Origin of the sequence: Breoghania corrubedonensis (assembly GCF_003053845.1) — a bacterium.
Lineage (GTDB): Bacteria > Pseudomonadota > Alphaproteobacteria > Rhizobiales > Stappiaceae > Breoghania > Breoghania corrubedonensis.
In genome coordinates, this window is sequence record NZ_QAYG01000003.1 from 171,999 (window position 1) to 228,318 (window position 56,320).

Sequence of the window (56,320 nt, forward strand, 5' to 3'; positions counted from 1 at the left end):
TATAGAGAAGCTGCAGAACGCCGAGGGGACCGGCGTTGGAAAGCATCAGGTAGACGGCAAGGCCGACCACGACGGGTGGCAGGCCCATCAGCGAATTGAGCAGGATGACCGCAGCGCCGCGTCCGGGAAAACGGGCCACGGCGAGAAAGGCTCCAAGCGGCAACCCCACCATGGCGGCGATCACAACCGCGCACAGGCTCACGCGCAGGGAAAGGCCGACAACTTCCAGTAGAGTGGGGTCAAGCGCTGCGACGAGCTTGAACGCATCGAAGAATTCGCCTGAGAAATCCTGCAAATTTATCCTCCCCTTTGGAAGGTATCGTAGCAGGAGTGCGAAAAATGTCTAATATATCCGTTAATGTAGAAAAAGCATCATTTCACAACAAAAGAGCAAAATGATGCAGACTCGTCAATATTCGCCAGGCTTGGCAGTTACCGACGTGTTGGAACGCCAGGCACGTTGTCGGCGTTAGAGGAATCGCGCCCGAAGCGAGGTTCCAGGATCGGCAACGCCAAATCGGAAAAGCGTGGCACCGGACGCAGCCGCTTGCAGCTCTCGGATACAACCGCGGGCCGTTTCCTGCCTTTGCGCAACCGGGAAGACATCGCATTGGCGGAGCAACCGCGTATCTTGGCCGCAAGGCTGAAATACGCCAACCAGAACCACAGGGAGTGACCTCCATGAACGAACAGATCACGAATAGCGCTCCGAACGATCTCTATATCGGCGGCAAGTGGGTGGAGGGCACCGGGGGAGACCGCTTTGACGTGCTCAATCCCGCCGACCAGACGGTGCTGGCATCGGTTGCGAGCGGCACCGTGGAGGATGCCATCAAGGCCATCGATGCGGCAGAGGCGGCATTTGCCGACTGGGCGGGCCGCTCTCCGCGCGAGCGGGCGGAAATCCTGCGCAAGGCGTGGGAGCTGATCATCGCCGACAAGGAGCGTTTCGCCCGGCTCATCACGCTGGAAAATGGCAAGCCGCTGTCGGATGCACGCGGCGAGGTCGCCTATGCGGCGGAGTTCTTTCGCTGGTACGCCGAAGAGGCGGTACGCAACCGCGGTGAGGTGATGATGTCGCCGGCCTCCGGCGCGCGCATTCTCGTCCAGCACAAGCCCGCCGGTATCGGCGTGCTGGTCACGCCGTGGAATTTCCCCGCCGCCATGGGAACGCGCAAGATCGGGCCGGCGCTGGCCGCCGGCTGCCCGGTGGTGATCAAGCCGGCCTCCGCCACGCCGCTGACCATGCTGGCGCTGATGCCGGTGCTGGCGGAGGCCGGCGTGCCGGCCGGTGTCGTCAATGTCGTGCCGTCGAAATCGTCGGGCAAGATCGTCGATGCGATGCTGCACGACGCAAGAGTGCGCGTCGTCTCCTTCACAGGATCGACCGAGGTCGGCCGCACGCTGTTGAAGAGCGCGGCCGACAACATCGTCAACCCGGCGATGGAGCTTGGCGGCAACGCACCCTTCATCGTCTGTGACGATGCCGATCTCGACAAGGCCGTGGAAGGCGCGATCCTCGCCAAGATGCGCAATATCGGCGAGGCCTGCACGGCGGCGAACCGCTTCTTCGTCCACGACAAGGTCTATGACGCATTCGCGGAAAAGCTGACGAAGCGCATGGGCGCCATGAAGATGGGCAACGGCCTGGAAGACGGCGTCGAGGTCGGCTCGCTCGTCAACGCCGACACACGCAACAAGGTCACGGAACTCGTCGACGATGCGGTCAAGCGCGGGGCGAAGGTTCTGTGCGGCGGCAAGGTTCCGGAAGGGCCGGGATATTTCTATCCTGCCACGGTGCTGGGCGATGTGGCGCCAGACAGCCAGTGCGTTTCGGAGGAGATCTTCGGGCCTGTGGCGGCTCTCCAGCGGTTTTCCGATGATGATGAGATGATCGCGAAGGCGAACGACACCGAATACGGCCTCGTCGCCTATCTCTTCGCCGGGGACATGAAGCGCGGGCTCGCGCTGTCCGAACGGCTCGAATACGGCATGGTGGGTCTGAACCGCGGCCTCGTCAGCGATCCGGCGGCGCCCTTCGGCGGCGTCAAGCAGTCCGGCATCGGCCGCGAGGGCTCGCACGAGGGCCTGAAGGAATTCCAGGAGACACAGTACATCTCCGTGGAGTGGTGATACCGCCGCTCATTCCACTCAACCCACGCCCGTCATTGCCCGGCTTCGTCCGGGCAATCCAGCGCCGGCGGCAGCATATGCGGAGCACGCTGGATCACCCGGACTTCGCCGGGTGATGACGGCGCAGAGAAAGTTCCCGTACGAAAGAAACGTAGCGCCAAGCGTTGCATAAATGTCATAAGACTGCGAATTGTGCAGTGCCGCAAGCCGCGCCGGCCGCCTCGCATGCGGTAATCGCAAAACGCTTCTCTTTATAAATCAGTATTTTGATTCAAGACATTGGCGCCATGAGTGAATCTCGCTGCGGGGGCTCACTTAGGTGTTCTAACGCTTGCATGGCGATGAAGCCGATCCCTATCCTTTTGCGAACGACGCCCGGTCGGGGGAAACGAGCCGGGCAGCGCATGTTTCGGTATCAGGGGGATCGTGACCTTGAACATGGCAGTGCGGATCGTCGTGGCCGGCCTGGCTTTCTTCGCAGCCTTGACCGGGGCCGGCGCGACCACGGCGATGGCCGGCCCGAAATACAAGCTGTTGCGGCTTGACGGGCGGATCGTCAAATGGGGTGAGCCGCGTCTCGGGGCGCCGGCGCACATCACCTACGCCTTCGCCACCGGGCCGTTTTCCGACGTTGAAGCCCGCAACTGCAAGCGGATCGAACGGCTCGACGATGTCGCGCGGAGAAACGGTCTTGCGGTGGCCGATATCGAGCGCCAGGCGGAAGCCGCGTTCGGGCTGTGGCATGCGGTGGCCGGCGTCAGCTTCTCGCGCATCGCCAATCCGGAGAGGGCCGACATCGTCATCGGCGCGCAAGGGACGCCGCGCGGCTATGCCTTTGCAAACGTCCGCTACCGGCAGGACGGGCAGGACGCCGCACGCCCGGCAAGCGATCGCGGCATGAATGTCGGAACCGCAAAGGAGGACGTGCAGGCCGAGATGGGGCGTGGCCCGGTGGTGGCAATCGAGAAATCGGCCATCTGCCTCAATCCCGAGCGCGCCTGGAAGATCGGCACGCATGACGGCCGCGACGGCTACGACCTGCGCTTCACCTTCACCCACGAGATCGGCCACGCCATCGGCCTCGACCACTATGCGCGGCCCGGTGAGATCATGCATTTCAAGTATTCCGAGCAGATCGCGGGACCACAGCCGGGCGATATCGCCGGTATCCGCAGACTTTACGGTGCGCCGGTGCAAGCCGCCAAGTAGGCCGGTCAGGCGGGCGCGGCGAGGATGCCCGCGATCGCACCTTTCAGCTGCGCGGCCGGATCTTCCACGGTGTCTTTGCGCGCGATGACCGGACGCACCATGTCCTCCACCACGCGCGCATAGGTCTCCTGGCCCCGGCGGTAGGTATCACCATAGCCCTTGACGAGGCGGGCGAGGTCGGCGGTCTGGAGCGCGAATTCGGGGGAGACGGCGCGGGCCTCCGCCACGAGTTTCAGCCAGGCATCGATCGCGGCCTGTTCCTCGGCAAAGCGCAGCGAGCGGGGCCGCCAGGGCTTCAGTTTCGCTAGCAGCCAGATCCGGCCGAAGCCGAGGATGGTGTTGGTCTTCACCTTCATGCCGAAATGGGCCGTCTCGCGAATGCCCTTCCGTTCCGCCCATGAATTCAGCGCGCGGCCGAGGCGCGGCGGCAGCATGTCCGCCAGCTCGGGAATGCCGGGCTTGAAGAAATCGACAAGCTCGAAAGGTTCGTCCTCGCTGATGCCGATCTCGCGGCGCACGCTTTCCAGCCGGCTCGCGCGCGTTTTCAGCTGGGCGACGCGGATGATGTCCTCAAACGACATGCGGACCGCCAGATGGCGCGCGACTTCGCGGCAGAGCGGCCCTTCGTCGGCGAAGGGAGCCAGCCGGTCGAGGTATAAGGCGGCATAGGCCGGGCCCTGATAGTCGACAAGCCGGGCAACCCCGATGCGGGCGATTTCGCGGGCCTCGCCGGGAAGCGCGCGCACGCGTTCCTCAAGCGCGGTGGAAACCGGCGTTTTCGAGGCGGCGGGCGTTTCTCCGGGAGCATCCGGCGACCGCTCGAGGCAGGAGGCGGCCGTGAAGCCCGCATCGAAGCCGGTCAGATTTCGCGCAACCGCGATGCCGCCGGCCTCGATCGCATCGCGCAAGGCCTCCGCCGGGATGGGGGTGAGCTTGCGGCCGGCGATTGCGCCCAGAAGAACGGAGTTGAGCGCTGCGCCGGATTTCCGAGCGATTGCCGCGAAGTCCGTCAGGAAACGGTCGCGGCTTGCCCGCTCCGCCGTCTGCATCAGGCTGTCGGCATCGCGTGCGCCGTCGCCGCGTGCGATGCGCTCGTGCATGGTCAGCACGCGATGGGTGGAGGAGACGAGGAAGGTGCGGTCCGGCACGACGAAGCCGCGCTCGGCCATGCGGACCGCCTCCAGAAGCTCGCTCGCCACGACGACATCCACATCGCCGGCGACCGGCATCAGCGCAAAGACCGGATGGGTCGCGCTGTCGGCTTCGTCGGCGATTTCCAGATAGTAGGTCGTGGCGCCGGTGCGCTGGGCGACACCCGGCACCGAGGTCGCCTGCGCCTTCAGCCCTTGCGCTGCGGCCGCCGCGACCAGCCAGTTGGTGAGAACGCCGCCGCCTTCGCCGCCGAGCGCCGCGATCAGGAGCCGTGTGGTCGCCATCTATGCCGCCCCCGCCATGGCGCCGATGACGCGGGTGCGGATGCGATGCAGCGTGCGTTCGAACCAGCCCGCATTGTGGATGCGCGCGGCACGGTAGAAGGACGGGCACAGCACGGCGGCATGCGCCATCTCCCCGCACAGTCCGCAGGCGACGCAATCCTGCTTCACCTCCGCGATCGGATCCTTGCGCAAGGGATCGGGATTGTCGGCGACCCCGAGGCTCGGGCATCCGGAAAGCCGGATGCAGGAATGATCGCCGGTGCACACCTCCGCATCGACGCCGAACTTGGCCTGCTCGACCCGGCGGCCCTCCTTCAGCGCCTGTGCCTTTTCCGAACGCTCGCGACGCTGGCGCGCCAGCATGCATTCGCCGTCGGCGATGATGACCTTCAGGCCCTTCTGCGTGGTGGTGAAGGCCTCCTTCAGCGTCGCCACCATCGTCTCCACCGAATAGGTGCGCACGGTCCTGAGCCATTTGACGCCCATGGCCTCAAGCGTCGTGGCGATCTTGGCGCCGGTGCCGAAGATTTCCGAGTGCTTCGAGGACGGGATCACCTGCTGGCCGGTGGCCGAGGTGTAGCCGTTGTTCATGATGATGAGGACGCCGTCGCCCTTGTTGTAGAGGTTGGAGGCGACCCCCGTCTGCATGCCGTTATGCCAGAAGCCGCCATCGCCCATGATGGCGAGCGAACGGCGTTCCTGCATCGGCGTCACCGCCGCCATCGAGGCGAGCGACAGGCCGTAGCCGAGGATCGAGTTGCCCTGGTTGAAGGGGGCGAAGGTGCCGAACGCATGACAGCCGATATCGGCGGAGACGTGCACCTTGCCGACGGTGCGCTCCGCCAGCTTGATGGCGCCGAAGACCGGACGTTCCGGGCAGCCGGTGCAAAACGTCGGCTGGCGCGGGGGCAGGGGCGCTTCCAGCAATGCGCCCGCCGCGGCCCGGACCTTCTCCATCCGCTCCATCCGGCGCCGGATGGCATCGAGATCGAGGATATTGCCGCCGTTTTCCAGAAAATAGCGGCCGAGCCCCGCCGCCAGAACCTCGCCGGTGTATTCGCCGGCCTCCGGGAGATAGTTCTTGCCGTCGATGCGCGTGGCAAGGCCCGCATCGACGGTCATGCGCAGCATCTGCTGCTCCATGTAGGCGGGATTGCCTTCCTCCACGACGAGTACCCGGTCCTTGTCGCGGGCGAACGCGATGAGCTCTTCGGGCACCAGCGGATAGGTCACGTTGAGGCAGAGGATATCGATGTCGGGCGTGCCGTTCTCGTCCGAGAGCCCCATCTCGCCAAGCTGGCGCATGACGGTGTTGTAGAGCCCGCCCTGGATGACGAGGCCGAGGCGGCTGGGCTTGCCGCCTGCAATACGGTCGTTGAGCCCGTGTTCGCGGATATAGGCCCGCGCGGCGGGAATGCGTTCCGAAACCTTGTTGACCTCCTGCGCATAGATGACCGGCGGATGGGCGAGGCGGGGATAGAAGAAGTCCGCCGGCTCGCGGAACTTCGCGTTGGTGCCGTGGGCGGGTTTCACGTTGTCGCGCGCGGTGAATTCGCCCTGCACGTGGCAGGCGCGGATCCTGAGCTGCATCATCGCCGGCATGTGGGAGGCCTCCGACAGGGCGAAGGCGTGTTCCACCATGTCGACCATGGCGCCAAGGTTCGGGCGCGGGTCGACCAGCAGCATGGCGGACTTCATCGCATAGGCGTAGGTGCGCTCCTGGATGACGCTGGCGCCCTCGCCGAAATCCTCGCCGATGACGATCAGCGCGCCGCCGGTGACGCCGGTGGAGGCGAGATTGGACAGGGCGTCGGAGGCGACGTTGGTGCCGACGATGGATTTCCACGTCACCGCGCCGCGCACCGGATAGTTGATCGAGGCCGCCAGCATGGCCGCGGCCGAGGCCTCGTTCGCGCAGGATTCCACATGGATGCCCATTTCGCCCATGAGATCGCGGGCCGAGACCAGCACGTCGAGCAGATGGGAGACCGGCGCGCCCTGGTAGCCGCCGACATAGGAGACGCCCGATTGTAGCAGCGCCTTGGTGATGGCGAGGATGCCTTCGCCGCGAAAGGTTTCGCCGGCACCGAGCCGCAGAAGTTCGATTTCGGTTTCAAAGCTACGTTCCATTCCGGTTCTCCCGTTATCCGGTCGGATCAGGCTTGCAAGGCGCTGCGGCCGTAAAGCGCATCGACGATCTTGCGGGCAGCCTCCGTCAGGGCCGCATGCGCGTGTTCGAGCGCTTCGTTGTTGATGCGTGAGGCCGGCCCGTAGACCGAGAGCCCCGTGATCATGCGCCCGTCGCGCCCCACGACCGGCACGGCGATGGTCCTGAGACCTTCCTCGCGTTCCCCGTCGTTGATGGCGTAACCCTGTTCGCGCACGCTCTCGATCTCGCGTTCCAGAAGGGCGCGGTCGGTGATGGTTCGCTCGGTCAGCCCGACAAGCGGCATCTGGTCGAGCGCCCTGGAAAGCGCCTTGTCGTCAAGGCTTGCCAGCCAGACCTTTCCCTGCGAGGTGCAATGGGCTTCCAGCCGCATGCCCGGACGAAGGTCCACGAAAAGGTGGCGTTTGGGCTTTGTGGTGGCGAGGCAGATCACGCTGCCGCCCTCGAAGACAGAGGCCATGGCGCTTTCGTTGAGCGTTTCGGCGACCCAGTCGAGCACCGGCTGCGCGGTCTCCGCCAACGCCTGATGGGACGTCACGCGGCGCGCGAGATCGACGAAGAGATGGCCGAGACGGTAGGTGCCGCGGCTGACGGGCACCAGCGCGCCGGCGGCCTCCAGCGAATGCAGGAAGCGGTGGGCGGTGACGTTGTTGAGTGAAAGTTCGCGCGCGACGTCGCCCGCCGTCAGATGCGGCCGGCTTTCCGAAAACATCTCCAGGATCGCGAAGGCGCGCGCGACCGAATTGTTGTGCTGTACCGCCACATTTCCTCCCGTGGCGCCGGTTCTCCCGACCGGCGCTTCCTTTTCTTGGCTGCCGCGGAATGCACGTCGACAGTCTTGTTGTTGCTTGAAAAAGTAAAGAAGCAGGAGCTTTTGTCAAACATTAATTGAAGTATATATTTCTATATTTGAAATAACAGGCGACAGCGCGCGAAGTGTCGTCCTGTTATTTTCTTTTGCGTTGCTGCTTGCCGGCTCAGCTCAGCAGTCGCGGCAGGAACAGGATGATCGAGGGGAAGCTCACCAGCAGCGCGACGCGCACGAGTTCGGTGAGGAAGAACGGAAACACGCCCTTGAACGTCTGGCTCATCGGCACGTCGCGCGCGATCGCGTTGATGATGAAGACGTTCAGTCCCACCGGTGGCGTGATCAGTCCCAGTTCCACCACAACCAGCGCGATGACGCCGAACCAGATCTTCAGCGTTTCCTCGTCCATCCCGAAATCAAGTCCGGTCAGCACGGGCCAGAAGAACGGGATTGCCAGCAGGATCATCGACAGGCTGTCCATGAGACAGCCGAGGATAATCAGTGCCAGCAGCAGAATGAGCAGGATCGTGTAGGGGCCGAGACCGCTCGCCAGCATGGCGTCGGCCGCTGCCTGGGGGACGCCGCCGCGCGCCAGAAAGATCTTCAGAAGTTCCGCACCCAGCAGGATCAGGTAGATCATGCCAGTGGTCTTGGCCGTGTCGAGCAGGGCGGCGACGAAGTTCGTCCCGTTCATGCGCCCGCGCGCCAGACCGTAAAGCGCGACCAGAAACGCCCCGACGGCGGCGGCGGGCGTCGGATTGAAGGCGCCGGCATAGATGCCGCCGATCACGAGCCCGAAAATGGCGAGTACCGGTACCACGGCGATGGTCGCGCTTCGTCTCTGCTGCGCCGTGAGCGGGTCGCCGACGGGACCGGCCTGCGGACGGAACCAGCAATAGATCGAGATGGTCATCATGAACATCACCATCGCCAGCAGGCCCGGGACGAGCGATGCCATGAACATGGTGACGATGTTCGCCTCCACGATGATGGCGTAGATGACCAGCACCACGGAAGGTGGAATGAGGATGCCGAGCGTTCCGCCGGCCGCAAGCGTTCCGGTGGCCAGCGACGGCGAATAGTTGAGCCGGCGCAGTTCCGGCAGCGCGACCTGTCCCATGGTGGAGGCGGTGGCGAGCGAGGAGCCGCAAACGGCGCCGAAGCCTGCGCAGGCCGCGACCGCCGCCATCGCGACGCCGCCTCGGAAGCGGCCAAGCCAGGCGTTGGCGGCGTTGAAGAGATCGCGCGAGAGCCCGATGCGCGAGGCGAAGTTTCCCATCAGCACAAACATCGGCACGACCGACACGTCGTAGATGGAAAACTGCGCGTAGGCGAGATCCTTGAGCTGGTAGAGCACGATCTGTGGGCCGGAAAGGATCGCCGCGCCGCCGAGACCGACGACGATCATGGAATAGGCGATGGGGACCCGGATGGCGATGAGCGCCAGAAGGACGCCAAGGCCGCCCAAACCGATGAAGAGACTGCTTTCCATCGTGTTGCAAGAGCCTTCTGTGGGCTGAAAGTTGGAGAGCGCGGCGGGCTAGAGGATGGACCCAAAAATGAGATCGGAAGGGGCTGGTCGGACAGTTCGGATACGAGGCGCGAGCCCGTAGGAAACCGTCCGGTTTTCAAGGGCTTGCAACGACGTAGCCGGATCGCTCAGCCAAATCGTGCGGGACGGGGAAACGGCTTCCACCTGCCGCGTCGAGCCGCTTGACCGGGGCCTGGACCCGCTCCGCGCGCCTCTCCGTGCATTTCTTCGCCGTTCCGCCGCCATTCCAGCCTCATTTGTGGATCCACACCCTAGAGCGACTGCGGAGTGGGGTGCATGAGGCCCAGAATGGCCTCCATGAGGGAGATCAGCGAGGCGACCGCCAGCAGCACAAGCGAGATCAGGATCGGTGGGAAAACCGACCAGATCGGCACTTCGAGGATCGGCGTGACCTCGTTGTATTGGCGGTAATATTCCATGCCGTCATACATGGTCGTCGTCAGCAGCAGCGCGAACGCGCCGGCGATGAGCGACGAGATGAGCTTGAAGCCGTCGACCAGCCGAGGCGAGGCCCAGGCGGTGAAGATGTCCACCGTGACGTTGGAGCCGGTCAACTGACAGAACGGCAGGAACGAAAAGGCGGCAACGGCAACGCCGAGTTCCACCAGTTCGAAATCGCCGGGGAACGGCTTGTCGAAGACGAAACCTGAAATCACGCTTGCCGTGGTCATCAAAACAATCGCGATGACCAGGAAGCCGCCGAGGATCGCCCAGCACCGGATGGCCATGCGGGCGAGCCAGACAAGGCTCGCTCCGCTTTGACCGGAACCGGTGGCACCTGTGGTGTCCGGATCTTTCATGGTCGTGACGCTATTTTTCGTTTGCGTACTTGGCGATGGTGGCACGGGCCGTGTCCACCAGCGTGCGACCGTCGATACCCTTCGCCTCGACATCCGCGACCCAGCGTTCCACAACCGGCTCGAGCTTCTTGCGGAAAGCCTCGATCTGGTCCTGATTGAGCTCGATCACCTCGTTGCCCGCTTCCTTCAGGGCTTCAAGTCCGCCGACCTCCGACTGGGTCCACACCCGACCGATCTCCTTTTCAAACTCGATGCCGGAATTGTCATCGATCGCCTTCTTGAGGTCATCGGGCAGGGATTCGTACTTCGCCTTGTTCATGGCGATCAGAAAGGTGGTGGTGCCAAACCGCACGCGCCCTTCGCCCTCGGTCTGGTACTTGGTGAGTTCCTGGATCTTGAGCGGGCGGACGATCTCGAAGGGGATCAGCGCGCCGTCGACGACCTTCTTGGAAAGGGCCTGCGGCAGATCGGGCACCGGCATGCCGACGGGGTTGGCACCGAGAGCCTCCAGGATCCAGGCGCCGGTGCGCGTCGGAATGCGCATCTTCTTGCCTTCCAGGTCCTGCGGCGTCCGGACGGGCGTATCGACCATGTGGATCGCCTGGCCCGCATGGACGTGCAGCGCGATCACGTGGACATCGGCGAACTCGTCGCCGAATGCACCTTTTTCCAGCATCTCGCGCATGGCGAGATTGGTGGCGACCAGATTGTTGGTGTGGATGAAGGGAAGTTCGAACACCTCCGAACGCGGGAACTGGCCGGCCGTGTAGCCCAGCACTGTCCAGATGATGTCGACGACCCCGTCGCGCACCTGGCCGATAAGCTGCGGCGGCTTTCCGCCGAGCGACATGGACGGGTAGATGTCGATCTTGATCTTGCCGCCGGAAGACGCTTCGACGCGTTTGGCCCACGGCTCGAGCATCTGTGTGTGAGCGGGCGCCTTCGGCCCGAGAAGATGGTGCAGCTTCAGTGTGACGTCTGCCGCGGATGACGCGCCGGGCGTCATGGTTGCGCACGCGATCGCAATCGCGCCGGCCACCGTTGCAAGTGAACGGAACTTCATTGTTGTCCTCCCAAGGTCCTCCCGTATCCGACACGCGACCTGACGTCGCCCGATGCCTCCAACATCGTTAGTTATGCCGAATAACAATGGGATCCTGTCATTCGCATCCCTTAGCGTCAAACAGTATTTGCCGTCCGTGTTTCAATAATAGAAATAAAAGAGTTCTGTTTTGAAAGGCGTTCATCCCCGGCCATGATTTCCACAATCCGTACCCGAAACCCCTCGGCCGTGTATCGGGTTTTGGCAGGAATGTGCGAATAGAGGGGAGGCGACGGTAGGTTCCGCTGTGGTAAGTGGGGCGTCAACGGCTCGCGAGGGTGGTCATGAGGGAGCATGATCTTTGAAATGACGCGCGATTCGAACCTGCCGTCTCACAAGAGCAAGAGGTAAGCGGCCGCTGTCGCTCCGACTGTCGTTCTGGGGGTATGAATGGGACTGGACCGGATACACACCATTGCGGACCTGCGGCGGCTTGCAAGGCGCCGGGCGCCGCGCATGGCGTTCGATTTTCTCGACGGTGGTGCCGGCGAGGGGCTGGCGGTGGAGGAAAACGAAGCCGCGCTGGCCAGGATAAAGCTCCTTCCGCGCACCTTGCGCGACGTGTCGGCGCGCACGCAGGCGGTGGAGCTTTTCGCCCGGCGGCTGCGCGGGCCGATCGGGATCTCGCCGGTCGGTTTCGCCAACGTGATATGGCCGCAAACGGATACGATCCTCGCGCGAATGGCGCAGGAGGCGGGCATCCCCTACATGCTCTCCACGGCGGCCTCCACCAGCATCGAGGAGATCGTCAAGGTCGCCCCGGATGCCTGGTTTCAGCTCTACGTTTCGGACAGCGATGAAATCGCCTTCGACATGTTGCGCAGGGCGAAGGAGGCGGGTGTCAAGGTCGTGGTGCTCACGGTCGATGTCCCGCTGCCGGGCCGGCGCTATCGCGACATGCGCAACGGCTTCTCGCTTCCGCTCCGGCCGTCATTGTCGACCATGCTCGATTTCGCGCTGCGTCCGGCGTGGATACGGGAGACCATTCGCCATGGCACGCCGACATTCGCCAACTACGCGCCCTACATGAAGGAGGGCGCGAACGCCGGCACCTTGGCCGCCTTCATGGCAAGTCAGGTGTCGCCGAACCTGTCGCCGGAACGGATCCGCCGGTTGCGCGACGCCTGGTCCGGCACATTCATCGTCAAGGGAATACTGTCGGCGGAAGATGCCCTGGATGCCGCAGACCTGGGGGCCGACGGGCTTATCGTTTCCAACCATGGCGGACGGCAGCTTGAGGCGGCACCTGCCGCAATCAACCTCCTGCCCGAGGTGGTGCGCGTTGTCGGTGGTCGGATGCCGGTGATGATGGATGGCGGTATCCGCACGGGGGCGGATATCGTCAAGGCCTATTGCCTGGGGGCGGATTACGTGTTCGCTGGCCGGCCGTTCATCTTCTCGACCGCGGCGGCTGGGGCGGACGGGGCCCGCAGGGCGCTGGAGATATTCCACGGCGAGGTCGACCAGACGCTCGGCCAGATCGGCGCGACCTCCATGGCGGATCTGGACGAGACCTATATCCGCACGACGTGAGATTGCCGCGTCAGATCCCGCTGCGTTCCAGCACCGACAGCCAGTTTTCCGATCCGATCCGGCGAAGCAAGGGCTCGTCGTAGCCAGCTTTCCTGAGCGCATCGAAGAGCTTCTGAAGCCCGGCGGCGTCGCCGATGGCGCGCGAAACCATGCAGCCGTCGAAATCCGATCCGATGGCAACGCCTTCCGGACCGAGCCGGGCGACCAGGTGGTCAACGTGGCGCACCATGGTTTCCAGCGGCGTGTCGGAATTGAAGGCGCCGTCCGGCCGCAGGAAGGCCACATGGAAATTGAGGCCGACGACGCCGCCGGTTTCGGCGATGGCGTCGAGCTGACGATCGGTGAGATTGCGCGCCGACGGGCAGATCGCATGGGCGTTCGAATGGGTGGCGACCAGCGGTCTGGTGGTGACACGGGCAACGTCCCAGAAGCCCTTTTCGGTAAGATGCGAGAGATCCACGAGGATGCCGAGCCGATTGCACGCGCGCACCAGTTCGACACCGGCATCCGTCAGACCCGGTCCGGTGTCGGGAGAGGACGGGCAGCGCATGGGCGCGCCGGCCCCGAAAACGTTGGCCCGGCTCCAGACGATACCAAGGGAGCGCAGGCCGCGGCCATGGAACTCCTCCAGCGCCGTGAAATCTGTGTCGATCGCTTCCGCGCCCTCGATATGGAGCAGCATGGCGATACGCCCCGCCGCCATCGCGTCACGAATTTGCGAACTTGATCGGCATATGGCGACCGCGTCCGGGCGCTCTTCTTCCATGGACCGGGCGCGCGCCATCAGCCGGTCGGTCATCTGCTTGGCGACCGGCTGTTCGAGTGCGGCGAAATTCGCCGGGTCGTTGGGCCGATAGGCCTGACCCGAAGCGATATGCGAGGGCACGAACATGGCGAAGAAGCCGCCTGCGAACCCGCCCGCCTGAGCGCGCGGCAGGTCGATGTGTCCGTTGACGCCAGGTTCGAAGAAAGAGCGCTCCTTCTCCGTTCCCGCGTCGAGTTCCATGCGCAGCAACGTGTCGTTATGGCCGTCGAAGACGGCGATCCGAGGAGTGGTCATGGGCGGTCCTGATGCTTCCGACACGCGCTGGAAGGGAACGAGAAGGCAGCGCGGGCGCGGATGCTACACTATCATAAGGGAATTTCCCAAGTCGTGTTCTTGCGGGAATTCATGAGCCTTTCCCGTAAGGTAGGATGTATCACGAAATGTCCGGAGGCTCGGTGGAGGACGTGAAGATGTCGAAATTCAATGACATATTAAGGTGCGCGACGGCCGAGGGACGGCTGTCATCGCGACCGCATCGGCTATGACGTGCTTCGCCCGGCTTGGCGGAACCGGCAAGATGCCGCCGGGTTGACGTAGGCCTCGATGAAGATGATGGCCCGTAACACGCATGTTGCGAATTGCCGTTAGCGTGGTTGTCGATGCGGGTTTCGGTGTTTGAGAGTATGGAGAGAGCAAGTGACGCATGACTGGGCGCATATCGTCTCCTGGCATGAGGACAGGCTGGAGAGAATCGCGGATGCCATGGTGCATTTCGTCGGGCTGGCGCTGGCCGTCGGCGGGGCCGTGGTCTTGCTGGTTCATGCTTTCGGCGTGGCAGGGCCGGCGCTGTCTCTTGCCGTCTGCATCTACGTGACGGGCTTGATCGCGGGGCTGACGGCGTCCTCACTCTACAATATCTGGCCGATTTCGCGGGCCAAATGGATCCTGCGCCGGTTCGATCATTCCGCGATCTTTCTGCTGATCGCGGCCACCTATACGCCGTTCATCGCACAGATGCCGGCGGGGGCGGTGACCATCGCGTTGATGGCCTGCGTCTGGGGGCTGGCGGTTGTCGGCATCGGCCTCAAACTGGCGCTTCCCGGCCGCTTCGACCGTGCGGCCGTTGCCGCCTATCTCGCGCTAGGCTGGTGCGGGGTGCTGGTTTATCCGGTGCTGGCCGAAGCGCTGCCGGCTTCCACCTTGTGGCTGATTGCCATTGGAGGAGGGCTGTATTCGTTCGGGGTCCTCTTTTACGCCTGGGAGCGGCTGCGCTTTTCCAAGGTGATCTGGCATGTCTTCGTGCTCGCCGGGGCCGCCTGCCATTTCTCTGCGGTCTTCGACAGCCTTGGCGCGCTATCGGGCGCGAGTTGAGCGATGCGGATCGCGAAGGCGGCAACACCGTATTCATGAGCGCAACGATGCGATGATCGCAACGCGTTTTGCGGTAATAAAATCCGCGATGATAGCCCGCCGGGAAATCCCATTTCTGATAAAGAAGACCTGCGTTCGTTACAGCTTGGGAATGGCCATCGCCTGAAAAACTTGTTATTCTTACAAATGCGACCAATACGGTATTCTGTTTTCAAAGTGCATCAAAGTCCGGAAGGCTGATGCAAAAAGAACTGTTTGATTAGTTATATTTTCCGAATTGCACAGAAGCGGTGCTTGTGGTGCGGATGCATTTTGACAGGCGCCTTTGTTGCGCAACTCCAGAACGATATGCGCGCTCGTAACGGTTCGGTACGTCGTTGAGCGGTTTGGTACGCACGGCGGTCCCGTCACGAAAAGATACGCGGAGGAAACGAACAGTCTTACCCATTCCCGGGCAGCGGTTCTGTCAGCCGTGACAGCGTCTCCGAGGGGGCGGCCCGGTCGCGATGGTGGCTGGTCCCGAGTCAGCCACCATCGCATTCCTTTCCCCTGCATCTTCCGCCGGTATTGATACGTGCTCCGTCGTTCCACAAGCTGAGCATGGCAGCGCGCCGCCGGTCATTTGTGACGAACGCGCGCGCAGGCTTATGGCGCCCCTTCGATAGTTCCAGGGTTTGTTTCTTGCCGTGCTCGCCGTTGGCGCGAAGGCGGAGCCGTGGCCGCAGTCGCGGCCGGCGCGCGGGGTGGAAAAGGGGGCGCTTGCAGGGGGCGTGCCGCGTCTAGGCAATCGCGATGCGTTCCAGGATCTGGCGCGGTCCGCAGATGCCTTTTGAACCCGCCGCCTTCAGCCTCAGGCGCGCGCGGCGTCGGCCGTGGCGCGGATGGCCTTGATGTGGCGCTCGTAGAACTGTGGCTGCTCCGGCGAGCCGCCCTTGAAGACGGCGGACCCCGCCACCAGCACGTTGGCCCCCACCGCGGCAACCAGCGGCGCGGTTTCCGCCGTCACGCCGCCATCGACCTCGATGTCGATCGGCCGGTCGCCGACCATGTCGCGGATGCGGGCGATCTTGTCGATCACGGCGGGGATGAACTTCTGCCCGCCAAAGCCCGGATTGACGCTCATCACGAGGATGAGATCGAGCCGGTCGAGAACATATTCCAGGCATCCCTCCGGCGTGCCGGGATTGAGTGAGACGCCTGCCTTCTTGCCAAGATTGCGGATGGCCTGCAGCGAGCGGTCGAGATGGGCCCCGGCCTCGGCATGCACGGTGATGATGTCGGAGCCGGCCTTGGCGAAGGCCTCCAGATACGCATCGCAAGGCGAGATCATCAGGTGCGTGTCGAAGATCTTGTCCGTGTGCGGGCGCATGGCTGCGATGACGTCGGGCCCGAAGGTGATGTTGGGCACGAAATGGCCGTCCATGACATCGAGATGGATCCAGTCGGCGCCGGCGCCGTCCACGCACTTGATCTCGTCGCGAAGGCGCGAGAAGTCGCAAGCGAGCATCGAGGGGGCGATCAGGGTCGAGGTCATGAGGCAGCCTTGTCGCTCATGGCTTCGGCGATCTGAAACACGCGGCTCATTGCGATGTCCTCGGCCTTTATGGTGCTGAGTTCCTCCGCGCCCACGGGTCCGCTGGCGGTCTCGAAGAGGCGGTTCGCCTGCCGCAGACGGGCGCGATCGAGCGCGTTTCGGATGGAGCGCGCATTGGCGAAGAGCGGCTGGGCGCGGCGCAGTTCGATATAGTGCGCCATCAGCGCGCGCGCTTCCGCGTTGAGATGATAGTTCTGTCCCTCCAGCATCGTTTCGGCGATGTGCAGAAGCTCGTCATCGGAATAGTCCGGAAAGTCGATGTGGTGGGCGATGCGTGATCGGAAGCCCGGATTGGAGGCGAAGAACTTGTCCATGCGGTCGCCGTAGCCGGCGAGGATGACGACGAGGTCGTCGCGCTGGTTCTCCATCACCTGCAACAGGATTTCGATCGCCTCCTGGCCGTAGTCGCGCTCGTTGTCGGGCCGGTAGAGGTAATAGGCCTCGTCGATGAACAGCACGCCGCCCATAGCCTTCTTCAGGATCTCCTTGGTCTTGGGCGCGGTGTGGCCGATGTACTGGCCGACGAGATCGTCGCGCGTGACGGAGACGAGATGCCCCTTGCGCACGTAGCCGAGGCGGTGCAGAAGGTTCGCCATTCTGAGCGCGACGGTGGTCTTGCCCGTGCCGGGATTGCCGGTGAAGCTCATGTGCAGCGTCGGCGTTTCGGTGGACAGGCCCAGCTTCTGGCGGGCGCGTTCCACCAGCAGCAGCGCCGCGATCTCGCGGATGCGCTGCTTGACCGGCTTGAGGCCGACAAGCTCGCGATCGAGTTCGTCGAGGATTTCGCCGACGCCGGAGGCGGCGAATTCCACGGCAAGGTCGACGGTTGCAGGCGGCTGGTCGACCGCCTTGGAGGCGTCTGGCGTGTCGGTCATGGTCGAAGTGCCTTCGTGGTTCAGTGCGGCCGGCGAATTTTGGGCTGTCACCTAAAGGGAGTTATCCAGCGTCACCCCGGACGCGCTGCGGCGCGAAGTGCCGCTGCGCAGATCCGGGGCCCCCGTTCGAAGCATCGCAATGAGCCTGCTGCGCCCGGGATGACACCCAATGGCGAAACGGGCCCCGACGTCGTCTACCTCATCGCCTTCAGCGTGTAGTCCATCCGCCGGCCCATCACGTCCGTGCGGGTGAGATCGAGCTTCGGCTCGACCTTCGGCCGGTTGACGATGAACGACATCCTGACCGTCTCGAAGCCGCGCGTGGAATCGAAGGCGTTGAGGCGGATGTAGCTGTCGGGATTTGCCTTGCGGCACGCCTTCAGTTCCATCATCACGCCGGCCGCGTCCTTCAGGTCGAACATCGGGTTGCCCCACATCTCCCAGAAGGTGTTGCGCGGATGCGGGTCGTCGGTGAACTCGATGCCGATGGCCCAGTCGTTCGACAGGCAGTATTCGACCTGGGCGACGATCTGGTCGTCGGTGAGGTCGGGCAGGAAGGAAAAGCAGCCCTGGGTGATACGCATGATTTGGTCTCCTGGATCAGACGGCCACGGCCGGTGTCGGCACAAAGTCGGACGTGTCGGTCGAGGTGTAGTTGAAGGTGATGGATCCCCAGGTATCGAGCGCTGCTTCCAGCGGTTTGCACCAGCGGGCCGCGGCGCGCAGGATGTCCGGGCCCTCCGCGTCGATGTCGCGACCCTCGTTGCGGGCGAGAACCATAGCCTCCAGTGCCACACGGTTGGCGGTCGCACCCGCCTGGATGCCCATCGGGTGGCCGATGGTGCCGCCGCCGAACTGCAGCACCACGTCGTCGCCGAAGAGGCTCAGCAACTGGTGCATCTGGCCGGCATGGATGCCGCCCGAGGCCACCGGCATGACCTTTTTCAGATCGCCCCAGTCCTGCTCGAAGAAGACGCCGCGTTCGAGATCCACCGCGTTCTTGGCCTCGCGCAGCACGTTGTAGTAGCCCTGTACGGTCATCGGATCGCCTTCGAGCTTGCCCACAGCCGTGCCCGCGTGAAGATGATCGACACCGGCGAGCCGCAGCCATTTTGCGATGACGCGGAACGAGATGCCGTGGTTCTTCTGGCGCGTGTAGGTGCCGTGGCCGGCGCGGTGCATGTGCAGGATCATGTCGTTGGCCCGGCACCATTCCGAGATCGACTGGATCGCCGTCCAGCCGACGATGAGATCGACCATGACGATGACCGAGCCAAGCTCCTTGGCGAATTCGGCCCGGCGGTACATCTCCTCCATCGTGCCGGCGGTGATGTTGAGATAATGGCCCTTGATCTCGCCGGTCTCCGCGGACGCCTTGTTGACGGCCTCCATGCAGTAGAGGAACCGGTCGCGCCAGTGCATGAAGGGCTGTGAGTTGATGTTCTCGTCGTCCTTCATGAAGTCGAGCCCGCCCTTGAGCCCCTCATAGACCACCCGGCCGTAGTTCTTGCCGGAAAGCCCCAGCTTCGGCTTGGTGGTGGCGCCGAGCAGCGGCTTGCCGAACTTGTCGAGCCGCTCGCGCTCCACGACGATGCCCGTCGGCGGGCCCTTGTAGGTCTTCACGTAGGCCACGGGAAAGCGCATGTCCTCAAGACGTGCGGCCTTCAGCGGCTTGAACGAGAAGACGTTGCCGATGATCGAGGCGGTGAGGTTGGCGACAGATCCCTCCTCGAACAGGATCAGGTCATAGGCGACGTAGCAGAAATACTGGCCCGGCGTTCCCGGCACCGGGTCGACCCGGTAGGCCTTGGCGCGGTAGCTGTCGCAGGCGGTCAGACGGTCGGTCCACACGACCGTCCATGTTGCCGTGGAGCTTTCGCCGGCAACCGCCGCGGCCGCCTCGATCGGATCGACGCCATCCTGCGGTGTGATGCGGAAGAGGGCGATGACGTCGGTGTCCTTGGGCTCGTAGTCGCCGTTCCAGTAGCCCATCTGGGCGTATTTCAGGACGCCTGCCTTGTAGCGTTCCTTGCCGCGGATTTCGGTGGTGGTGCTGTCCATGATCGGTTTCCTTTTCGGTTCGTCCGGCGCCTATGCGGCCGCTGCCTTGGCGACGTGCGGGTCGAGCAGGCCGGCGGCATAGCGCCGGGCCATTTCGCTCATCGGAACGGGTTTGATCTTCGATGCCTGACCGGCTGCGCCGAAGCGGGCGAAGCGGTCGATGCAGAGCGCGCGCATGGCGTCCATCGCGGGCTTCAGGAACTTGCGCGGGTCGAACTCGGCAGGGTTTTCCCGCGCGATGCGGCGGAACTGTCCGGTCATCGCCATGCGGCAATCGGTGTCGATGTTGACCTTCCTGACGCCATGGCGGATGCCGCGCTCGATCTCCTCCACCGGCATGCCGAAGGTCTGGGGCATCGCGCCACCGTGGGCGTTGATGATGTCCTGCAGTTCCTGCGGCACCGAGGATGATCCGTGCATGACGAGATGCACGTTCGGAAGCCGCGCGTGGATTTCCTCGATCACGTTCATGGCGAGGATATCGCCGGTCGGCTTGCGGGTGAACTTGTAGGCCCCGTGCGAGGTGCCGCAGGCGATCGCCAGCGCATCGACCTTGGTGCGCGCCACGAAATCGACGGCCTGATCGGGATCGGTGACGAGCTGGTCGTGATCGAGCTTGCCTTGCGCGCCGTGGCCGTCCTCGGCCTCGGCCTCGCCGGTCTCCAGTGAGCCGAGCACGCCGAGTTCGCCTTCGACCGAGGCCCCGACCCAGTGCGCCATTTCCGCGACGCGGGCGGTGATGTCGACATTGTAGTCGTAGGAGGCGGGGGTCTTGGCGTCCGCCATCAGCGAGCCGTCCATCATCACCGAGGTGAAGCCGTGGCGGATGGCGGTGAGGCAGGTGGCCTCGTCGTTGCCGTGGTCCTGGTGCATGCACAGCGGGATCTCGGGATAGATCTCGGCGAGCGCATCGATCATGCGGGCGAGCATGATGTCGTTGGCGTAGGCCCGCGCGCCACGGGACGCCTGGATGATGACCGGCGCATCACAGGCGCGGGCCGCCTCCATGATCGCGAGCCCTTGCTCCATGTTGTTGATGTTGAAGGCGGGAACGCCGTAGCCATGCTCGCCCGCGTGGTCGAGCAACTGTCTGAGGGTTATGCGTACCATGGGTTCAGTCCTCCTGGTTGCCGGGCCCTTTGGAGCGGGCCTCTTGGTGGTCGGGGTTTCATGCAGATCGTTCGCCGAGTGCCTCGGCCGCAGCTTCGGCCACGGTCTCCGGCGTGATGCCAAAGTGACGGTAGAGCTGTTCGGCCGGCGCCGAGGCGCCGAAACCGGTCATTCCGATGAAGCGTCCGTCCGGCCCGAGGATCGCGTCCCAGCCCTGACGAATGGCGGCTTCCACGCCGATGCGTGGGGCGTCGCCCAGAACGCGGGCGCGGCAGTCCGCAGGTTGCTCGGAGAAGAGCTCGAAGGACGGCATCGAGACGACGGCAGCGCCGATGCCGCGTGAGGCCAGCAGATCGGCCGCTTCCATCGCCAGCGAGACCTCGGAGCCGGTGGCGATCAGGGTCACCTCGCGCCCGCCTTCCGGCTCGCTGAGGATGTAGCCGCCGCGCGCGACGCGGTTCTCGTCCGTGGCCGAAGACCTCAGCGCCGGCAGGTTCTGTCGCGACAGGGCGAGCAGCGACGGGCGGGTCGTCTCGGCAAGCGCGCAGGCCCAGGCCTCCGCCGTCTCGATCGCATCCGCCGGGCGGAAGACCAGCAGGTTCGGGATGGCCCTGAGCGATGCCAGATGCTCGACCGGCTGGTGCGTCGGGCCGTCTTCGCCCAGGCCGATGGAATCGTGCGTCATCACGTAGACCACGCGTTGACCCATCAGTGCCGAAAGACGGATGGCCGGCCGACAATAGTCCGCAAAAACGAGGAACGTGCCGCCGTAGGGAATGAAGCCGCCGTGCAGCGCCATGCCGTTCATGACGGCCGCCATGGCGTGCTCGCGGATGCCGTAGTTGATATAGTCGCCCGCATAGTCGCCGGGTGCGATCGCCTTCTGCGCCTTGACGCGGGTGCCGTTGGAGCCGGTGAGATCGGCCGAGCCGCCGATCAGTTGCGGCAGCGCCTGCGTGTAGACCTCCAGCGCCTTTTGCGAAGCGACGCGGGTGGCGAGTGTCGGTTTCTCCTCGGCAAACGTCTGCTTCAGCCGGGCCAGCGCTTCGTCAACGGCAGCGCGCGTGTCGCGCGCAAGATGTGCCGTGAATGCGGCGTGACGGCTGTCGTCGGCCGCATTGAGGCGCACGTTCCAGGCAAGATGCTGCGCCGTGCCGTGGTGGGCCGCAGCGCTCCATGCGATGCGGATATCGTCCGGGATCTCGAATGCGGCGTACGGCCAGTCGAGCGCTTCGCGGGCGCCGGCGATTTCCGTCGCGCCGAGCGGCGAGCCGTGGCAGCCCGAGGTGCCGGCCTTGGTCGGTGCGCCGAAACCGATGGTGGTGCGGCAGGCGATCAGGCTCGGCCGGTCGGAAAGACGCGCCTCGTCGATCGCTCCGGCGATGGCTGCGGGGTCGTGGCCGTCGATGCGGCAGGCGTTCCAGCCCGATGCCTCGAAACGGGCGATCTGGTCGGTGCTGTCCGATAGCGAGACGGCCCCGTCGATCGTGATTTCGTTGTCGTCCCACAGCACCACGAGTTTCGACAGCTTCAGGTGCCCGGCAAGCGCGATGACCTCCTGGGAGATGCCTTCCATCAGGCAGCCGTCGCCGGCGATCACGTAGGTCATGTGATCGACGAGATCGTCACTGAAGCGGGCATTCATCATTCGCTCGGCGAGCGCCATCCCAACGGCATTGGCGAGCCCCTGGCCGAGCGGCCCGGTGGTCGTCTCGATGCCGGCGCCGTGACCATATTCCGGGTGGCCGGCGGTCTTTGCTCCGAGCTGGCGGAAGCACTTCAGCTCATCGATCGTGAAATCGGCGTATCCGGTCAGGTGCAGCAACGCATAGAGCAGCATCGAGCCGTGTCCGGCCGACAGGACGAAGCGGTCGCGGTCCGGCCAGTCGGGCGTCTGCGGATCGAACTTCAGGAACCGGGTGAAGAGCACGGTGGCGACATCGGCCATGCCCATGGGCATGCCGGGATGGCCGGACCTGGCCTTCTCCACCGCGTCCATGGCGAGTGCGCGCAACGCATTTGCCATCTGGCGGTGATCGACGGCGCGGCCGTCCTTCTCCAGTGTCGTGGCGGTGTCGGGACGGTTCATCACTTTGCTCCCTCGCTGATGGCGACACGCGGGCGGGGGCGGGAGCGCTGCGCGCGGCGGCTGCGCTCCACCAGTTGCAGGATCATCGGCGTCAGGATGAGCTGCATGCCGAGGTCGAGCTTTGCGCCCGGAATGACAATGGAATTGGCACGCGACATGAAGCTGTCGGGGATCATCGACAAGAGATAGGGAAAGTCGATGCCGCGCGGGTTGCGGAAGCGGATGACGACCATCGATTCATCGGCCGTCGGGATCCACCGGGCAATGAACGGATTGGAGGTGTCGACCGTCGGCACCCGCTGGAAATTGATATCGGTCTCGGTGAACTGCGGGCAGATGAAGCGGATGTAGTCCGGCATGCGCCTGAGGATCGTGTCGGTCACCGCCTCTGTGGAATAGCCGCGGGTGTCGCGGTCCCGGTGGATCTTCTGGATCCACTCCAGGTTGATGACCGGCACGACGCCGATCTTGAGATCCGCGTGACGGGCGAGATCGAGTGTTTCCGTGACGATCGCGCCGTGCAGTCCTTCGTAGAACAGGAGGTCGGTGGCGTCCGGCAGGGGAGACCACGGAGTGAACGTGCCGGGCGCCGAGCCGAAGAGGGCGGCTTCCTCGTCATCGTGAATGTAGTGGCGGGTCTGGCCGGTTCCGGTCTCGCTGTAGCTGTGGAAGAGGTTTTCCAGACTGTCCAGAATGTTCGCTTCCGGGCCGAAATGGCTGAAATTGGAGTTGCCGGTCTGCGTCTCGGCAAGCATCACGCGTTGCATTTCCGCGCGGTCATAGCGATGGAAGGCATCGCCTTCGATGAATGCCGCCTCGATGCCTTCGCGACGGAAAATCTGCGCGAAGGTCTGGCGAACGGATGTGGTGCCCGCGCCGGAGGAGCCGGTAACCGAGATGATCGGATGAAGTGTCGACATGATCAGCCTCCCTCAGGCGCGAAACAGGCCGCGCCGGCCGAAGAGCGGGGCGTTTTCGCCCAGTGACTGGGGGTCGTTGAGGTAGCGCTCGATGCGCTCCACCTCTTCGCGCGCACCGAAGATCAGCGGCACGCGCTGGTGCAACTCGTCCGGAACCTGGTCGAGAATGGCGCCCGCGCCGGTGGAGGCCGCACCGCCCGCCTGTTCGACGAGAAAGGCGACCGGGTTGGCCTCGTAGACCAGCCGCAACCGGCCTTCGCCATATCCCTGGCGCTGGTCCGAGGGGTAAAGAAAGACCCCGCCACGTGCCAGAATGCGCGAGGCCTCGGCCACCAGCGAGCCGTACCAGCGCATGTTGAAGTCCTTCGTGCGCACGCCGTCGTCGCCGGCAAGGCAATCGTCGATATAGGCGCGCAACGTCTCGTCCCAGTGCCGGTAGTTGGAGGCATTGATGGCGAATTCTTCCGTGGCATGCGCAATGGAGGCCGTGTCGTTGACGAGCCGGAACGTGCCGTCGCGGCGGTCGAGGACGAAGACATGGGTGCCGTCGCCCACTGTCAGCGCCAGTTCGGTCATGGGACCGTAGACGAGAAATCCTGCCGCGAGCTGACTGCGCCCGATCTGTCGAAAGCTTGCCTCGCCGCCGGCGGCGAGCGCCGGGAGGATCGAGAAGATCGTACCCATCGGCAGGTTGATGCCAATGTTGGACGAGCCATCGAGAGGGTCGACCGCGACGGCGAGCGCAGCGTCCGGCCGGAGAGAGATCGGCTCTTCCGCTTCCTCCGAGCCGACGTAGGCAACGGGGGCATCGGCCAGCGCCGCGATCACAGCGTGGTGGGAGGTGAGGTCGAGGAGCTTTTGCAGGTCACCGTCGGAATTCTCGCCGACGATGCCGGACTGGTCGCCGGCAAGCGGCCCGGCCGCCACGAGGGTGGAGATCTTCGTTCCCACCTCCGCGAGCGCCATGAGCGTTGCAGCGATATCCCGGCGGGCCGTGTCATCGCCCGCCCAGTGCTGCAACCAGTCCGAAAGTTCCTTGAAATGCGTCATCTTCATTTCCTCCGGGACCGCATCTTGTCGATTGTTCCCGTCTTCGCTGCGGGGCGAGGCGGGCGCAGGTCCCCTGTCCGTTGCAGGGCGAGCCTGCGTCGGGGGTGTCGTCTCTGGTTGTTTCTATGGTTCTTTGGACCGTCTTTCCGCGCCGGTATTCCACATCAGGTGCTTTGCCTGGGGTGTCCGACGTCGATGGAACGACGATGGGAAGAGTTGCGTATAAAGGAAAGTTGAAAGAAATTAGCCTGCGTTAAATTTTATTGAAGGGCACATCATGCGCAACGTTTCGCTGAAACAGCTGAGAGCTCTCGCGGCGGTGGTGCGCACCGGCACGGTCACGGCGGCGGCAGCCGAGCTTCATGTGACGCCCCCGGCGGTTACCACCCAGATGCGGCTTCTGGAGGAAGCGGCCGGAATGCCGCTGGTGCAGCGTTCCGACAACCTGTTTCATCCCACCGAGGCGGGAGCTGAAGTCCTGGGTGCGACAAAACGTATCGAGGCTGCGCTGACGGAATGCAATGCGGCGCTGGAGCTTTTGCGCGGGCTTGGCCGTGGCCGGGTGGCGGTCGGCGTGGTCAGTACGGCGAAATATTTCGCGCCGATGGCGATAGCCGGATTTGCCGGCGATCACCCGGATGTCGAGATCCGGCTGGTGGTCGGAAACCGGGGAGAGACGGTAGCGGCGCTGGCCGACTCCTCGATCGACATCGCGGTCATGGGGCGCCCGCCAAGCGAACTGGACGTGGAGGCGGACATAATTGGCGATCATCCGCACATCATCATCGTTCCCCCGGACCATCCACTGGTAGGCCGCGGCCCGGTCAGCATCACGGAGCTGGCGGAGGAAACTTTCCTGGTGCGCGAACGTGGGTCGGGTACGCGCCAACTCACCGAACGGGTGCTTGCCGAGATGAATATGGAGGCACCGCGCTACGGCATGGAGATCAGCTCCAATGAGACGATCAAGCAGGCGGTGATGGCCGGGCTCGGCATCGCACTCCTTTCCGCGCATACCTGTGCCATGGAACTGGAGGCGGGGAGGCTTGCAATGCTCGATGTCATCGGCCTTCCGGTGATGCGGCAATGGTTTGTGGTCAAGCGTGCCGATCGTCGCCTGTTGCCGGCGGCCGAGGCGTTCCGCGCCTTCATGGGCAAGCGCGGGGCGGAGTATCTGCCGGCGCCGGATCTGGCGCGGCCGCCTGGCGGAGCGAGAAGGCGGGGGTGATCGGCGAGCGAAGGATGTGCCGCAGCCGACACTCTTCCGCCAAACGTCCGGCAACAGGCCCGGCTACCGCCACATGCCCTTCATCTTCGCCTTGAGGTCGACAGGTTGTACGGCAGCGCGTGCGGCGGCGGCCTCCGCCGATCTCGGTGCCGTCGGCCACGCGCAGCGCTCATAGCGATCGAGCGACGAGGTATCGATGAAGCGGGTGCGGCTGGCATAGACGTGGCGATCGCCGCGCGAGCGCTGGCCGTGGGTGTAGAAGCGCTGCGGCGTGACCAGGTGCAGCGCGTCCTTCGCCCGCGTCATCGCCACGTAGAGCAGGCGACGCTCCTCCTCGATCTCGTTGCTGGTTCCGACGGCGAGGTCGGACGGGATGCAGCCATCGACGCAGTTGAGCACGAAGACCTGTTTCCATTCCTGCCCCTTGGCCGAATGGATGGTGGAGAGGATCAGGTAATCCTCGTCGAGCAGCGGAGGACCGGCCATGTCGGAGGTGGCGTCGGGCGGGTCGAGGGTGAGGTCGGTCAGAAAGCGGGCGCGGTCGGGCGCGGCTGCCGCGATCTGTTCCAACTGCGCGAGATCGGCCTTGCGGATATCGGCGTCTTCCTCGTGCCGGCGTTCCAGATGCGGCTCGTACCAGCGCCGGACGCGTTCGATCTCCGCCGGCCACGCGATGGCACGGCGGCGCAGATCGGAGACGAGCGCGACGAACCCTGCCCACTCCTCGCGCGCCTTGGCAGCGATCGGAAAAGCGGCGAGTTCGCCGACCGGATCCTCGGTGACGGCAAGCGCATCCATGATCGCGCCCGCCGTCGACGGCCCGACGCCGGGGATGAGTTGCAACACGCGAAAACCGGCCACCCGGTCACGTGGATTGTCGGCAAAGCGCAAGGTCGCGAGCGTGTCCTTGATGTGGGCGGCGTCGAGGAACTTGAGCCCGCCGAACTTCACGAACGGGATGTTGCGGCGGGTGAGCTCGATCTCCAGCGGCCCGGAATGGTGGGAGGCACGAAAGAGCACGGCCTGATGCTTCAGGAGCGTGCCGGCCTCGCGCATCGCCAGCACCTCCTCGCAGACATAGGCCGCCTGGTCGTTCTCCTCGCGCACGGTGACGAGCTTCGGTTTCGCGGTGCTTGTCCGCTCCGTCCACAGGTCCTTGGCATGGCGTTCGCGCGCCTGTGCGATGACGGCGTTGGCGGCCTCCAGGATCGGCGCGGTGGAGCGGTAATTGCGCTCCAGCGTCACCATGCGGGCGGGCTGTGCGAAGAGGCCGGGGAAGTCGAGGATGTTGCGCACTTCCGCGCCGCGAAAGGAATAGATCGACTGCGCATCGTCGCCGACCACCGTGAGCCCGCGCCCGTCCGGCTTCATGCCCGTCAGGATCGCGGCCTGGAGTTTGTTGGTGTCCTGATACTCGTCGACGAGCACATGGTCGAAACGGCCGCCGATTTCTTCGCCAAGTCCTGCCTCCGTCACCATCGCGCGCCAGTAGAGCAGCAGATCGTCGTAATCGAGCACGTTCTGCGCCTGCTTGGCGTCGACATAGGCCGCAAACAGCGCCTTCAGCGCCGCCACCCAGTCGAGGCACCAGGGAAACGAGGTCTTCAGAACCTCTTCCAGATCGGCCTCCGCATTCACGCAACGCGAATAGATGGCAACGCAGGTGCCCTTGGCGGGGAACCGGCTCTTGGTCTTCGACAAGCCCAACTCGTGGCGGACGAGGTTCATCAGATCGGCGGAATCGGCCCGGTCGTGGATCGAGAACGCGTCGCTGAGGCCAATGATAGGGGCGTATTCGCGAATGAGCCTTGCGCCGATGGCATGGAAGGTGCCGGCCCAGGTGAGCCCGTCGGCAAGGATGGCGGCCTTCTCGCCTATCACCTCGCGGGTGATGCGCTCCACGCGCTTGCCCATCTCCTGCGCGGCGCGGCGGGAGAAGGTCATCAGCAGGATACGGCGCGGATCGGCGCCGGAGACGATCAGGTGCGCGACTCTATGGGCGAGCGTGTTGGTCTTGCCCGAGCCCGCGCCGGCAATCACCAGCAACGGATCGGCAATGGCGCCGGACCCGTGCAGAACGGCATCGCGCTGCTCGGCATTGAGGCGGTCGAGATAGGTCGGGGATGGGGGCGATTCGCTTTCGGCCAGGCTCATGCGTCCATGTAGCGATATTCTCGCTTTGTTCGCAACGGGTGCGGGGATACCGCAGGGGAGAGGGATGCCGCACGCGCAAAAACGGCAGGAACGAACCATCGCCGCTCTATCTCTCCGGCGTCATCCCGGCTCTCCGGTGTCATCCCGGGCGCGTTGCAACGTGAAACGTTGCCGCGCTGACCCGGGTTCTCGAGCGGCAGACACCGTGCGTTGATCCTGGATCTGCGAAGCGGCACTTCGTACCGCATCGCGTCCGGGATGACGCTGGAGAGATTGAATGCCGGAGAGCGGCCTGAAACGGGAAATCCAAGGGTCGCGCTCCTTACCCCTTCTCGAGCTCGCTCAGCGCCATGTCCGTCGCCATGCGGGCGAAGTCGGCGCGGGTCAGCGGGCCGCCGGGGCGGAACCAGGTGAAGGCCCAGTTCAGCATCCCCATCAGGGCCATCGTCACCGCGATCAGCCGGGGCCGATCGATATCGGGTGCGATCTCGCGGATCGTCAGGCGGAAGCGCTCCAGGATCGATCGTTCCACCTGCCGGATCCGCTGGACATCCTCATCGGGCAGCGCACCGAGGGCGCCGAGCTGCAGGCGGTGCAGGTCGTCCGCGTCCTCGTAAAGATCGAGCAGCGTGGAGGAGAGCCGGTGCAGGCGCTCGCGGCCCGCAAGGCCGGCGCTTACCTCTGCCAGAGCCTCGTCGATCTCGCTCAGATGGGTATGGATGATGTCGAAGACGAGTTCGTCGCGGTTGCGGAAGTAGTGGTAGAGCAGGGCCTTGGAGATGCCGCAAGCCTCCGCGATCTGCGTCATCGAGGCCTTGCCGTCGGCCTTCGACAGGATGCGGGCGGCGGCGCGATGGATCGCATCGCGCTTGTCGTCGTAATCGGCCGCTCGTGTGCGCGCCATGCCTCAAGCTCCAAGATAGGCTTCGCGCACGCGCGGGTCGGCGATGAGATTGCCGGCCGAACCGGAAAGCGCGATCTTTCCGGTCTCCATAACATAGCCGCGATCGGCGATGGACAGCGCCGCGTAGGCGTTCTGTTCCACGACCAGGAGCGTCACGCCGCGTTTCCGCAAGGTCGAGATCACCTCCAGGATCTGGTCGACCAGAACCGGCGCCAGTCCCATCGAGGGTTCGTCGAGAAGGAGCAGCTTCGGGCGGCCCATGATCGCGCGCCCGATGGCGAGCATCTGCTGCTGGCCGCCGGAAAGCCCGCCGGCCGCGAGATGACGCTTGGTCTTCAGGATCGGGAACAGCGTGAAGACGTCCTCCATGTCCGGGCTGAGATCGTCGGTGCGGTGATAGCCGCCAAGCGCGAGGTTTTCCTCCACGCTGAGGTCGCCGAAGATCTGCCGGCCCTCCGGCGAATGCGCGATGCCGAGACCGGCGCGCGCGTGATCGGGCACCCTGGCGAGCGGCGCGCCGGCATAGCGGATCGTTCCCGCCTTTGTCGGCTGAACGCCGGAGATGCAGCGCATCAATGTCGTCTTGCCGGCGCCGTTCGCGCCCACCAGCGTGACGATCTCGCCTTCATTCACGAAGAGATCGATGCCGTGCAGCACCTCGATCGGGCCGTAGGACGTCACGAGGCCTGAAATTTCCAGAAGGGGGTCAGGCATGGGCCGCTCGCGCCTCCGCTGCGCCGTGCGCGCCGAGATAGGCGGCGATCACGCGTTCGTTGTCCCGGATTTCCTCCGGCTTGCCTTCGGCAATCTTGGAACCCTGGTCGAGCACCACGATGTGCGACGAGATCCGCATGACCATGCGCATGTCGTGCTCGATCAGCACCACGCAGACGCCTTCGTCCGCGATCGCGTGGATGAGGTCGTCGACCTCGCGGGTTTCCACCGCGTTGCAGCCGGCGGCCGGCTCATCAAGCAGCAGGATCGAGCACCCCGTCACCAGGGCGCGAGCGATCTCCAGCCGCTTGAGCTGGCCGTAGGAGAGCTCCGAGGCCGGCCTCGCGGCAAGGTTAGCGAGTCCGACGCGTTCGAGTGCCGAAAGGGCGAGCCCCCGGCTCTTGGCCGTCTCGCGCAGGCTTGACGGCAGGCCGAGAAGATCGGCCAGCAGATTGGACGTCTCGCGCAGGTGGCAGCCCGTCATCACGTTGTCGAGCGCGGTCATCTGCGGAAAGATCTGCAGGTTCTGGAAGGTGCGGGCCATGCCGCGCCGGGCAAGCCTGTGCGGCGGTTCGCCGGTCACGTCCGCGCCCTCGATGCGCACATGGCCGGTGTCGGCCGCATAGACACCGCTGATCAGGTTGAACAGCGTGGTCTTGCCGGCGCCGTTGGGGCCGATGATCGACGTCACCTCGCCGGCGGCGGCCGAAAAGCTGACGCTGTCCACCGCCTTGATGCCGCCGAAGGAGATGCCGAGGTTCTCGATTTCAAGCCGGTTCATTTCGACCTCCCGCGCATCGCTAGCCGGTGGGCAAGATCGCCCAGCGCCGGCACGAGTCCGCGCCGCATGGCGACCATGGTCGCGACCATCACGCCGCCCAGCACGATGTGCTCGTATTCGGCGACGAAGGTGAGAACCTGGGGCAGGGCGGTCAGGATCAGCGAGCCGACGATGGCGCCGTAGACGGTCGTCGCGCCGCCGAGCACGGCCATGGTGACCATCTCCACCGAGTGCATGAAGCCGGCGGTATCCGGCGTGATGTAGCCGTTGGCAAGCGCCAGAAGCGAGCCGGCCACCGCCGCATAGACGGCCGAGATCGCGAATGCCACGACCTTGGCGCGCGCCACGTCGACGCCGAGCGAGGAGGCGGCCACATCGCTGTCGTGGACGGCCCGGAGCGCGCGGCCCCACGGGCTGTTGCCGAGATTGACCGCGAGCACGACGCCGATGGTGGCCACGAGCCCGGTCAGCCAGTACCAGGCTTCCGTCGATTTCATCTTGATGCCGACAAGCGCGAACCAGTGGCGCGGGTTGAAGCCGGCAACGACCATGCCGTCCGGCCCGCCGGTCAGCCACGATTCCTTCGTCAGCACCATCCAGATCAGCATGCCGAGGCCGAGCGTGGCGATGGCGAGATAATAGCCGGAAAGCCTGAGGATCGGCCGGCCGATGACCATGGCCAGCAGCCCGGCCGCCGCCGCGCCGACAAACAGGGCTGCCCCCGACGGCACGCCATAGCCCGGCAGCACGGCCACCGCATAGGCGCCGATGGCGAAGAAGCCGGCATGGCCCAGGCTGACGAGCCCGACATAGCCCAAGAGCACCACGATGCCGGTGACCGAGATCGTGTTGATCCAGATGAGCGAGCCCACGCGGAAGTAGTAGCTGGACGGGAAGATCAGCGCGCCCGCGACGACGAGGGCGAGCGTGATGAGAAGCGCTTTCAGGGTCGGGTTCATCACACGCGCTCCGTTGTGCGGCGTCCGAACAGGCCCTGCGGCATGACGAAGAGAACGAGAAGGATGACGATGAAGGCAGCCGCGTCCTTGTAGTCGGACGAGATATAGCCGGCCGTCATCGCCTCGATCAGGCCGATGGCGAAGCCGCCGACGAGCGCGCCGGCGGGCGAGCCGACGCCGCCAAGCATGGTCGCGGAAAAGCCCTTCAAGGCCATCAGAACGCCCGCGTCGTAGCTGGTGAAGGTGACGGGGGTCGCGAGCACGCCGGCCAGCGCGCCGATGCCGGCCGACAGCGCGAACGACAGGTTCATCGCGCGGCCCGTATTGATGCCGACGAGCACCGCGGCAAACCGGTTCGAGGCGGTTGCACGGATGCCGCGGCCGGCATGGGTGTGGCCGATGAACCAGGCAAGCGCCGCGAACACGACGAAGCTGCCACCGATGATCCACAGGCTCTGCGGCAGCAGCGTCGCGCCCAGGAAGCGCAACGCGTCATCGCCGGAGAAGCCCTCGTAGCGGTGGATCTGCTTGTCGAAGACGACCTGCATGACCCCGCGCAGGAAGATGCTCGCGCCGATGGTGATGATCACCAGCGAGACGAGCGGCGCCTTGCCGGCCGGCTTGATAGCCAGCCGATAGAGCGCGATGCCGACCAGCGTTCCCGCGATGACCGCAAGCGGCGCGGCGATGATCACCGGCACGCCGAGCGCAATCAGCGCGGCGGCTGTCATGCCGCCGATCACGACGAACTCGCCTTGGGCGAAGTTCACCACGCCGGAGGCGTTGTAGATGAGGGTGAAGCCGAGCGCGACGGCGGCATAGATCGCGCCGACCGTCACGCCCGAAAGAACGAACTGGAGAAGCTCGGACAAGGTCGCCCCGTTACTCTACCGGAACCCAGCCGCCTTCCTGAATTTCCAGCATGCGGAAAGCAGTCAGGTTGAGGCCGAGGTGATCCGTGGGGGACATGGTGTAGACGCCGGTGACGCCGGCATAGTTCTTGGTCTCCTCAATCCCGTCGCGGATATCGTTGGAATCGCTCGAGCCCTTGGCCTTGATGGCGGCAACGACCATCTGGAAGGCGTCATAGGCATAGCCGCCGAACGTGGACGGGGCCTCGCCATAGGCGGCCTTGTAGTCCTTGATGTAGCTGACGACAGGCTGCTTCTGCGGATCGCTGTCGGCAAGCTGGTCGGGGATCAGCATCGGCGTTGCCGGAAGACGCACGCCTTCCGCCGCATCGCCGGCAAGGTGGATGAAGCTGTCGGAAGCCACGCCGTGGCTCTGGTAGAAGGGCAGCTTGATGCCGAGCTGGGCGTAGTTGCGCGTCACCACGGCCGGACCCTGGCCGAAGCCGGGATTGACGATCGTCTCGATGCCGGCGGTGTTGGCGATGTTGGTGAGCTGCGGGGTGACGTCCGCATCGCCCGGGCCGTAGGTCTCGTCAGCAACGATCTCGACGCCCGCTTCGCCCGCCACCGCCAGGCACTGTTCGCGCATCGACTTGCCGAAACCGCCCGTGCCGGAGATGAGCCCGACCTTGGACATGCCGCGCTTGGTGATGTCCTCGAAGATCTTGAGGCAGGCCATCTTGTCGGTGTGCGGCGTCTTGAAGACGTATTTCTGCACCGGATCGATGATCACGACCGCACCGGCGAGCGAGATGAACGGGATCTCGGCCTGCGTGAAGAGCGGGGCCATCGCCATGGTGGCGCCGGTCGAGGATCCGCCGATGACCGCGACGACCTCGTCCTCCTCGATCAGGCGGGTGGCGAAGGTGCGCGCCTTGTTCGGATCGGCGCCGTCGTCATAAAGGACGAGCTCGACCTCTTCGCCGTTGATGCCGCCGGAGGCGTTCAACTGGTCGACGAGCATCCTGAGGGTCTTGGCTTCCGGATCGCCCAGGAACGAGGCGGGGCCCGTGACGGCCAGCGAGGCGCCTATCTTGATCTGCGCGAGCGCGGGCGCAGCAGTCAGCAGGGCGAGCGCGGTCGCGCACGCGCCGAGTTTGGCAAGCGTCATTTTTTCCTCCCAAATCGTCACATATCGAGTTCCCAATCTCGAATTATGTGATGTGTTATTTATTGACCGTGCGGTCGGCTTATGCAACATCTTTTTTCCAGGAGGAGTTCGAAGAGGCGATCCGGTCGCAACTTCGACATCAATTGGGAGGTAGCGGAATGAACGAGCCCGGGGCAGCGCCCGAGCTGCTGGAAGAGATCGCCGACGGCGTCATGACGCTGACGCTGAACCGGCCGGACAAGCTCAATTCGTTCACGCCTGAAATGCACGCGCTGCTGCGCGCCGCGCTCGCGCGCGCTGCCGAGGAGCCCACCGTGCGGGTCGTGCTGCTGACCGGGGCGGGGCGCGGCTTTTGCGCCGGTCAGGATCTGGGCGCCCGTCATCCCGACAGCGGCGGCGGCGCGCCGGATCTGGGCGAGACCATCGAGACGCTGTGGAACCCGATGGCCCGCGCGATCCGCGATCTGCCGAAGCCGGTCATCTGCGCGGTGAACGGGGTGGCCGCCGGCGCGGGCGCCAATCTGGCGCTTCTGTGCGACATCGTTCTGGCGGCCGAGAGCGCCCGTTTCATCCAGTCCTTCGCCAAGCTCGGGCTGGTGCCCGATTCAGGCGGCACCTGGACGATGACCCACCGGCTCGGCGAGGCGCGCGCCAAGGCGCTGATGCTCACGGGCGAGCCGCTGCCGGCGCCCAAGGCCGAGGAATGGGGGCTGATCTGGCGCGCGGTGCCGGACGACAAGCTGATGGACGAGGCGCGTGCGCTCGCCGCCGGTTTCGCGCAAGGCCCGACCTTCGGCTACGGCCTCACCAAGCAGGCGGTTCATGCCGCCGGGCACCTGAGTTTCGATGAGAGCCTCGACCTGGAACGCGATTCCCAGCGCCGCGCCGGCCGCAGCGCCGACTATGCCGAGGGCGTGCGCGCCTTTATGGAAAAGCGCAGCCCTGTCTTCACCGGGGAGCCGTCATGAGCGCAAACGATCAGGCCGGCATTCTTCCGGACGCGCAGGACGTCGCCGAACGTTGCGCGCAGGCGATGTGGTCGAGCGACCATGCCAGCCAGGGGCTCGGCATGGCCATCGTCGCCGTCGGTCCGGGCACCGCGACGCTCACCATGCGTGTTCGCAAGGACATGCTGAACGGGCTCGGCACCTGCCACGGCGGCTTCATGTTCGCGCTCGCCGACAGCGCCTTCGCCTTTGCCTGCAACACGCACAACCAGTTCACCGTCGCCCAGCACTGCTCCATTACGTACCATGCGCCTCCGGGCGAGGGCGTGCTGCTGACGGCGAGCGCGAAAGAGGTTCACCGGTCCGGCCGGTCCGGTCTCTACGACATTGCCGTCACGGGTGAGGACGGGACGCTTTATGCGACCTTCCGCGGTCATTCGCGGACCGTCCCCGGCACGCATCTGGGCGACGGCTGAGGCAAAACGACGAATTCAAAACAGCTCCGGGCGCCGGGAGGGCGCCGCTCAAGGGAGGGATTTTATGCTCGATACTGTCAAGACGAGGCGTGCGCCGCTCGATCCGATCGAGACCGCGTCGCGCGACGAGATTTCCGCGCTCCAGCTCACGCGGATGAAGGACACGCTGAAGCGCGCCTACGAGGGCTCGCCGTTCTATCGCCGCAAGTTCGACGAGGTCGGCGTCCATCCGGATGACCTGAAGACGCTTGCCGATCTCGCCAAGTTTCCCTTCACGGTGAAGCAGGACCTGCGCGACAATTATCCCTTCGGCATGTTCGCCGTGCCGCAGGACCAGATCGCAAGGCTTCACGCCTCGTCCGGCACGACCGGCAAGCCCACCGTCGTCGCCTACACGAAGAACGACATCGAGATGTGGGCCGAGGTCGTCGCCCGCTCGATCCGGGCCGCCGGCGGCGCGCCGGGCGATATCCTGCACAATGCCTATGGTTACGGCCTCTTCACAGGCGGTCTCGGTGCCCATTACGGGGCGGAGAAGGCCGGCTGCACGGTCATTCCCGTCTCCGGCGGCATGACCGAGCGCCAGGTGACGCTGATCGAGGATCTGAAGCCCTCGATCATCATGGTGACGCCGTCCTACATGCTCTCCATTCTCGATGCCTATCGCGCCGCCGGGCTCGATCCGCGCGCCTCCTCGCTGAAGGTCGGCATCTTCGGCGCCGAGCCGTGGACCAACGCCATGCGCGAAGAGATCGAGCACGCCTTCGACATGGATGCCGTGGACATCTACGGCCTGTCGGAAGTGATCGGCCCGGGCGTTGCGCAGGAATGCGTGGAGACCAAGGACGGCCTGCACATCTGGGAGGATCACTTCTATCCGGAGGTCATCAACCCGGAGACCGGCGAGCCGGTGGCCGAAGGCGAGAAGGGCGAGCTTGTCTTCACCTCGCTCACCAAGGAAGCCTTCCCGATCATCCGCTACCGCACCCGCGATCTGACCCGGCTGCTGCCGGGCACAGCGCGCTCCATGCGCCGCATGGAGAAGGTGACGGGACGTTCGGACGACATGATCATCCTGCGCGGCGTCAACATCTTCCCGACCCAGATCGAGGAACAGATCCTGAAATGCGCGGGCCTGTCGCCGCATTACGAGATCGTGCTTTCCCGCCAGGGCCGGATGGATACGATGACCGTGCGCTGCGAGTGCAAGGAAGGCGAGAGTGCAGCGCATGTCGCCGGCGAGGCCTCGCGCGAGCTGATGCACCACATCAAGAGCGTGATCGGCGTGTCCTCGCGCGTGGAGGTGGTCGAGCCGGGCGGGGTCATGCGCTCGGTCGGCAAGGCCAAGCGCGTGCGCGACGAACGTCCCGAACGCTGAGTGCCGCGCGACTTCGGCCCGAGCGCCGGATGGCGCGTGACTTCGGATTGAGTGGCGCAGATACGCTGGCTAAAAGGGGCTCTTCGCCACTCCCGGAGTTTTCAATGTCCACCGCGCTCATCGACCAGATCCTCGAAAGCTTCCCCGTTCGCGCGGGGGCTTTCATCGTCACGCTTTACGGCGATGTGGTTGCACCGCGCGGCGGCGAGGTCTGGATGGGCAACATCATCGAGGCGTGCAAGGTCGTGGGCATCGGCGAAAGCCGGGTGCGTACGGCGGTCTCGCGGCTTGTTGCCGCCGGCCAGATCGAGGGCGAGAAGGAAGGGCGCAAGAGCTACTACCGGTTGACGGAGCGTGCCAGCGACGAGTTCACCCGTGCGGCACGGCTGATCTACCGGCGACCCAATGTGGCGCGGCTGAAGGGCTGGCATCTGGTCCTGCTGCCGCACGGGGCGGAACGCGAGGCGCTGGTCTCCCGGCTGACGAGGCTTCGTTTCGGCATGGCGCTGCCGCATCTGGCGATCCTGCCGGATCGCGGCGAACCGCTGCCGCCGCTGGGCGCGCCGCATTTCCTGGCCACCACCGAGGACGATCTCACCGAGGTCGCGCGCGGTGCCTGGCACATGGAGGAGCTTGCGGAACGGGTCGATCACTTCGTGGCCGGGTTCGCGCCGCTCAAGGGGATCCGCTGCGCGCCGCGCGATGCGCTGGGGCTGCGGCTCCTGCTGGTCCACACGTTCCGCCAGATCGCGCTCGCTGATCCGATGCTGCCGGTGCCGATGCTGCCGCAGGACTGGAAGGGGCCGGAAGCGCGCGGCCTGTTCGCGCAGCTCTATCTGGAGCTGTCGCCGGCGGCCGATGCCGCGATCGCGGAGACCTTCGTCGACCGCGATGGGCCGCTGACCGCCGACCCGACGCGCATCGCCCGCCGGATCGCGGATCTTTCGTACAGCTAGGGACTTGCCGCAACCGCGAACGGAAAAGGGAGGAATGATCTGACCATAAATATGTCACACTTTTTTGGATTTACTCCTTGAAATGTGATGTAAAGAGTGTCAAATCAGCGCATGGGAGAAAGGCGGCCGTCGCGAAGGAGGCGTGACGGCGCGCAAACGGAACCGGGCCGATGCCGTCCTTTGCGATGGAGCGGCGTTCCGGCCGTTGTTCTCCGACCGAATTCCTCCAGACCGAACCGACACAGCCGCCTCGTGCGGGCAGTCGACACACCGATCTCGGTCAAGGCATTCAGGCGAGGAGTTGAGGCCATGTACGCGCAGCTTGTGGAAACCGAGAAGGCCGGCGGGACGCCGGAAGAACAAGCGTTCCAGAAGCGGATAGACGACGGGATCAAGATCGAGCCCAAGGACTGGATGCCCGAGGGCTACCGCAAGACGCTCGTCCGCCAGATCGGCCAGCATGCCCACTCCGAGGTCGTCGGCCAGCTGCCCGAGGGCAACTGGATCACCCGCGCACCGACGCTGGAGCGCAAGGCGATCCTGCTCGCCAAGGTGCAGGACGAGGCGGGCCACGGGCTCTATCTCTATTGCGCGGCCGAGACGCTCGGCGTCTCGCGCGACGAGATGACCGAGCAGCTGCTCGCCGGCAAGTCGAAATACTCCTCGATCTTCAACTATCCGACGCTGAGCTGGGCCGATATCGGCGCCATTGGCTGGCTGGTGGATGGCGCCGCGATCATGAACCAGGTTCAGCTGCAGCGCTGCTCCTACGGGCCCTATTCGCGCGCCATGATCCGCATCTGCAAGGAAGAATCCTTCCACCAGCGTCAGGGCTTCGACATTCTGCGCGTGCTCTGCCAGGGCAGCGACGAGCAGAAGGAGATGGCCCAGGACGCGATGAACCGCTGGTGGTGGCCGTCGCTGATGATGTTCGGGCCGTCGGACAAGGATTCCGTCCACACCGCGCAGTCGATGCGTTGGGGCATCAAGCAGGCGACCAACGACGACCTGCGCCAGAAATTCGTCGACCAGACCGTGCCGCAGGCCGACTGGCTGGGCCTGAAGGTTCCCGACCCCGAGCTGAAGTGGAACGAGGACAAGGGCGGCTACGACTTCGGCGAGCCCGACTGGAACGAATTCTTCAACGTCGTCAAGGGCAACGGCCCCTGCAACAAGGAACGTCTGGAGGCCCGCCGCAAGGCCTGGGACGACGGCGCTTGGTTCCGCGACGGGCTGATGGCCCATGCGGAAAAGAAGCGCGCAGCCAAGGTCGCCGCGGAATAGGCCGGACAACGGCGCCGGATATCTGGGAGAGTATCGATGAGCACTGAATGGCCCCTGTGGGAAGTCTTCATTCGCGGCCAGCACGGCCTGTCGCATCGCCATGTCGGCAGCCTGCATGCGCCCGACGCCGAAATGGCGATCCGCAATGCCCGCGACGTCTACACGCGCCGCAATGAGGGGCTCAGCATCTGGGTGGTGCCCTCAGTCGAGATCACCGCCTCCTCGCCGGAAGAGGCCGGGCAGCTGTTCGAGCCGTCGGAAAGCAAGATCTACCGTCACCCGACCTTCTTCGAGATCCCCAAGGAAGTGGGGGCGATGTGATGATGGATCCGTTCGTCACCTTTTGCCTCAGGATGGGCGACAACGCGCTCATTCTCGCCCAGCGCACGGGCGAATGGTGCGGCCATGCGCCGGCGCTGGAAGAGGACATCGCGTTTGCCAACATGGGCCTCGACCTGATCGGCCAGACCCAGCTCTGGCTGAAGCTTGGCGGTGAGGCGGAAGGCAAGGGCCGCTCCGCCGACGATTTGGCGTTCCTGCGCACCGAACGGCAGTTCACCAACTGCCAGCTGGTCGAACAGCCCAATGTCGATTTCGCGCACGCACTGATGCGGCAGTATCTGTTCGACGCCTGGCACCTGCCGATGCTCGACGGGTTGACGCAATCCTCCGACGAGCGCGTGCGGGCGGTTTCGGCCAAGGTCATCAAGGAAGTGCGCTACCACATCGATCGCTCGCGCGATCTCGTCATCGGACTTGGCGACGGCACCGACGAAAGCCGGGCCCGGATGCAAGGCGCGCTCGACGAGCTTTGGCCGTTCACGGCCGATCTGCTGGCGAGTGACGAGATCGACGACGACCTGACCGCCAGGGGTGTCATTCCCGATCCCGCCCCCGTCATCGAGGCGTTCAATGCCGAGACGGCCGCAACTTTCGCCGCTGCCACGCTCACCGTCCCGCACACCGGTCTCACCCGCACCGGCGGGCGCAACGGCATTCACACGGAGCACATGGGGTTCATCCTCGCGGAGATGCAGTATCTCCAGCGGACCTACCCCGGTGTGAGCTGGTAGGCCCATGCAAGCCTCCCTCGACACCGTGTGGACCTGGCTCGGCGAAATCCCGGACCCCGAAATCCCGGTGATCTCGCTCGCCGACCTCGGCATCATCCGCGCCGTCGGCTACGACGACGACAAGCTGGTGGTGACGGTGACGCCGACCTATTCCGGCTGTCCCGCGACCTCGATCATCGCGCTCGACATCGAGACCGAGCTTTTGAAGCGCGGTGCGCAGAAGGTGGAAATCCGGCAGCAGCTTTCCCCCGCCTGGACCACCGACTGGATCAGCCGGGAGGGCAGGGAGAAGCTGCGCGCCTTCGGCATCGCGCCGCCGGCGATGGCGGCCGCCAATTGCGCGGGAATGCTGAAGGCCCAGAACGTCACGTGCCCGCATTGCGGTTCCGAGGACACCGAAAACATCAGCCCGCGCGGTTCCACGCCCTGCAAGGCGCAGTTCCGCTGCCGCTCCTGCATGGAGCCCTTCGATTACTTCAAGGCGATCTGAGATGAGCGATTTCTATCCCCTGACCGTCACCGACATCGCCCACGACACCCGTGACGCGGTCGTCCTCACGCTGGCGCCGCGCGCGGCCGATGCCGAGCGCTTCGCCTTCACGCCCGGCCAGTACCTGACCTTCAAGAAGGATTTCGAGGGCGAGGAGCTGCGCCGCAGCTATTCGATCTGCGCCGGCACCGGCGAGGGCGTCCTCAAGGTGGGCATCAAGCGGGTGGGCGGCGGCGCGTTCTCGTCGTTTGCCAAGTCCGAGCTTCATGTCGGCGACACGCTGGAGGCGATGCCGCCGCAAGGCCGCTTCGGGGTTCCCGCCGGCACGAAGGCGCACCGGTATCTGGGCTTTGCCGCAGGCTCCGGCATCACGCCGATCCTTTCCATCGTCAAGTCGGTGCTGGAAGGCGACGCGAATGCCGAGTTCACGCTGGTCTACGGCAATCGCTCGGTGGCCCAGATCATGTTCCGCCGCGAACTAGCCGACCTCAAGGATCGCTACCTCAACCGGCTCAACGTCATCCATGTCTTTTCCGGCGAGGCGCAGGAGATCGAGCTTTTCTCCGGCCGCATCGACAAGGACAAGTGCAAGGCGCTGTTCGGCCCCTGGGTGCAGCCCGAAAATGCCGATCTCGCCTTCATCTGCGGCCCGCAAGGCATGCGGGAGGAGGTCTCCGCCGCGCTTGAGGAAGCGGGGATGGCGAAGGAGCGGATCAAGTTCGAGCTCTTCGGCGCCGCCCAGCCGGGCCGGGCGAAGATGAAGGCGGATGCTGCGGCCGCGCGCGCGGCCGGCGACATGGTCAAGGCGACCATCATCATCGACGGCAACCCGCACACGTTCCAGATGCCGCGCAAGGGCCAGTCGGTGCTGGAAGCCGCGCGCGAGCACGATATCGACGCGCCGCATTCGTGCTGCAACGGCGTCTGCTCCACCTGCATGGCGCGGGTGAAGTCGGGCGAGGTGGAAATGGCGCAGAACTTCGCACTGGAGGACTACGAGGTGGAGCGCGGCGTCGTGCTGACCTGCCAGTCCTATCCGGTGAGCGACGAAATCACGATCGAATACGAAGGACACTGACATGCTCGAACGCAGCGAGCCGGTACGGCTTGGGAGTTATCTCGCAGGCCGCTGGCAGGAGGGCGCTGGCGAAGGGAGCCTTGTTCACGATGCGGCGACCGGCAGGCCCGTCGCCCGCCTTGGCACCAGTGGCATCGACATGCAGGCCGCGCTTCGATACGGCCGGGAGGTGGGCTCGCCCGCCCTGCGCGCCCTGCGCATTCATCAGCGCGCGCTGATGATGAAGGAAATCGGCCTGAAGCTTCTGGAGCTGAAGGAGGAGTTCTACGAGCTTTCCTATGCCACGGGCGCCACGCGGTCCGACGGTTGGGTCGATATCGAGGGTGGCATCGGCACGTTGCTGTCCTACGCCTCGCTCGGTCGCCGCGAATTGCCCAACGGCCACGTCATTCCCGACGGCAAGCCGGAGATCCTGTCGAAGGACGGCAGCTTCATCGGCCAGCACGTCTTCACGGCGATGCAAGGCGTGGCGATCCACATCAACGCGTTCAACTTCCCCGTCTGGGGCATGCTGGAAAAGCTTGCGCCCACGTGGCTTGCGGGCATGCCGGCGATCGTCAAGCCGGCGAGCCAGACGGCCTATCTCACCGAACGCGTCGTGCGCCGCATTCTGGAGATGGGCGTTCTGCCCGAAGGCGCGCTGCAGCTCATCTGCGGCTCCACCGGCGACCTGCTCGACCATGTCACGTGTCAGGACGTGGTCACCTTCACCGGTTCGGCCGCGACCGCCAGGAAGCTGCGCCGCACGCCCGCGATCATCGAGAATTCGGTGCGCTTCACGGCGGAGGCCGACAGCCTCAATGCCTCCATCCTCGCGCCCGACGCGGTGCCCGGAACGGAGGAATTTGATCTCTACATCAAGGAAGTCCATCGCGAGATGACCGCGAAGGCGGGGCAGAAGTGTACCGCTATCCGCCGCGCCATCTTGCCGGCCGAGCATCTGGATGCCGTCATCGAAGGGCTGGGCGCGCGCATCGAAAAGACCACGATCGGCGACCCGTCGGACAAGGAGACCCGGATGGGGCCGCTCGCCTCGATGGATCAGCTTGCCGATGTGCGCGCCGCCGTGCGTACGCTTTCCGGCGAGGCCGATATCGTGATCGGCGATCCTGAGACGTGCCCTGTCGAAGGCGGAGCCTTCATGGCGCCGTGCGTGCTGGTCTGCAAGGACCCGCTGACCGCCTCCGTTCCGCACGAGGTGGAGGCCTTCGGCCCCGTCTGCACGCTGATGCCGTATGAAAGCCTGGAGGACGCGATTGCGATCGCCAACCGCGGTTCGGGCTCGCTGGTCGCTTCGATCTTCACCAATGATGCGGAAAACGCGCGCACGCTCGGTCTCGGCATTGCCCGGCTGCACGGCCGCGTGATGCTCGGCAACCGGGCATCTGCGAAAACCTCGACCGGCCACGGCTCCCCGCTGCCGCAACTCGTCCATGGCGGCCCGGGCCGGGCGGGCGGCGGCGAGGAACTGGGCGGCGTTCGCTCCGTCTTCCATTTCATGCAGCGCACCGCCCTTCAGGGCACGCCGGACCTGATCACCGCGATTGCGGGGAAATGGATGCCGGGAGCCGCGCGAAACACCGATGGCCCGCACCCCTTCCGCAAGTCGCTTGCCGAGCTTGAGATCGGCGATACCATCGTGACCGGCAGCCGCGTCGTGACGCTGGAGGATATCGAGCATTTCGCGAAGTTCACCGGCGATACGTTCTACGCCCACATGGACGAGGAGGCGGCGAAGCGGAACCCGTTCTTCGACGGCCGCGTGGCGCATGGCTATCTGATCGTGTCGTTTGCGGCGGGTCTGTTCGTCCAGCCGGACGAGGGGCCGGTGCTTGCCAACTACGGCGTCGACAACCTGCGCTTCATGGCCCCGGTCTATCCCGGCAACGCCCTTCAGGTGCAGCTGACGGCGAAGCAGATCGTCGAGCGCGAGAGCGAGGATTACGGCGAGGTCCGCTGGGACTGCACCGTGACCCGCGATGGCGGCGAGGTGGTCGCGCAATATGACGTGCTGACCATGGTCGCAAAGACCTGGCCGCGGGCTTAAGCCGCACAGGCAAAGGTGGGCAGAGGGGCTTGTGGCCCATCCTTCGAGACGCGGTCTTGCGACCGCTCCTCAGGATGACGTTATCGTGTTGTTATTTCTGTGAAACCAACAACAAACACAACGTCATCCTGAGGAAGCGCGAAGCGCTGTCTCGAAGGATGGGCCGCCAGTTTCTCTCCGCCGCAACCCGGAACCCGCTATTTCCCCGGAAACAGCTCGCTCCAGCGCGCTTCCACGCGCTTGGCGACGTCCTTGTCCATCGTCAGCAATTCGCCCCATTCGCGGTTCGTCTCGCTGCCGATCTTCTTCGTCGCGTCGATGCCGAGCTTGCCGCCGAGGCCCTCCAGCACGGAGGCGAAATCGAGGTGGTCGATCGGCGTGCGGTCGATGGTCATGAGATCGCGCGATGGATCCATCCGCGTCGCCACCGCCCACATCACATCGTCCCAGGAGCGGATGTCGATGTCCTCGTCCACGACGATCAGGAGCTTGGTCATGGTGAACTGCGGCAGCAGGGACCAGAGCCCCATCATCACGCGGCGCGCCTGGCCCGGATAGCGCTTGTCGATGGCGAGAACGGCGATCCGGTAGGAACAGGCCTCCGGCGGCAGCCAGAGGTTCTTGATCTCCGGGATCTGCTGTTTCAGCAGCGGCAGGAAGATGTCGGCCATGGTGTCGCCCATCACCGCAGGCTCGTCCGGCGCCCGGCCGGTGAAGGTGGTGAGATACATGGCGTCCTCACGCATCTTCATGTGGCGGGCGGTGAAGACCGGGTAGGTCTCCGGCGCGTTGTAATAGCCGGTGTGATCGCCGAACGGACCTTCGAGCGCGCTTTCGCGGTGCGAGACCGTGCCTTCGATCACGATCTCGGCGCCGGCCGGCACGTGCAGCGGGATGGTCTTGCAGGGAACGAGCTGTTGCCTCTGGCCGCCCAGAATACCCGCAAGAGCCAGCTCGCTGATGCCTTCCGGCGCCGGCATGACGGCGGCGAGGATCGTCGCGGGCGCCGCGCCGATGACGATGGCGGCCGGTGTGTCCTCGCCGGTCTTCGCCCATTGCGCGTGGTGACCGGCACCGCCGCGCATGGAGAGCCAGCGCATGATCGCGCGCTTCTCATCAAGCACCTGCATCCGGTAGATGCCGAGATTGTAGCCGGCGGGGTCGTCCGGTCCCGGCGGACGGGTGACGACGATGGCCCAGGTGATCAGTGGACCGGCATCGCCGGGCCAGCAGGTCTGCACCGGCAGCAGGCTCAAATCGGGGGGTAAGTCCGCATGCGGCACCGTGTCGCGCACGATCCGCGGACGCGATTTCAGCCCCGCCCGGGCGGCCGGAAGAAGCTTGCGCGCCTCGGCCAGCGAGGTCGGCGGCTTGGGCGAGCGCATCCACGCCATCATCTCGCCGAGCGCGGTCAGCCCGGCTTCGTCCGTACCCATGCCTGCAGCTACACGGGTGCGTGTTCCGAACAGGTTTGCGACGGCTGGGACGTTCGAGAACCGGCCGGAAATCACCGGTTTGGCAAAGCGCAGCACAGGGCCGCCCTCGGCGATCACGCGCCGATGGATCTCGGTCGCCTCGAGCGCCATATCGACCGGCACATCGATGGTGGCGACGTCTCCACGATCGGAAAGGTACCTGATAAAACTACGTAGATCAGGAAAGGGCGGAAGAGTACGTCGATACATTCGGGGAGGTTCCAGTTCCAGCGAACCTTGCCTTATCGGATTTGGTTTCGCTTTGCGATGGCGCATTTACACCCGCCCCGCTCGCGCCTTATCGCAAGGGGGACAGGAGAGTCGCATGCTCGAACATCAATCACCTGAGTTGCCCCGGCCAGCCCGCCTGCTCGCCGCAGCATTGCCTTCATGGCCGCTGGAGATGGTTTTGACGCGGGCGCTGCGCGCGCTCGCCGACCGGCGTCCGGAACTGTTCGAACGCCTCGGGGTTCATTCCCGCTGTGTCTTCGTCGTACGCCCCACCGATCTTGATTTCGCATTTTCCGTTGTGCCGCATCGCTGGCAGGGAAGGGTGAGCGTGGTGCGGCCGGAAACCCGTGGCGACGTCCATATCGAAGGGCCGCTTCTGCGCCTTCTGGGCTTGCTTGATGGGTCGCTCGACGGCGATGCGCTGTTCTTCAACCGGGTGATCTCGGTGAGCGGCCGCACCGATGCACTGCTGGCGCTCAGAAACGCCATTGAGGAAGCGGAACTCGCGCCTTCCGATCTGCTGGGCGTGAGCGGTCGTGTCGGCCGCTTCGCCGACGCCGCCATCCTGCGCGCGATCCAGGCCCTGCAGGGCATGGCCGAACCTGCGGCAAACGCGACCCCCGGAGCACTCTGAATGGCAATTGAACTCGTCTGCCCCGCCGGCACACCGTCCGCCCTGCGCTCGGCCGTCGATGCCGGCGCGCATGCTGTCTATTGCGGCTTTGCCGATGAGACCAACGCGCGCAACTTCCCGGGCCTCAACTTTTCGCCGGCCGAAATGACCAAGGGCGTCCGCTACGCCCACGACCATGGCGCCAAGGTGTTGGTTGCGATCAATACCTTCCCCAAGGCCGGCACGTTCGAACCTTGGCGCAAGGCTCTGGCCGCAGCCGAAGAGGCGCAGGCCGATGCCGTGATCCTGGCGGACATGGCTGTGCTCGATCACGCCGCCACCCATCATCCGGGCCTTCGGCTCCATCTTTCCGTGCAGGCGGCGGCGAACACTCCGGAAGCGATCGGGTTCTACGCCGACACCTTCAACGTGAAACGCGTCGTGCTGCCGCGCGTGCTGTCGGTGGAAGAGATCGCCAAGCTCAACAAGGAAATCGACGTCGAGACGGAAGCCTTCGTCTTCGGTGGCCTGTGCCCGATGACGGAAGGCCGTTGCTCGCTTTCCTCCTATGCGACCGGTCGCTCGCCGAACCTGTCGGGCGTCTGTTCGCCGCCCGAGCACGTTGAATATGTCGAGGAGGCCGACGGAACTGCCGTGAGGCTGGCCGGCTTCACCATCGACCGCTTCGGCAAGGACGAGGCGGCCGGCTATCCGACACTGTGCAAGGGCTGTTTCGTCGCGGGCGGCAAGTCCACCCATCTTTTTGAAGATCCGGTGAGCCTCAACGCCGCCGGTCTGGTCGGGCGACTCGCGGATGCGGGTGTCACCGCCCTCAAGATCGAGGGGCGCCAGCGCGGCAAGGGCTATGTCGCGGAGGTCGTGAAGACCTTCCGTGCCGTTGTCGATGCGATCGAGGCCGGGGGAGACCCGGTGAAGGCCGAGCAGCTTCTTGCCGGGCTTGTCGAAGGCGGGCGCCAGACATCCGGTGCATACCGGAAACAGTGGAGATGACCGCGATGGATCGTCCTGAGAACCATATCGGCCTGACGTTGGGACCGGTGCTCTTCAACTGGAGCGCGGAGCGCCTGCGCGACTTTTACGCGACGATCGCGGATCGCTCCGCCTTCGACCGCGTGCATGTCGGCGAAGTCGTTTGCGGCAAGCGCATGCCGTTTTCCGATCCTGTCTGGCCGGATATCATCGCCATGCTGGAGGATGCGGGAAAAGAAGTCGTTGTCTCCGCACTGGCGTTGCCCGCCACGGTGCGCGAACGCAAGACGATCGCCGCTCTTTGCGAGGATGACGACCGTCTGGTGGAGATCAACGATGTTACGGCGCTGTCGCAACGGGGCGGGAAGCCCTTCGTCGTCGGTCCCTTCGTTAATGTCTATAATGAGGGGACTGTGCGGCTGATGGCGTCGCGCGGCGCGCGCACGGTCTGCGTGCCTGTCGAACTGCCGCTGGCCTCGCTCACGAGCATGGCGCAGAGCTGCCCGGATATCGAATTCGAGGTCTTCGCATTCGGCCGTCTGCCGCTGGCGCTCTCCGGCCGCTGCTACCATGCCCGCCTGCATGGCCTGCACAAGGATTCGTGCCGTTTCATCTGCGATCAGGATCCCGACGGACTTGATGTGGAGACGATGGACGGCCAGCCGTTCCTGGCGGCGAACGGTATCCAGACGCTGTCCCACGGTGTTCAGGCCTTCTGCCCGGCGCCCGAGGAGGCCGCGCGGGCTGGTGTCCGCCGTCTCCGTCTGTCGCCGCATACGGTGAACATGGTCGCGGCAGGGGACACGTATCGATCTCTGCTCGACGGCAGGATCGAACCGGCCGAGGCGCTCAACCGGCTGCGTGGGCTCAATCTGCCAGGCGAACTGGTCGATGGGTATGAGCGCGGTCTTGCTGGTTGCCTGGCCGCCGGTCAGGCCTGACGCGCGCCAATCCGCGCGTCTTTTCTGCCATTCTGCCGCTCGCCTGCGACCGCGCATGGCACTTTGCGAGAGATGGCCAGCTCGCGCCGGCCAACCCGCGAGGGCTGGCGCGCGGCAGTGCGCGCCGCACCTGAGCTGACTTCGTGACCTGAGCTGACTTCGTGAAACGACCAATGGCAGCCGCAGATCCGGGGCGCGTCGCGCTGGTGTAGCGCTCAAAGCAGCAAGCGCTCAGCGGCGCTCAAGGCGGCAAGCCCACAGCGGCGGCGCATGGCGCAGGCCATCCAGGACAGATCTTCGACAAATCGGGGGGAGAGTGGTACGCCCAAGGGGAATCGAACCCCTGTTTCCGCCGTGAAAGGGCGGCGTCCTAACCGCTAGACGATGGGCGCACGCGGCCGCTGCATCAGCGGCTTGTGGGTCGGCTTATAGTGGCGTTTGTCCGCCACCGCAAGAGGGTCAGCGACAATCCCCATGATGTTTTCCAAATGAGAATTGACGTCGCTTTTCGAGAGCGTTCGCGACCGGTTTCTGCGCCCCGAAACCCGCGGTCCGGGGCGCATTGCGGATATCGAAAGCGGCGGCGCCCCTCCGGCTCACCACTCTCCGGTATTGCCCATCGACGCCCAGGGCTCCTGTGGCGGCAGGGAATCGCCCTTCTGCAGCAGTTCGATCGAGATGTTGTCGGAGGAGCGGATGAACGCCATGCGCCCGTCGCGCGGGGGACGGTTGATGGTTACGCCGTTGCTGCGCAGCCTCTCGCATGTCTCGTAGATGTTATCGACCTCGTAGGCGAGGTGGCCGAAATTGCGTCCGCCGGTATAGCTTTCAGGATCCCAGTTGTAGGTGAGTTCCAGCAGCGGAGCCGCTTTCTCCTTGCCGCTCGCCTCGTCGCCCGGTGCCGCCAGGAAGATGAGAGTGAAGCGTCCGGCCTCGCTTTCGGTGCGCCGGACTTCCGTCAGGCCGAATTTGTTGCAATAGAAATTCAGGGCCTCGTCAATGTCGGAAATGCGGACCATCGTGTGAAGATATCGCATGGTGTTTTCTCTTGATTTCGAGGAGTTTAGGGCGAATGACTGGTCTCACGGGGCCGGGCGGGGCATGATGAATGCGCCAACCCTCGAGAAGCGGAAAATCGAAACACAACATATGACCCTCGTCTCCGATATCAATGCCGGCCGGGAAACCTTGTCCCGGTTGATCCACCAAAGCCGACACTGTGTTGTTTTCACCGGTGCGGGCATGTCGACCGAATCCGGCATCCCCGATTTTCGCAGTCCGGGCGGAATCTGGTCGCGCATGGATCCCATCGAGTTCGATGAATTCGTCTCCGACGAATCAACGCGTTTGGAAGACTGGCGCCGGCGTTTCGAGATGAACGAGCAGTTCTCGGCCGCAGACCCCAACTCAGGCCATCATGCAATCGCGACCCTTGTTGGCCGGGGCAAGGTCGCGGCTGTCATCACGCAAAATATCGACGGGTTGCACCAGCGTGCCGGTTGTCCGAGCGAAATCGTGATCGAACTGCATGGCAATGCCACCTTCGGTGCCTGCCTGAATTGCGGGGCCCGGCACGAACTTGATGAGGTCCGCGCAATCATTGCGCGGTCGGGATTGTCTCCACGCTGCGATTCCTGTGGCGGACTGGTCAAGTCGGCCGTGATCAATTTCGGACAGGCTATGCCTGTAGAGGCGATGGAACGGGCGCTGGATCTGGCCGAGACATGCGACCTCTTCGTTGTCGCGGGCTCTTCCCTCGCTGTGCAGCCGGCGGCCTCCCTGCCGCTGATCGCCAGCCGTCAGGGCGCTCACCTTGTGATAATCAATCGCGACCCGACACCTCTCGATGACGCAGCGGAATATGTCTTGCGGGGGAATATAGGGGAATTTCTCGAGGATATTGCGTAAATTGCCGTATTAGCAAACGGAAATTTGCGTTTTTTTCACGATTTGCGCTGGCGGTTAGAAGCTTGAATGCTATCCTTTGAACTGGGAATCGGTGCGCCGACCTTGTTGTTGATCGTGGTTTGAGACGAGGCAGAGACCAAATGGGGGCCAAGCTAGCTTCGGACTTGCGTCCATTTGAGGATGGATCGGAGATTGAAGACTCTTCGGTCGATGTCCTTGAGGTTGCCGGGAGCATCAAGTGGTTCGATGTCGCCAAGGGATATGGCTTCATCATTCCCGATGACGGCGGCGAGGACGTCCTCCTGCATGTGACCTGCCTCAGGCGCGATGGTTTCCAGACCGCCTATGAGGGCTCGCGGGTTGTTTGTGAGGTTCTGAGCCGTCCGAAAGGACTGCAGGCCTTCCGTGTTCTTTCCATGGACGAGTCGACGGCCGTTCACCCGTCGCAGCTTCCCCCTTCGCGCACCCATGTGCAGGTCACACCGTCTGGCGGTTTCGAGCGGGCCACGGTGAAGTGGTTCAACCGGGTCAAGGGCTACGGCTTCCTGACGCGGGGAGACGGGACTCCCGACATTTTCGTTCACATGGAAACCTTGCGCCGTTTCGGCATTGCAGAACTGCGCCCCGGGCAGACCGTCATGGTCCGCTTCGGCGAGGGCCCCAAGGGGCTGATGGTCGCCGAAATTCGCCCGGAAGGCTCGAGCCACATTCCCCAGTCGCACTGAACGGTATTTCTGCCGCCTTCCGCCTGCCGTCTGTCTCCTGCGCCAAATTGCGTGTGGTTTTCGGGCGGCGGATGGATGTCGCGCATTTTGCCGGGGCTTCGTCATCTGCGTGGCTGGGGCGAGTGCCGCGGCGCCGCCGTCAACGCTTATCCGCGATAAAGCTACGCAAAGAGATGGCAGTCACGCAAAGATACGGCGGCATGCCGGGGAACATGCCGCCGCTGGGGTCAGGAAATCCGCAGCTGCTTGCGGCGGATCACTGCTCAATCCGGTGCTTGACCAGAATGGTCGTGTTCGCACCGTCTTGAAGGGCCGTGGTCTCGTAAGACTCACCGGGTTTCGTCCACGGGGTGCGGTTGGCTATGGTCTCGCATCCGCCTCCGGCGTCGGAGATGACGTCGGTTCCGCAGGCAACCGTGATTTCCATTCTCAGGCGGTCGCTCTTCTTGACGACGCCGTTATCGGATCCTGAAAAGCTTCCGATCGCGGCGAAAGTCAGAGCCGAGCCACCGATGGCGACGGCAAATGCCAGACGCCCTGCCTTGCTCTTCATTTTCGCCTCCCTGGCATTAGAACAACACCATAGCATATTCCGCTTCGGAAGGTGACAAAAAGTTTGCATGTTGTAGAACGGCAACTCTGTTGAGGATGAATAAGTCCTTTGCGTGAACCCGACGTCTGCGGCATCCGCCAAATTGCCGATATCCCCCATTGTCTCGCCGCGGAGAGGCCGGTAGAGAAGGATCCATGACACGTACCGCGCTCTATCCGGGGTCCTTCGACCCGATCACAAATGGCCATATCGACATTCTCGGTCACGCGCTCGGCCTCGCGGACCGGATCGTTGTCGCGATTGGCATTCATCCGGGCAAAAAGCCGATGTTCACGCTTGAAGAGCGTCGCGCGATGATCCGCGAGGTGGCTGCGGAACGGTTCGGCGAGAATGCGGGACGCATAGACGTCGTGGCCTTCGACAATCTGGTCGTTGAGGCCGCGCGGGAGCAGGGTGCCTCCATCCTCATCCGCGGCCTGCGCGATGGCACCGATCTCGATTACGAAATGCAGATGGCGGGAACCAACGGTGCGATCGCGCCGGACATCCTGACCGTTTTTTTGCCCGCCTCGCCGGGTGTCCGCCATATCGCCGCCACGCTTGTGCGCCAGATCGCCAGCATGGGCGGCGACGTATCGCCCTTCGTGCCGGAAAGCGTTGCCCGGGAACTCGGCCGCAAGGGCGCAACGGGATGATGCGCTCGTCCGCCGGAGCTTGAAACGCGGCCGCATTTTCAATTCGAGGAGACTTATTCGTGCTGCGCACTCTTTTCTTCGCTGCCGCATTTGCGATGGCGTTCACCGGCGTCGTCCGCGCCCAGGATACCGACCCCGAGAATACGCTGATCCTGCAGCTGAAGTCCGGGCCGGTGGTCATCAAGATGCTGCCTGACGTCGCGCCCAAGCATGTCGCCCAGATCAAGAAACTGGTGCGCGACAAGTTTTATGACGGCATCATCTTCCACCGCGTGATCGACGGCTTCATGGCCCAGACGGGAGATCCCACCGGCACTGGTGCCGGCGGTTCGGATCTGCCCGACATCCCGGCGGAATTCTCCAAGGTGCCGTTCGAGCGCGGAACCGTGGGAATGGCGCGCACGAACGACCCCAACAGCGCGAACTCGCAGTTCTTCATCATGTTCGCACCGGGCCATTTTCTGGATGGCAAGTACACTGTGTGGGGGCAGGTCGTCTCGGGCATGAAAAATGTCGACAAGATCGCGCACGGCGAGCCGCCGGCCAATCCTGACAAGATCATCAGCTTGCGCGTTGCCGCCGACGTGAAGTAAGGCCGGCGCGGCAACCCAGTAAACCGCATATCTGAAATACGAGAGGAAATGGCTTTGGCCGACATCAAGGATCCCGAAAACACGCTGCTCATGGAAACCTCCAAGGGCCCCGTCGTTATCGAAATGCGTCCCGACCTGGCGCCCGAGCACGTCAAGCGCATCAAGGAGCTGGTGCGCGATGGCTTTTACGACGGCATCGTCTTCCACCGCGTGATCGATGGTTTCATGGCCCAGACGGGTTGCCCGAACGGCACCGGCACCGGTGGCTCGGGCAAGAAGCTGAAAGCGGAATTCTCCAAGGAACCGCATGTGCGCGGCACCGTCTCCATGGCGCGCGCGGCAGACCCCAATTCCGGCGACAGCCAGTTCTTCATCTGCTTTGCCGACTCGGTCTGGCTGAACGGCCAGTACACGGTCTGGGGCAAGGTCATCGAGGGCATGGAGATCGTCGATCAGATCAAGCGCGGCGAGCCCGTGCGTGATCCCGACAACATCGTCTCGGTCAAGGTTGCTGCCGACGCGGCCTGAGCCGCGCCGATGCATCTGGACAGGCTTCTGGCGGCGGCGCAGGGCATCCCTGCGCCGCCGCCTTCATGTTGCCTGCATGTTGACCGGTCTGCGCCCCCGGCCTAAGACAGCGCCCCTGATCCGGTGCTTTGCCATGGTGCGAGCCCGCAATTTCCAACCCAGGCGCAAACATGCGTGTCGATGATTTCGATTTCGAGCTCCCCGAAGACCGCATCGCACTGAGGCCGGCGCGTCCGCGCGACAGCGCGCGCCAGCTGATCGTCCATCCTGGGGGCGAGGGGGAGCTTTCCGACGACATCGTCGCCAACCTGGTCAATCACCTGCGGCCGGGTGATGCGCTTGTCTTCAACGATACCAAGGTTATTCCGGCCCAGCTGGAAGGCACGCGCGAGCGCGACGGCGCCATCGCCCGTGTCGGCGTGACGTTGCACATGCGCGTGGCCGCCGACCGTTGGCGCGCGTTTGTCCGTCCAGCCAAGAAGCTGCTGGTCGGCGAACGGGTGCGCTTTGGCAGCCATGAGGGCACGATGTGCTCGGCGGGTCTGCTCGACGCCACCGTGGCGGAGAAGGGGGAGGGCGGCGAGATCGAGTTCGCCTTCGATCTCTCCGGTCCCGATCTCGATATCGCGATCGCGACGGCCGGGCATGTACCGCTGCCACCCTACATCGCCTCAAAACGCGGCGAGGATGAGCAGGACCGCAGGGACTATCAGACAGTCTATGCGCGACATGAGGGGGCGGTGGCAGCGCCCACAGGCGGCCTGCATTTCACCGACGATCTATTGCAGCGCCTGCGCGCGCATGGCGTTGAGGAACATTTCGTGACGCTTCACGTGGGCGCCGGCACGTTCCTGCCCGTGAAGGTCGACGACATCGCCGACCACCGTATGCACTCCGAGCTTTGCGAGGTCAGTGCGGAAACGGCGGATACGCTGAACGCGGTGCGCGCGCGCGGCGGTCGCATCGTGGCGGTCGGCACCACCAGCCTGCGGCTTCTGGAAAGTGCGGCCGACGAGACGGGGATCATCCATCCCTTCCACGCCCCCACCGATATCTTCATCACGCCGGGCTATCGGTTCCGCGCGGTCGACATCCTGATGACCAACTTCCACCTGCCGCGCTCCACGTTGTTCATGCTGGTCTCGGCTTTCTCCGGCTTCGAGACGATGCATCGCGCCTATGCGCACGCGATCGCGAACGGCTACCGCTTCTACTCCTACGGCGACTCCTCGCTGCTTTTTCCCCAGGATACGCAATGACCACCGAGGCCTTTTCCTTCTCCCTGCTTGCCACCGATGGCATGGCGCGTCGCGGTGAGGTTAAGACCCCGCACGGACTGGTGCGCACACCCGCCTTCATGCCGGTGGGCACGCAGGCGACCGTCAAGGCGATGTACCCGGAGCAGGTGAGGGAGCTCGGCGCCGATGTGGTGCTCGGCAACACCTATCATCTGATGCTGCGCCCGACCGCCGAGCGCGTCGCCCGGCTCGGTGGGCTGCACACCTTCATGAACTGGCAGCACACGATCCTCACGGACAGCGGTGGGTTTCAGGTCATGTCGCTTGCCCAGATACGCAAGCTCAGCGAAAAGGGCGTGACGTTCCAGAGCCATATCGACGGTTCCCGGCACGAAATGACGCCGGAGCGCTCCATCGAGATCCAGGGGTTGCTGGGCTCCGACATCCAGATGCAGCTCGATGAATGTCTCCGATTGCCGGCCGAGCGCAAAGAAGTAGAGCGCGCCATGCAGCTGTCGCTGCGCTGGGCGGAGCGCTCGCGCGCGCAGTTCGAGAAGATGGGGGGCCCGGGCAAGGGACGGGGACTTTACGGTATCGTTCAGGGCGGCGACGTGGCCGACCTGCGCGTCGCCTCGGCCCAGGCGCTCTCGCAGATGCCGTTCGAAGGCTATTCGATCGGCGGACTGGCCGTCGGTGAGCCGCAGGACGTGATGCTGCGGATGCTCGAAATCACGACGCCGGTGCTGCCGACGACGAAGCCGCGCTACCTGATGGGGGTTGGAACGCCCGATGACATCGTCGAATCCGTGGCGCGCGGGGTGGACATGTTCGACTGCGTGATGCCGACGCGCGCCGGCCGACACGGCCTCGCCTACACGCGGTTCGGCAAGATCAACCTGAAGAATGCCCGCCACGCCGACGATCCGCGTCCGCTTGATGAGGAATCGTCGTGTCCGGGGGCCCGCACCTATTCGCGGGCCTACCTGCATCACCTGATACGTGCCGGCGAGGGGCTGGGCGGTATGCTGCTCACCTGGAACAACCTCGCCTACTACCAGAGCATGATGCAGGGCATCCGCGATGCGATCGAGGCGGGCCGCTTCGCCGACTTCAAGGCCGAGGTCAAGGAAGGCTGGGCGAAGGGCGACCTGCCGGCGCTAGGATAGGCGGCGGCTCTAAAGGCGCCACAGGGTCACATTCTCGGGTTTGCTCTCGCGCGGCAGAATGGCTGGCACGTCCGCCACGACCCCGGCGCCATCCTTCAGGAACGATGCAACGAGCGCCCAGTCAGGGGCGCGTCCGGAGAACGCGTCGTGCGGTACCGCGAGGATAACCGCGTCCGCCGGTTTCACCGTATCCATGGGCAGCAGTTTCAGACCATATTCCGCATGCGTCTGTGCCGGATCTGCGAGCGGGTCGATCACCTGCACGTGCACGGAGAATTTCTCCAGTTCACGCACCAGATTGACGACCTTGGAATTGCGCGTATCGGGCACGTTCGCCTTGTAGGTCACGCCCAGCACGGTGACCGTGAGTGGCCCACAGCGTCCCCGCGCTGCCGCCTCCTGAACGACGCTGGTCGCGACGAAGCGGGCCATGTCCTCGTTGATGCCGCGTCCGGCGAGGACGACCTGCGGTGTGTGACCGATCGCCAATGCCTTGTGGGTGAGGTAGTAGGGATCGACGCCGATGCAGTGACCGCCGACAAGGCCGGGCTGGAAATTGAGGAAATTCCATTTGGTGCCGGCGGCTTCCAGCACGTCGCGCGTATCGATGTCGAGCGTGTGAAAGACGACGGAAAGCTCGTTCATGAGAGCGATATTGAGGTCGCGCTGGGTGTTTTCGATCACCTTGGCGGCCTCTGCGACGCGGATCGACGGTGCGATATGGATCGGTGCCGTGACCACGGAGCCGTAAAGAGCCGCAAGCCGTGCCGCAACCTCCGGGGTGCTGCCAGACACCACCTTGGCGATGGTGGAGAATTCACGGGCCGGATCGCCGGGATTGATGCGCTCGGGCGAGTATCCGACCTCGAAATCCTTGCCGAAGACAAACCCGGAGCCGGCTTCCAGGACAGGGACGATCACTTCCTCGGTAGCACCCGGGTAGACGGTCGATTCGAAGACCAGAAGCGCCCCGCGCTTCATATGTTGCGCAATCGTGCGCGCGGCGGCAACGAGCGGGCGGAGGTCCGGCTGCTTGGCGCCGTCGATCGGCGTCGGCACCGCGACGATGTGGATATCGACATCGGCAAGGCTTTCCGGATCGGCCGACAGATGCAGGTTCGGGGTGGCCAGCGTCTTGCAATCGATTGATCCCGTCCGGTCTCTCCCTGATCTGAGTTCCTCGATCCGGGATTGATCGATATCGAACCCCGTTACCGAAAAGCCGGCTTTCGCAAAGGCTGCGGCAACGGGCAGGCCGACATAGCCGAGACCAATGACCGAAAGGCGCCAGGCGCGTGGGTCAGACTTCATAATAGCTCCGATACCAGTCAACGAACGCCTTGACGCCGTCGTCCACGGGCGTGGCGGGCTTGAAGCCGGTTTCCACCTGAAGATCGCTCGTGTCGGCCCAGGTTGCAGCGACATCTCCCGGCTGCATCGGCATGAAGTTGCGGATGGCCGGCGTGCCCAGGGCTTTCTCGATGGCTTCCAGGTAGACCATGAGCTGGATCGGCTGGGAATTGCCGATGTTGAAGATGCGGTAGGGGGCGGAGCTGACGGCCGGATCCAGGGCTTCCGCATCCCAGTTTTCCGAAGG

Annotated in this window: 53 protein-coding genes and 1 tRNA gene (2 of these 54 only partly in view); 25 read left to right on the plus strand and 29 right to left on the minus strand. The window is 64.5% G+C overall.

Annotation, left to right across the window (positions count from 1 at the left end; translation table 11 throughout):
• Positions 1–295 carry the start of an ABC transporter permease gene (locus C8N35_RS11245; protein ID WP_107989787.1) on the minus strand. Its footprint begins 413 nt before the window's first position, so 295 of the gene's 708 nt are visible here — the first part of the coding sequence; it begins with the start codon at positions 293–295; the stop codon falls past the left edge of the window.
• Between the two features lie 386 nt (positions 296–681).
• Between C8N35_RS11245 and C8N35_RS11250 the strand changes: the two genes are divergently transcribed.
• Positions 682–2,133: an NAD-dependent succinate-semialdehyde dehydrogenase gene (locus C8N35_RS11250; protein ID WP_107989788.1), complete on the plus strand. Its 1,452-nt coding sequence runs from the start codon at positions 682–684 to the stop codon at positions 2,131–2,133.
• 438 nt (positions 2,134–2,571) lie between these two features.
• On the plus strand, positions 2,572–3,342 hold the full coding sequence (locus C8N35_RS11255) for a matrixin family metalloprotease (RefSeq protein WP_107989789.1): 771 nt from the start codon (positions 2,572–2,574) through the stop codon (positions 3,340–3,342).
• A 5-nt stretch (positions 3,343–3,347) separates the two neighbouring features.
• Here C8N35_RS11255 and C8N35_RS11260 read toward each other — a convergent pair whose 3' ends face one another.
• The 6 genes from C8N35_RS11260 to C8N35_RS11285 all read right to left on the minus strand — a co-directional run bounded on the left by C8N35_RS11260 (position 3,348) and on the right by C8N35_RS11285 (position 11,168).
• Positions 3,348–4,778 (minus strand): indolepyruvate oxidoreductase subunit beta family protein, encoded by a 1,431-nt coding sequence (locus C8N35_RS11260; RefSeq protein ID WP_107989790.1) that lies wholly within the window; start codon positions 4,776–4,778, stop codon positions 3,348–3,350.
• On the minus strand, positions 4,779–6,908 hold the full coding sequence (locus tag C8N35_RS11265; RefSeq protein WP_107989791.1) for a ferredoxin family protein: 2,130 nt from the start codon (positions 6,906–6,908) through the stop codon (positions 4,779–4,781).
• A gap of 26 nt (positions 6,909–6,934) precedes the next feature.
• On the minus strand, positions 6,935–7,708 hold the full coding sequence (locus tag C8N35_RS11270) for an IclR family transcriptional regulator (RefSeq protein ID WP_107989792.1): 774 nt from the start codon (positions 7,706–7,708) through the stop codon (positions 6,935–6,937).
• A gap of 214 nt (positions 7,709–7,922) precedes the next feature.
• Positions 7,923–9,245: a TRAP transporter large permease gene (locus C8N35_RS11275; RefSeq protein ID WP_107989793.1), complete on the minus strand. Its 1,323-nt coding sequence runs from the start codon at positions 9,243–9,245 to the stop codon at positions 7,923–7,925.
• A 311-nt stretch (positions 9,246–9,556) separates the two neighbouring features.
• Entirely contained in the window at positions 9,557–10,105 is a 549-nt protein-coding gene (locus tag C8N35_RS11280) for a TRAP transporter small permease (RefSeq protein WP_107989794.1), read from the minus strand.
• A 10-nt stretch (positions 10,106–10,115) separates the two neighbouring features.
• The gene (locus tag C8N35_RS11285; protein ID WP_107989795.1) at positions 10,116–11,168 is read right to left on the minus strand and encodes a TRAP transporter substrate-binding protein; all 1,053 of its coding nucleotides are present in this window, start codon (positions 11,166–11,168) and stop codon (positions 10,116–10,118) included.
• Between the two features lie 429 nt (positions 11,169–11,597).
• On the opposite strand from C8N35_RS11285, the gene C8N35_RS11290 reads away from it, so the two are divergent.
• Positions 11,598–12,740, plus strand: a complete 1,143-nt coding sequence (locus C8N35_RS11290) for an alpha-hydroxy acid oxidase (protein WP_107989796.1) — start codon at positions 11,598–11,600, stop codon at positions 12,738–12,740.
• 10 nt (positions 12,741–12,750) lie between these two features.
• On the opposite strand, the gene C8N35_RS11295 is transcribed toward C8N35_RS11290, so the two are convergent.
• Positions 12,751–13,800 (minus strand): dipeptidase, encoded by a 1,050-nt coding sequence (locus C8N35_RS11295; RefSeq protein ID WP_107989797.1) that lies wholly within the window; start codon positions 13,798–13,800, stop codon positions 12,751–12,753.
• A gap of 402 nt (positions 13,801–14,202) precedes the next feature.
• Between C8N35_RS11295 and trhA the strand changes: the two genes are divergently transcribed.
• The gene (gene trhA, locus C8N35_RS11300; RefSeq protein WP_245926761.1) at positions 14,203–14,877 is read left to right on the plus strand and encodes a PAQR family membrane homeostasis protein TrhA; all 675 of its coding nucleotides are present in this window, start codon (positions 14,203–14,205) and stop codon (positions 14,875–14,877) included.
• Between the two features lie 850 nt (positions 14,878–15,727).
• Here trhA and rpe read toward each other — a convergent pair.
• The 8 genes from rpe to C8N35_RS11340 all read right to left on the minus strand — a co-directional run bounded on the left by rpe (position 15,728) and on the right by C8N35_RS11340 (position 24,576).
• Positions 15,728–16,411, minus strand: a complete 684-nt coding sequence (gene rpe, locus C8N35_RS11305) for a ribulose-phosphate 3-epimerase (RefSeq protein WP_107989798.1) — start codon at positions 16,409–16,411, stop codon at positions 15,728–15,730.
• On the minus strand, positions 16,408–17,346 hold the full coding sequence (gene cbbX / locus C8N35_RS11310; protein WP_107989799.1) for a CbbX protein: 939 nt from the start codon (positions 17,344–17,346) through the stop codon (positions 16,408–16,410). The genes rpe and cbbX overlap by 4 nt, the downstream gene beginning before the upstream one ends.
• A gap of 194 nt (positions 17,347–17,540) precedes the next feature.
• Positions 17,541–17,930 (minus strand): ribulose bisphosphate carboxylase small subunit, encoded by a 390-nt coding sequence (locus tag C8N35_RS11315; RefSeq protein ID WP_107989800.1) that lies wholly within the window; start codon positions 17,928–17,930, stop codon positions 17,541–17,543.
• A 16-nt stretch (positions 17,931–17,946) separates the two neighbouring features.
• Positions 17,947–19,407 carry a form I ribulose bisphosphate carboxylase large subunit gene (locus tag C8N35_RS11320; protein WP_107989801.1) on the minus strand — a complete coding sequence of 487 codons (1,461 nt, stop codon included), beginning with the start codon at positions 19,405–19,407 and terminating at the stop codon, positions 17,947–17,949.
• 30 nt (positions 19,408–19,437) lie between these two features.
• Entirely contained in the window at positions 19,438–20,517 is a 1,080-nt protein-coding gene (gene fba, locus C8N35_RS11325; protein WP_107989802.1) for a class II fructose-bisphosphate aldolase, read from the minus strand.
• Between the two features lie 58 nt (positions 20,518–20,575).
• A complete protein-coding gene (gene tkt, locus C8N35_RS11330) occupies positions 20,576–22,606 on the minus strand; it encodes a transketolase (RefSeq protein WP_107989803.1) in 2,031 nt (676 codons plus the stop codon).
• Positions 22,606–23,526, minus strand: coding sequence for a phosphoribulokinase (locus C8N35_RS11335; RefSeq protein ID WP_107989804.1), 921 nt, complete (start codon positions 23,524–23,526; stop codon positions 22,606–22,608). Before C8N35_RS11335 ends, tkt begins: the two co-directional genes overlap by 1 nt.
• A gap of 12 nt (positions 23,527–23,538) precedes the next feature.
• A complete protein-coding gene (locus C8N35_RS11340) occupies positions 23,539–24,576 on the minus strand; it encodes a class 1 fructose-bisphosphatase (protein WP_107989805.1) in 1,038 nt (345 codons plus the stop codon).
• 277 nt (positions 24,577–24,853) lie between these two features.
• Between C8N35_RS11340 and C8N35_RS11345 the strand changes: the two genes are divergently transcribed.
• Positions 24,854–25,804: a LysR family transcriptional regulator gene (locus C8N35_RS11345; RefSeq protein WP_107989806.1), complete on the plus strand. Its 951-nt coding sequence runs from the start codon at positions 24,854–24,856 to the stop codon at positions 25,802–25,804.
• A 63-nt stretch (positions 25,805–25,867) separates the two neighbouring features.
• On the opposite strand, the gene C8N35_RS11350 is transcribed toward C8N35_RS11345, so the two are convergent.
• From C8N35_RS11350 to C8N35_RS11380, 7 genes are all read right to left on the minus strand, one after another.
• A complete protein-coding gene (locus C8N35_RS11350) occupies positions 25,868–27,958 on the minus strand; it encodes an ATP-dependent helicase (protein ID WP_107989807.1) in 2,091 nt (696 codons plus the stop codon).
• A 322-nt stretch (positions 27,959–28,280) separates the two neighbouring features.
• On the minus strand, positions 28,281–28,862 hold the full coding sequence (locus C8N35_RS11355; RefSeq protein WP_107989808.1) for a TetR/AcrR family transcriptional regulator: 582 nt from the start codon (positions 28,860–28,862) through the stop codon (positions 28,281–28,283).
• Between the two features lie 3 nt (positions 28,863–28,865).
• Positions 28,866–29,576 (minus strand): ABC transporter ATP-binding protein, encoded by a 711-nt coding sequence (locus tag C8N35_RS11360; protein WP_107989809.1) that lies wholly within the window; start codon positions 29,574–29,576, stop codon positions 28,866–28,868.
• Entirely contained in the window at positions 29,569–30,357 is a 789-nt protein-coding gene (locus C8N35_RS11365) for an ABC transporter ATP-binding protein (protein ID WP_107989810.1), read from the minus strand. Before C8N35_RS11365 ends, C8N35_RS11360 begins: the two co-directional genes overlap by 8 nt.
• Positions 30,354–31,316: a branched-chain amino acid ABC transporter permease gene (locus tag C8N35_RS11370; RefSeq protein ID WP_107989811.1), complete on the minus strand. Its 963-nt coding sequence runs from the start codon at positions 31,314–31,316 to the stop codon at positions 30,354–30,356. Before C8N35_RS11370 ends, C8N35_RS11365 begins: the two co-directional genes overlap by 4 nt.
• Positions 31,316–32,188: a branched-chain amino acid ABC transporter permease gene (locus C8N35_RS11375; protein ID WP_107989812.1), complete on the minus strand. Its 873-nt coding sequence runs from the start codon at positions 32,186–32,188 to the stop codon at positions 31,316–31,318. The genes C8N35_RS11370 and C8N35_RS11375 overlap by 1 nt, the downstream gene beginning before the upstream one ends.
• Before the next feature lie 10 nt (positions 32,189–32,198).
• Positions 32,199–33,338, minus strand: a complete 1,140-nt coding sequence (locus C8N35_RS11380) for an ABC transporter substrate-binding protein (protein ID WP_107989813.1) — start codon at positions 33,336–33,338, stop codon at positions 32,199–32,201.
• Between the two features lie 158 nt (positions 33,339–33,496).
• Here C8N35_RS11380 and paaG point away from each other — a divergent pair, with 158 nt between their 5' ends.
• The 10 genes from paaG (at position 33,497) to paaZ (ending at position 43,067) form a co-directional block, all read left to right on the plus strand.
• The gene (paaG, locus tag C8N35_RS11385) at positions 33,497–34,306 is read left to right on the plus strand and encodes a 2-(1,2-epoxy-1,2-dihydrophenyl)acetyl-CoA isomerase PaaG (protein WP_107989814.1); all 810 of its coding nucleotides are present in this window, start codon (positions 33,497–33,499) and stop codon (positions 34,304–34,306) included.
• Positions 34,303–34,761 (plus strand): hydroxyphenylacetyl-CoA thioesterase PaaI, encoded by a 459-nt coding sequence (gene paaI / locus C8N35_RS11390; RefSeq protein ID WP_107989815.1) that lies wholly within the window; start codon positions 34,303–34,305, stop codon positions 34,759–34,761. The genes paaG and paaI overlap by 4 nt, the downstream gene beginning before the upstream one ends.
• A gap of 64 nt (positions 34,762–34,825) precedes the next feature.
• On the plus strand, positions 34,826–36,139 hold the full coding sequence (paaK, locus tag C8N35_RS11395) for a phenylacetate--CoA ligase PaaK (protein ID WP_107989816.1): 1,314 nt from the start codon (positions 34,826–34,828) through the stop codon (positions 36,137–36,139).
• A 104-nt stretch (positions 36,140–36,243) separates the two neighbouring features.
• A complete protein-coding gene (locus C8N35_RS11400; protein WP_107989817.1) occupies positions 36,244–37,095 on the plus strand; it encodes a PaaX family transcriptional regulator C-terminal domain-containing protein in 852 nt (283 codons plus the stop codon).
• 309 nt (positions 37,096–37,404) lie between these two features.
• Positions 37,405–38,379, plus strand: a complete 975-nt coding sequence (gene paaA, locus C8N35_RS11405) for a 1,2-phenylacetyl-CoA epoxidase subunit PaaA (protein ID WP_107989818.1) — start codon at positions 37,405–37,407, stop codon at positions 38,377–38,379.
• 36 nt (positions 38,380–38,415) lie between these two features.
• A complete protein-coding gene (gene paaB / locus C8N35_RS11410) occupies positions 38,416–38,700 on the plus strand; it encodes a 1,2-phenylacetyl-CoA epoxidase subunit PaaB (RefSeq protein ID WP_107989819.1) in 285 nt (94 codons plus the stop codon).
• Positions 38,700–39,452 (plus strand): 1,2-phenylacetyl-CoA epoxidase subunit PaaC, encoded by a 753-nt coding sequence (gene paaC / locus C8N35_RS11415; RefSeq protein WP_210203491.1) that lies wholly within the window; start codon positions 38,700–38,702, stop codon positions 39,450–39,452. The genes paaB and paaC overlap by 1 nt, the downstream gene beginning before the upstream one ends.
• Positions 39,453–39,456: 4 nt before the next feature.
• Entirely contained in the window at positions 39,457–39,942 is a 486-nt protein-coding gene (gene paaD, locus C8N35_RS11420) for a 1,2-phenylacetyl-CoA epoxidase subunit PaaD (RefSeq protein WP_107989820.1), read from the plus strand.
• 1 nt (position 39,943) lies between these two features.
• The gene (locus C8N35_RS11425; protein ID WP_107989821.1) at positions 39,944–41,020 is read left to right on the plus strand and encodes a ferredoxin--NADP reductase; all 1,077 of its coding nucleotides are present in this window, start codon (positions 39,944–39,946) and stop codon (positions 41,018–41,020) included.
• Between the two features lies 1 nt (position 41,021).
• Entirely contained in the window at positions 41,022–43,067 is a 2,046-nt protein-coding gene (gene paaZ / locus C8N35_RS11430; RefSeq protein WP_107989822.1) for a phenylacetic acid degradation bifunctional protein PaaZ, read from the plus strand.
• Positions 43,068–43,264: 197 nt separating this feature from the next.
• Here paaZ and C8N35_RS11435 read toward each other — a convergent pair whose 3' ends face one another.
• On the minus strand, positions 43,265–44,752 hold the full coding sequence (locus C8N35_RS11435; protein ID WP_107989823.1) for a UbiD family decarboxylase: 1,488 nt from the start codon (positions 44,750–44,752) through the stop codon (positions 43,265–43,267).
• A gap of 115 nt (positions 44,753–44,867) precedes the next feature.
• On the opposite strand from C8N35_RS11435, the gene ubiT reads away from it, so the two are divergent.
• From ubiT to ubiV, 3 genes are read left to right on the plus strand one after another with little or no spacing between them, the layout of a single operon-like run.
• Complete coding sequence (gene ubiT / locus C8N35_RS11440) at positions 44,868–45,407, plus strand: ubiquinone anaerobic biosynthesis accessory factor UbiT (protein WP_170122079.1); 540 nt, start codon at positions 44,868–44,870, stop codon at positions 45,405–45,407.
• Between the two features lie 6 nt (positions 45,408–45,413).
• On the plus strand, positions 45,414–46,397 hold the full coding sequence (gene ubiU, locus C8N35_RS11445; protein WP_428977107.1) for a ubiquinone anaerobic biosynthesis protein UbiU: 984 nt from the start codon (positions 45,414–45,416) through the stop codon (positions 46,395–46,397).
• A gap of 5 nt (positions 46,398–46,402) precedes the next feature.
• Positions 46,403–47,317: a ubiquinone anaerobic biosynthesis protein UbiV gene (gene ubiV, locus C8N35_RS11450; RefSeq protein ID WP_107989982.1), complete on the plus strand. Its 915-nt coding sequence runs from the start codon at positions 46,403–46,405 to the stop codon at positions 47,315–47,317.
• Between the two features lie 317 nt (positions 47,318–47,634).
• On the opposite strand, the gene C8N35_RS11455 is transcribed toward ubiV, so the two are convergent.
• Positions 47,635–47,709, minus strand: a tRNA-Glu gene (locus C8N35_RS11455).
• A gap of 204 nt (positions 47,710–47,913) precedes the next feature.
• Entirely contained in the window at positions 47,914–48,354 is a 441-nt protein-coding gene (locus C8N35_RS11460; RefSeq protein WP_107989825.1) for a VOC family protein, read from the minus strand.
• 112 nt (positions 48,355–48,466) lie between these two features.
• Between C8N35_RS11460 and C8N35_RS11465 the strand changes: the two genes are divergently transcribed.
• A complete protein-coding gene (locus tag C8N35_RS11465; RefSeq protein ID WP_107989826.1) occupies positions 48,467–49,225 on the plus strand; it encodes an SIR2 family NAD-dependent protein deacylase in 759 nt (252 codons plus the stop codon).
• A gap of 140 nt (positions 49,226–49,365) precedes the next feature.
• Positions 49,366–49,950, plus strand: a complete 585-nt coding sequence (locus tag C8N35_RS11470) for a cold-shock protein (protein WP_107989827.1) — start codon at positions 49,366–49,368, stop codon at positions 49,948–49,950.
• 256 nt (positions 49,951–50,206) lie between these two features.
• Here C8N35_RS11470 and C8N35_RS11475 read toward each other — a convergent pair whose 3' ends face one another.
• Positions 50,207–50,503 (minus strand): hypothetical protein, encoded by a 297-nt coding sequence (locus C8N35_RS11475; RefSeq protein WP_107989828.1) that lies wholly within the window; start codon positions 50,501–50,503, stop codon positions 50,207–50,209.
• A 194-nt stretch (positions 50,504–50,697) separates the two neighbouring features.
• On the opposite strand from C8N35_RS11475, the gene coaD reads away from it, so the two are divergent.
• The 5 genes from coaD to tgt all read left to right on the plus strand — a co-directional run bounded on the left by coaD (position 50,698) and on the right by tgt (position 54,723).
• The gene (coaD, locus tag C8N35_RS11480) at positions 50,698–51,198 is read left to right on the plus strand and encodes a pantetheine-phosphate adenylyltransferase (protein ID WP_107989829.1); all 501 of its coding nucleotides are present in this window, start codon (positions 50,698–50,700) and stop codon (positions 51,196–51,198) included.
• A 95-nt stretch (positions 51,199–51,293) separates the two neighbouring features.
• Positions 51,294–51,791 carry a peptidylprolyl isomerase gene (locus tag C8N35_RS11485; RefSeq protein ID WP_107989983.1) on the plus strand — a complete coding sequence of 166 codons (498 nt, stop codon included), beginning with the start codon at positions 51,294–51,296 and terminating at the stop codon, positions 51,789–51,791.
• 48 nt (positions 51,792–51,839) lie between these two features.
• The gene (locus tag C8N35_RS11490; RefSeq protein WP_245926762.1) at positions 51,840–52,319 is read left to right on the plus strand and encodes a peptidylprolyl isomerase; all 480 of its coding nucleotides are present in this window, start codon (positions 51,840–51,842) and stop codon (positions 52,317–52,319) included.
• A 170-nt stretch (positions 52,320–52,489) separates the two neighbouring features.
• Positions 52,490–53,578: a tRNA preQ1(34) S-adenosylmethionine ribosyltransferase-isomerase QueA gene (gene queA / locus C8N35_RS11495; protein WP_107989831.1), complete on the plus strand. Its 1,089-nt coding sequence runs from the start codon at positions 52,490–52,492 to the stop codon at positions 53,576–53,578.
• A complete protein-coding gene (gene tgt / locus C8N35_RS11500; protein ID WP_107989832.1) occupies positions 53,575–54,723 on the plus strand; it encodes a tRNA guanosine(34) transglycosylase Tgt in 1,149 nt (382 codons plus the stop codon). The genes queA and tgt overlap by 4 nt, the downstream gene beginning before the upstream one ends.
• A 9-nt stretch (positions 54,724–54,732) precedes the next feature.
• Here the strand turns inward: tgt and C8N35_RS11505 are convergent, their stop codons facing one another.
• Positions 54,733–56,034, minus strand: coding sequence for a nucleotide sugar dehydrogenase (locus C8N35_RS11505; RefSeq protein WP_107989833.1), 1,302 nt, complete (start codon positions 56,032–56,034; stop codon positions 54,733–54,735).
• Positions 56,024–56,320 carry the end of an NAD-dependent epimerase gene (locus C8N35_RS11510; protein ID WP_107989834.1) on the minus strand. Its footprint extends 714 nt past the window's final position, so 297 of the gene's 1,011 nt are visible here — the last part of the coding sequence; its start codon lies off the right edge, out of view; the stop codon is at positions 56,024–56,026. Before C8N35_RS11510 ends, C8N35_RS11505 begins: the two co-directional genes overlap by 11 nt.

Excerpts from the sequence above, each read along its gene's own strand:
- C8N35_RS11250 (WP_107989788.1), top strand. The coding sequence starts at position 682 with ATGAACGAACAGATCACGAATAGCGCTCCGAACGATCTCTATATCGGC.
- C8N35_RS11255 (WP_107989789.1), top strand. The coding sequence starts at position 2,572 with ATGGCAGTGCGGATCGTCGTGGCCGGCCTGGCTTTCTTCGCAGCCTTG.
- C8N35_RS11260 (WP_107989790.1), bottom strand. The coding sequence starts at position 4,778 with ATGGCGACCACACGGCTCCTGATCGCGGCGCTCGGCGGCGAAGGCGGC.
- C8N35_RS11265 (WP_107989791.1), bottom strand. The coding sequence starts at position 6,908 with ATGGAACGTAGCTTTGAAACCGAAATCGAACTTCTGCGGCTCGGTGCC.
- C8N35_RS11275 (WP_107989793.1), bottom strand. The coding sequence starts at position 9,245 with ATGGAAAGCAGTCTCTTCATCGGTTTGGGCGGCCTTGGCGTCCTTCTG.
- C8N35_RS11280 (WP_107989794.1), bottom strand. The coding sequence starts at position 10,105 with ATGAAAGATCCGGACACCACAGGTGCCACCGGTTCCGGTCAAAGCGGA.
- C8N35_RS11285 (WP_107989795.1), bottom strand. The coding sequence starts at position 11,168 with ATGAAGTTCCGTTCACTTGCAACGGTGGCCGGCGCGATTGCGATCGCG.
- C8N35_RS11290 (WP_107989796.1), top strand. The coding sequence starts at position 11,598 with ATGGGACTGGACCGGATACACACCATTGCGGACCTGCGGCGGCTTGCA.
- C8N35_RS11295 (WP_107989797.1), bottom strand. The coding sequence starts at position 13,800 with ATGACCACTCCTCGGATCGCCGTCTTCGACGGCCATAACGACACGTTG.
- rpe (WP_107989798.1), bottom strand. The coding sequence starts at position 16,411 with ATGACCTCGACCCTGATCGCCCCCTCGATGCTCGCTTGCGACTTCTCG.
- cbbX (WP_107989799.1), bottom strand. The coding sequence starts at position 17,346 with ATGACCGACACGCCAGACGCCTCCAAGGCGGTCGACCAGCCGCCTGCA.
- C8N35_RS11315 (WP_107989800.1), bottom strand. The coding sequence starts at position 17,930 with ATGCGTATCACCCAGGGCTGCTTTTCCTTCCTGCCCGACCTCACCGAC.
- C8N35_RS11320 (WP_107989801.1), bottom strand. The coding sequence starts at position 19,407 with ATGGACAGCACCACCACCGAAATCCGCGGCAAGGAACGCTACAAGGCA.
- fba (WP_107989802.1), bottom strand. The coding sequence starts at position 20,517 with ATGGTACGCATAACCCTCAGACAGTTGCTCGACCACGCGGGCGAGCAT.
- tkt (WP_107989803.1), bottom strand. The coding sequence starts at position 22,606 with ATGAACCGTCCCGACACCGCCACGACACTGGAGAAGGACGGCCGCGCC.
- C8N35_RS11335 (WP_107989804.1), bottom strand. The coding sequence starts at position 23,526 with ATGTCGACACTTCATCCGATCATCTCGGTTACCGGCTCCTCCGGCGCG.
- C8N35_RS11340 (WP_107989805.1), bottom strand. The coding sequence starts at position 24,576 with ATGACGCATTTCAAGGAACTTTCGGACTGGTTGCAGCACTGGGCGGGC.
- C8N35_RS11345 (WP_107989806.1), top strand. The coding sequence starts at position 24,854 with ATGCGCAACGTTTCGCTGAAACAGCTGAGAGCTCTCGCGGCGGTGGTG.
- C8N35_RS11350 (WP_107989807.1), bottom strand. The coding sequence starts at position 27,958 with ATGAGCCTGGCCGAAAGCGAATCGCCCCCATCCCCGACCTATCTCGAC.
- C8N35_RS11355 (WP_107989808.1), bottom strand. The coding sequence starts at position 28,862 with ATGGCGCGCACACGAGCGGCCGATTACGACGACAAGCGCGATGCGATC.
- C8N35_RS11360 (WP_107989809.1), bottom strand. The coding sequence starts at position 29,576 with ATGCCTGACCCCCTTCTGGAAATTTCAGGCCTCGTGACGTCCTACGGC.
- C8N35_RS11365 (WP_107989810.1), bottom strand. The coding sequence starts at position 30,357 with ATGAACCGGCTTGAAATCGAGAACCTCGGCATCTCCTTCGGCGGCATC.
- C8N35_RS11370 (WP_107989811.1), bottom strand. The coding sequence starts at position 31,316 with ATGAACCCGACCCTGAAAGCGCTTCTCATCACGCTCGCCCTCGTCGTC.
- C8N35_RS11380 (WP_107989813.1), bottom strand. The coding sequence starts at position 33,338 with ATGACGCTTGCCAAACTCGGCGCGTGCGCGACCGCGCTCGCCCTGCTG.
- paaG (WP_107989814.1), top strand. The coding sequence starts at position 33,497 with ATGAACGAGCCCGGGGCAGCGCCCGAGCTGCTGGAAGAGATCGCCGAC.
- paaI (WP_107989815.1), top strand. The coding sequence starts at position 34,303 with ATGAGCGCAAACGATCAGGCCGGCATTCTTCCGGACGCGCAGGACGTC.
- paaK (WP_107989816.1), top strand. The coding sequence starts at position 34,826 with ATGCTCGATACTGTCAAGACGAGGCGTGCGCCGCTCGATCCGATCGAG.
- C8N35_RS11400 (WP_107989817.1), top strand. The coding sequence starts at position 36,244 with ATGTCCACCGCGCTCATCGACCAGATCCTCGAAAGCTTCCCCGTTCGC.
- paaA (WP_107989818.1), top strand. The coding sequence starts at position 37,405 with ATGTACGCGCAGCTTGTGGAAACCGAGAAGGCCGGCGGGACGCCGGAA.
- paaB (WP_107989819.1), top strand. The coding sequence starts at position 38,416 with ATGAGCACTGAATGGCCCCTGTGGGAAGTCTTCATTCGCGGCCAGCAC.
- paaC (WP_210203491.1), top strand. The coding sequence starts at position 38,700 with ATGATGGATCCGTTCGTCACCTTTTGCCTCAGGATGGGCGACAACGCG.
- paaD (WP_107989820.1), top strand. The coding sequence starts at position 39,457 with ATGCAAGCCTCCCTCGACACCGTGTGGACCTGGCTCGGCGAAATCCCG.
- C8N35_RS11425 (WP_107989821.1), top strand. The coding sequence starts at position 39,944 with ATGAGCGATTTCTATCCCCTGACCGTCACCGACATCGCCCACGACACC.
- paaZ (WP_107989822.1), top strand. The coding sequence starts at position 41,022 with ATGCTCGAACGCAGCGAGCCGGTACGGCTTGGGAGTTATCTCGCAGGC.
- C8N35_RS11435 (WP_107989823.1), bottom strand. The coding sequence starts at position 44,752 with ATGTATCGACGTACTCTTCCGCCCTTTCCTGATCTACGTAGTTTTATC.
- ubiT (WP_170122079.1), top strand. The coding sequence starts at position 44,868 with ATGCTCGAACATCAATCACCTGAGTTGCCCCGGCCAGCCCGCCTGCTC.
- ubiV (WP_107989982.1), top strand. The coding sequence starts at position 46,403 with ATGGATCGTCCTGAGAACCATATCGGCCTGACGTTGGGACCGGTGCTC.
- C8N35_RS11460 (WP_107989825.1), bottom strand. The coding sequence starts at position 48,354 with ATGCGATATCTTCACACGATGGTCCGCATTTCCGACATTGACGAGGCC.
- C8N35_RS11465 (WP_107989826.1), top strand. The coding sequence starts at position 48,467 with ATGACCCTCGTCTCCGATATCAATGCCGGCCGGGAAACCTTGTCCCGG.
- C8N35_RS11470 (WP_107989827.1), top strand. The coding sequence starts at position 49,366 with ATGGGGGCCAAGCTAGCTTCGGACTTGCGTCCATTTGAGGATGGATCG.
- C8N35_RS11475 (WP_107989828.1), bottom strand. The coding sequence starts at position 50,503 with ATGAAGAGCAAGGCAGGGCGTCTGGCATTTGCCGTCGCCATCGGTGGC.
- coaD (WP_107989829.1), top strand. The coding sequence starts at position 50,698 with ATGACACGTACCGCGCTCTATCCGGGGTCCTTCGACCCGATCACAAAT.
- C8N35_RS11485 (WP_107989983.1), top strand. The coding sequence starts at position 51,294 with ATGGCGTTCACCGGCGTCGTCCGCGCCCAGGATACCGACCCCGAGAAT.
- C8N35_RS11490 (WP_245926762.1), top strand. The coding sequence starts at position 51,840 with ATGGCTTTGGCCGACATCAAGGATCCCGAAAACACGCTGCTCATGGAA.
- queA (WP_107989831.1), top strand. The coding sequence starts at position 52,490 with ATGCGTGTCGATGATTTCGATTTCGAGCTCCCCGAAGACCGCATCGCA.
- tgt (WP_107989832.1), top strand. The coding sequence starts at position 53,575 with ATGACCACCGAGGCCTTTTCCTTCTCCCTGCTTGCCACCGATGGCATG.
- C8N35_RS11505 (WP_107989833.1), bottom strand. The coding sequence starts at position 56,034 with ATGAAGTCTGACCCACGCGCCTGGCGCCTTTCGGTCATTGGTCTCGGC.